Here is a 57671-nt window from a genome sequence, read left to right on the forward strand (position 1 = left end):
GGCGGATCTTCACCCGGATCGCGCTGCCGATGATGATCCTTCGTCGGGCCTGCGCGCGCTCGGGCTCTCGGCACCGGCGCGCCCCTACGGCTCTCTCGCGGCCGACGCGTTGGGATACGTGCTGTTGCACGGCCCGCATCGTTCGTTGGTGTGGGCGGGGTGACTTGCCTCAGCCGTTCACGAAGCTCACGTCCGCAGCCCGAGCCACCGTCCCCAGCCGCGGAAAGTCCAGCCGCACCGACGCCTCGTGCTCCGCGGCGGTGAAGGCGGACATGGCCTCCTCCACGAAGACGAGGTCGTAGCCGAGGTCGCAGGCGGCGCGGGCGGTGGACTCGACGCCGAGGTTGGTGGCGATGCCGCCGAAGACGAGGGTGGTGATGCCGCGTTCGCGCAGCCGCTCGTCGAGGCCGGTGCCCTGGAAACCGCCGATGGTCCGCTTCACCACGGTGAGGTCGCCGTCCTGGGCGAGGCCCGCGACGAGGCCGCTGCCGGGCGGCTGCTCGGCCACGCCGAGGCGTTCGACCCGGATGAGCACGACCAGGGCGCCGGCGGCACGGAAGGCGCGGGCCAGTTCCTCGGCGGCGATCAGGACGTCGTTTCCCTTGCGGGGTTCCAGGGGCAGCCCGACGATGCGGTCCATCAGGTCGACGAGCACGAGGGCGGTCCGGGCGGGGTCGAGCACGAGTCGGGGTTCGGTGTCCGGTGCGGTCATGACGGAACGTTAGCCCGCGTCAGCCGTCCGTGCCGGAAATCCGGATCGACAGTTCCGTGAACTGCTCGGGTTCGGCAGGCGCACCGGGCTCGTCACGTTCGGCGCAAGGTCCGCCGGCCGACCGGCTCACACTGTCCTGACGCTCCGTCATCACCCGTACGGCGTACTGCCGCAACACGGTCGGCGCGGTTCCTGTGAGGCGACTGAGCGCCGAAGTAGCGTCTGTGGCCGCACGTTGGACATGGGATGTCCAGATGTTCATATGCCCAGATGCATGAAGGGCGGGCCGCACCATGCCGTCGAGTCACCCTGCACGTCTCAGATCCACGCTGCTCCGCGTACGTCTCAGAGCCACGCTCGGCTCGGCTCTCACCGCCGCCCTCACCGGGGCGGCGTTAATCGCGCTGCCGAGTCCGGCGGGCGCCGAGGAGACGCCCACGGCGGGCGAGTTCGAGCAGCAGGTGCTGTTCAAGGCGTCCCAGGACCCGGGCTACGCCTGCTTCCGCATCCCGGCCATCGTGAGGACGACCGAGGACACACTGCTGGCGTTCGCCGAGGGACGGGTGCTGAACTGCGGGGACGCGGCCGACATCGACATCGTGCTCAAGCGGTCCACGGACGGCGGCCGCACCTGGGGCCCGCTGCAGGTGGTCAACGAGGGCGGGGGCGACACCCACGGCAACCCCGCGCCGGTCGTGGACCGCGAGACCGGCCGGATCGTGCTGGCCGAGACGTACAACACGGGCCGTACGGACAGCGCCAACTGCCAGGTGCCCTGCGACCGCACCCCGCACCTGCAGTACAGCGACGACGACGGCCTGACCTGGTCCCAGCCGCGCGACCTGAGCGACGAGATCCTCCCGGCACACTGGAACTCCTGGTACGCCACCGGTCCCGTGCACGGCATCCAGCTCACCCGGGGCAGGCACGCCGGGCGGCTCGTCTTCGGCGTCAACACCGAGACCTGGGCCGACAACCGGGTCGCCGCCAACCACGCCGCCCTCGTCGTCAGTGACGACGGCGGCGAGCACTGGCGGATCGGCGCGACGGACACCTGGCGGACGGGAGCCGACGGCACGTTCCGCCAGAAGCCGTCCGAGATGACCCTCACCGAGCGCTCCGACGGCTCGCTCCTCGTCAGCGGGCGCGAGCAGGACGGCACCGACCTCGGCCACCGCACCCAGACCGTCAGCCGTGACGGCGGCGACACCTTCGACTCCCCCTTCCAGACGTTCCCCGACCTCTACACACCCCAGGTCCAGGGCTCCTCACTGCGCCTCGGCGACCGGATACTGCTCGCCTGCCCGGCCGACCCGGACCGCCGCCGGACGATGATGATCCGCTCCTCGTACGACGACGGCCGCACCTGGGAGAGCGTCGACCGGGGCACGGTCGTCACCACGGACTGGTCCGGCTACTCGGACATGGTGCACATCGGCGGCGACACCGTCGGGCTGATGTACGAGGGCGGCGCGGTCGACGCCCGCGACGAGATCCGCTTCGCCCGGTTCACCGAGGACTGGCTGAAGCCGCAGCGCGGGGCCGACCCGACGACGGCCGACCAGGCCCCGGGCGGCAAGCGCGCGCCGGTGCTCGGCGGCCCCCGGGAGGCGTACGGCGTGTTCGGCGGCGCACTTGAGTTCGACGGTGTCGACGACGCCGTACGACTGCCGTACCGGCCCGAACTGCCGCTGGGGACGAAGGACTTCACGGTGTCCCTGTGGTTCCGCCACACGGCCACGACCGGTGAGCAGCCGCTGCTGTGGATGGGCGGCGTCGGGAACTCGCAGCCGCAGGTGTGGCTGCGAGCGGAGCCCGCGTCGGACCGCGTCCAGGGCCTGATCACCGTACGGGACGGGGCCGCGTCGCCCCAGACCACGTCCGTGCGCACGACGGGCGCGTACAACGACGGCCAGTGGCACCATCTCGCGCTGCGCCGCGGCGGCGGGAAACTCACGCTCTTCATCGACGCCACCCCGATCACCACCGCCGATCTGCCCGGATCGGTCAGCCGCAACTCGCCGTTCGGGGTGCACATCGGCCAGAAGCCGGACAGCCGGGCGCACTTCACCGGGGCGATCGACGACGTCCGCGTCTACGGCCGGGCGCTGGACGTCACCGAGTTCGGCACGGTGCTCTCGCAGGACCGCGGGATCGCGGCGACCCGCGACCTGATCCTGTGGCTGCCCATGGACCGGGTGAGCGGAGACAACTAACGTCCCGTCCGTGCCCGACGACGCCCGAGCACGACGGCGGACGGCGACCGGGCTGGGACTGATCCTGGCCCTGGTCCTCGCGGCCGTGGTGCTCACCGCCCTCCCGGACGACGACCGGGAGGGCGGCGGCACCTGCGCGTCCCGCACGGTGAAGTCCTGGAGCACCGACGCCTCACTCACGGGCGAGTTCGCACGCTACGGCGACGACGGCACCCGCACCGACGACTGGACCGGCGGCGACGGCACCCACTCGGTGCGGCTGCCGGACGGGCGGGTGCTGTGGCTGTTCTCGGACACCTGTCTCGGCCAGGTGTACGGCCCGCCCAACCCTGCCGGTGAGTCCGTCGCCTGGCGGGACACCACGGCACCCCTGGTACGCAACTCGGCCGTGGTGATGTCGGGTTCGGGCCGGCTGGAGTCGACGCTCCCCGCGCCCGTGTTCCCCGACCCCGGCCCGCGGCAGTGGCGCCGGCCGGTCGCGGCCCGCGTCGAACCCCGCTCCCCCGGCTCCGCCGGACAGGTCGTCCGCGTCCTGCTGTGGACCCGTACGCAGGGCGCGTCCCCGTGGATCTACGGGGTGCCCACGGCGACCGAGGTCGCCACGCTCTCCCTCCCCGATCTGCGGCTGGAGGACATCACGACGGTCCTGGACCAGCGGTCGGTCGCCGCCCCGGCGCGGCGCGTGCTGTTCGGCACGACGGCGGTCGACTCGGGCGAGTGGACGTACGTCTTCGGCGGTGACGACGCCGAGGCCGCCTCCCGGCCGGTCTCGAACGCGTACGTCGCCCGGGTGCCGCGCGGCAGGCTCGGGGAACCGGGGGCCTGGGAGTACTGGGACGGCGCGCGGTGGGCGGTGTGCGGGCGGCCGGAACCGGTGCTCAGGGGCGGGCCGAGCAGCGGGGTGGGCAGTGCGTTCACGGTCGTACGGGACGGCCGTACGTACGTCCTGTTCACCATGGCGGCCGGGGCGCGGGGCCTGACGACCATCACCTCGTACTGGGCCTGCTCGCCCACCGGCCCCTGGCACGGCCCCGCCGAGGGCTTCGCCCCTCCCGGACGGCGAGGTGGCGGCGTACAACCCACAGGCCCATGAGCCGCTGGGCGGCGACCGGCTGGTCCTCAGCTACGACGTCGACTGGCTGGACGCGAACGCCACGCAGCGCAGCTCAACCTCAGCCGGGACGTGTCCCGGTACCGGCCGCGGTTCGTATCGCCGCGTCCCGCTCCTGAGTGACCGCCGGGTCCAGCGGGTCGCGGGAGCGGCGTTTGGCGATGACCGCGCACACCATGAGCTGCATCTGGTGGAAGAGCATCAGCGGCAGCACGGCGAGCGCGGCCTCGCCGCCGAACAGGACACCGGCCATGGGCAGCCCGGCGGCCAGGGACTTCTTCGAACCGGCGAACTGGATCGCGATCCGGTCCTCCCGGTTGAAGCGCAGCGCCTTCGCGCCGTACCAGCTGAGCGTCAGCATCACCGCGAGCAGCACGGCCTCCGCGACGAGCAGCCCGGCGAGCCGCAGCGGGCTCACCTGGTGCCAGATGCCGCGGACCATGCCCTCGCTGAACGCGGTGTAGACGACCAGGAGGATCGAGCCGCGGTCGACGAGGCCGAGGAGCCGCTTGTGCCGGGTGATGAAGCTGCCCACCCGTCGCCCACCACCACCCTGCCCGACGCGCTGCGCGCGGCCCCTTTTGACTCCGCAGCGGCGCAAGACCTGCCCCGCGACGAACGGGACGAGGAGTTGGAACACGATTTTGAGGATCGAGTCCGCGCTGAACCCGCCCACGCTGCTGCCGAGCAGGGCCGCCGCGAGGAGCGGGGTGCCGACGATGCCCGCGAGGGAGGAGAAGGAGCCCGCGCAGATCGCGGCGGGCACGTTGCCGCGCGCGATCGAGGTGAAGGCGATCGACGACTGGACGGTCGACGGGACGAGGGTGAGGAAGAGGAGCCCGACGTAGAGGGAGTGGGGCAGGAACACCGGTTCGAGGCCGCGGGCGGCGAGGCCCAACAGCGGGAACACGACGAATGTGCAGGCGAGGACGGTGACGTGCAGCCGCCAGTGCCTGAGCCCGTCCAGCGCCTCACGGGTGGAGAGCCGGGCGCCGTACAGGAAGAAGAGCAGGGCGATCGCGCCCGTGGACGCGCCCGACGCGACGTCGGCGGCCGTACCCCGGGCCGGGAGGAGTGAGGCGAGTCCCACCGTCCCGAGCAACAGGAGGATGTACGGGTCGATCGGCAGCCAACGCGGCCACGTCAGGCGTTTCACGGTGCTCCACATGCTGGGTCGTCCGACTCGTTCTCGACACTCGTCGCGGGGACGGGGCGTGCCCTTTCCATCGTCCTCCTCCGCCCCGCGATCGGGAATCCGGTATACGGCTCTGACTGTCATCGTGTTCCGTGATGACCGGCTAGCCTGGTTCCGTGTACGAGCCCGCCCATCTGCGTACGTTCCTGGCGGTGGCCCAGACGCTGAGCTTCACGCAGGCCGCTCGCCGCCTCGGGCTGCGTCAGTCCACGGTCAGCCAGCATGTGCGCCGCCTGGAGGAGGCCACGGGACGGCAGCTGTTCTCCCGGGACACCCACTCCGTGGAGCTGACGGAGGACGGGGAGGCGATGCTCCTGTTCGCGCGGCGGATCCTGGAGGTGCACGAGCAGGCGACGGCGTTCTTCACCGGGACGCGGCTTCGGGGGCGGCTGCGGTTCGGGGCGTCGGAGGACTTCGTGCTGACCCGGCTTCCGGAGATCCTGGAGGGGTTCCGGCACGACCATCCCGAGGTGGATCTGGAGCTGACCGTCGAGTTGTCGGGCACGCTGCACGAGAAGTTGGCGGCGGGCAGGCTCGACCTGGTCCTGGCGAAGCGGCGTCCGGAGGATCCGCGGGGCGAGCTCGTCTGGCACGACCGGCTGGTGTGGATCGGTGCGGAGCGGCTGCGCCTGGACGCCGGGCGGCCGGTGCCGCTCATCGTGTTTCCGCCGCCGGGGATCACACGGGCCCTCGCCCTGGAGGCGCTGGAGCGTGAGGGGCGGCCCTGGCGCATCGTCTGCACCAGCGGCAGCCTCAACGGGCTCATCGCGGCCGCCCGTGCCGGTCTCGGGGTGATGGCCCACTCGCGGGGTCTGGTGCCGCCGGGGTTGGTCCGGGTGCCGGACCGTGCCGGGTTGCCCGAGCTGGGCGAGGTGGACTTCGTCCTGGTCCATGGCCGCCGACGCGCTTCCGCGCAGGGGGCGGCCGATGCGCTGGCCGCGGCGATTCTGGCGGGCGGGGACCGGTTGCAGCGGGGGCGGCGGGCGTAGGGGGCGGCGGGGGCGGCGACAGGGTTCGTGCGGGAGGCCCGGGCGGCGGCGGTCGACCGGTGTGACGGTCCGGGCCACCGCTGCGCTGGTACAGATGTCGGGGCCGGAGCGTGAAGCGGCGCGATCCGGCCCCGGCGGCCCGGAGCATGGGGGAAGGGGATCTTCCGAGTCCGTACAGGCTCAGGTGCGCACCGTGACCGCGGCGTACAGATTCCGTGGAGATTACGGGAGCGAAACTTACTCGGGAGTCAAGTATCCCGTCCGACACCTCCGCATCTGCGGGCATATCCACCGGTCCTCCCACGCCGTAGCCGCACCCGAGGGCACCCCGACACCCCTCCCGCCCCTCATCGGGGTGGGGTAGCTTTCACGGCGCTGTGCGGAGCGCCACAAGGAGCGGGGATTGCGCGAGTTCACCAACCCTCCGTTGGCGTCGGCGCCGCCGGTGGGCGGCCTGGCCGACGACGTCTTCGAGCATGCCCTCGCGGACCCGCTCCACGTCGCCCTGGGCCGCAAGGACGAAGAGGGCCGGTGGCGCGACGTGACCTCCGCCGAGTTCCGCGACGAGGTGCTCGCCCTCGCCAAGGGACTGCTGGCACAAGGCATACGATTCGGCGACCGGGTCGCCATCATGTGCCCTACGCGCTACGAGTGGACGCTCTTCGACTACGCCCTGTGGACCATCGGCGCCCAGGTCGTCCCCATCTACCCCACCTCCTCGGCCGAGCAGGTCTTCTGGATGCTGCACGACGCCCAGGTGTCGGCGGCCATGGTCGAGCACGAGGACCACGCGATGACCGTCGCCACGGTCATCGACCGGCTCCCGCACATGCACCGGCTGTGGCAGCTCGACGCCGGCGCCGTGCGGGAGCTGTACGAGTCGGGGGCGCACCTCGACGACGAGGTGGTGCACCGGCACCGGCGCGCGGTCACGCCCGAGTCGATCGCGACGATCATCTACACGTCCGGTACGACGGGACGCCCCAAAGGGTGCGTCATCAGCCACGCGAACTTCATGTTCGAGACCGACACGGTCATCCGGCGCTGGGAGCCGGTCTTCCACTCCAAGAAGGGCGACGAGGCGGCGACCCTGCTGTTCCTGCCGCTCGCGCATGTCTTCGGGCGCATGGTGCAGGTCGCCGCGATCCGCGGGAGGGTCAAGTTCGGCCACCAGCCGCAGCTCAACGCGGCGGCCCTGCTGCCCGACCTGGCCGCCTTCCGGCCGACGTTCTTCCTGGCGGTGCCGTACATCTTCGAGAAGGTCTTCAACGCGGCGCGGCGCAAGGCCGAGCGTGAGGGCAGGGGCGGCCTCTTCGAGAAGGCCGTCGAGGTCGCCGTGAAATACGCGGACGCGATGGAGGCGAAGGCCTGGGGCATCGGACCCGGTCCGTCGGCGAGCCTGCGGATGCAGCACCAGTTCTTCGAGAAGGCCGTCTACTCCAAGATCCGGGCCGCGATGGGCGGACGCGTACGGCAGGCGATGTCGGGCGGCTCGGCGATGGACCGGCGGCTCGGGCTGTTCTTCGCGGGCGCGGGCGTCCACATCTACGAGGGCTACGGCCTCACCGAGTGCACCGCGGCCGCGACCGCCAACCCGCCCGAGCGGACCCGGTACGGCACGGTCGGCCAACCCATCCCGGGCATGACCGTGCACATCGCGGACGACGGCGAGATCTGGCTGCGCGGCGAGAACGTCTTCCAGGGCTACCTCAACAACCCCAAGGCCACCGACGAGACCCTGCACGACGGCTGGCTCGCCACCGGCGACCTGGGCTCCCTCGACGAGGACGGCTTCCTCACCATCACCGGGCGCAAGAAGGAGATCCTGGTGACCTCGGGCGGCAAGAGCGTCTCGCCCACCCTCCTGGAGGAGCGCGTCCGCGATCATCCGCTCGTCGCCCAGTGCATCGTCGTCGGCAACGACCGGCCGTACATCGCCGCCCTCGTCACCCTCGACGCCGAGGCCGTCGAACACTGGCTCCAGATGCGGGGCAAGTCCACGATGACCCCGTCCGAGCTCGTCCGCGACGCCGACCTGGAGAACGAGGTACGGCGGGCCGTGGTCGCCGCGAACACCCAGGTGTCGCAGGCCGAGTCGATCCGTACGTTCCGGATACTGGCCCGTCAGTTCACCGAGGAACACGGCCTGCTGACACCCTCGCTGAAGCTGAAACGCAAGGCGATCGAGGACGCGTACGGGAAGGAAGTCGAGGCGCTGTACCGAGCCTGAGAGCCTATGTCATATCCCAGGCCAATCTGTGATACGTACGACGAGCTCACCGGTCAGGAATGCGCTACGGCCCGTGATCGTTGACGATGGAAGTGACACCTGACGACAACCGAAGGATCGAGAGCTCGTGAGCAGCAAGGTCCCCCCGATCATCCTGAACAACGGCGTCGCGATGCCCCAGCTGGGCTTCGGCGTCTGGCAGGTGCCGGACGACGATGCGGAGCGGGCGGTCGGCACCGCGCTGGAGGCCGGGTACCGCAGCATCGACACAGCGGCGATCTACGGCAATGAGGCAGGCACCGGCAAGGCCATCGCCGCCTGCGGCATCCCCCGCAAGGACCTCTTCGTCACCACCAAGCTCTGGAACGCCGACCAGGGGTACGACGCCACGATGCGCGCCTTCGACGCGTCCCTGGAGAAGCTCGGCCTGGAGTTCGTGGACCTGTACCTGATCCACTGGCCGCTGCCGTCCAGGAACAAGTTCGTGGACACCTACAAGGCCTTCGAGAAGCTGTACGCGGACGGCCGCGCCCGTGCCATCGGTGTCTCCAACTTCCTTCCGGAGCACCTGGAGCGGCTGATCGACGCGACGTCCGTCATCCCGGCCGTCAACCAGATCGAGCTGCACCCGCACCTCCAGCAGCACGCGGCCCGTGAGTACCACGCGGAGCAGGGCATCGCCACCGAGGCCTGGTCGCCGCTCGGCCAGGGCAAGGGCCTCCTGGAGGTCCCGGCGATCGTCGCCATCGCCCAGAAACACGGGCGCACCCCGGCCCAGGTCGTGCTGCGCTGGCACCTCCAGCTCGGCAACGTCGTCATCCCCAAGTCGGTGACCCCGTCCCGTATCGCGGAGAACATCAAGGTCTTCGACTTCAGCCTGGACACCGAGGACCTCGCGGCGATCAGCGCGCTCAACGAGGACCGCCGGATCGGCCCCGACCCGGCGACGCTCGACATGGTCTGAAGACGCGTACGGCTCGGCGCCCCGGGACCGGCGTCACCGTCCCGGGGCGGGTCCGTCCACGTCAGTTGGGCTGCCCGATCGGCCGTACGACCACGGTGTTGACGTCCACGCCGGGCGGCCGGCGGATGGCCCAGACGATCGAGTCGGCGAGCTGGTCGGCGGTGAGCAACCGGCCCGGTGGCAGGCCGCCGTGACTGTCCCAGAACGGGGTCTCCACCCGGCCGGGCGCGATCAGGGTCACGCCCACGCCCCACTCGGTGACCTGCCGCCGGGTGTTCTCGGCGAGGCGGTCACCACCCTCCCCCACTCTCGGCTTCGCTCGAGCGGGGGGACCCCCATCGTCGCCCCGTAGAGATTGCCCGGCGTGGGCACGAACCCGGCGACACTGCCGACCAGCACGATCCGGCCGCGGGTTTCCTTCAGAGCGTCGATGGAGGCCCGGATGAGCAGTGCCGGTCCGAGGACATTGGTCAGCACCATCTCGGTCCACCCGGCGGGATCGCCCTCCGCGACCGAGTCGTGCGTGGCGACACCGGCGTTGGCGACGACGGTGTCCAGTCGGCCGTATTCCTTGAGCACGGTGTCGACGGCCGACCGTACGTCGTCGTACTCGGCCGCGTTCCCCGCGATGGTCAACAGCCCTTCGGGATCGCCGAGTTCCTCGGCCGGGCCGCGCAGCCGCGCCTCACCCCGTCCGGTGACGGCCACCCGGTGCCCGGCGTCCAGCAGCTGCCGGGCGGCCGCGGCGCCGATGCCGCTGCCGCCGCCGGTGATGAGTGCGACCGGAGAGTCGGTCATGGTTACCCCCTGCGTCTCGGTGAACGGCGGGGAATCCATCACTTGGAGCGCTCTCGAAGTCAAGTGCCGCTCAGGAAGAGCCGCAGATGTCGCGGTAGGGCACGGACGGCAGGTACTGGTGCCACTCGGCCGCGGTGGCGCCGCCCCCGGCCCGCACGCACACCTCGGTCGCGGCCTCGCTCGGCTCCAACGGGCTTGTCCGGTCGGGCAGATGGGGCGTGGCGATGTGCACCTCCCCCGCGGCGGCGCCGAATCCCAGGGCGAGGACAGGCCCGTCGCCCACCGGTACGGTCGCCTCGGGCAGCCCCGGCCGGGCCGTCTCCCACACCTGCACGGACCCGTCGGCGGCACTCGCCGCGAGGAACGACCCGTCTGCGGAGAAAGCCAGAGCCGACTCCACCACGGTGGAGCCGGTCGGCCTGAGAACCGCGATCCTGCGCCAGGCTCGCGCGTCCCACAGCGTGAGGCGGCCCCCGGAGTCCTCGGCGGCGAGGTAACGCGCGTCGGGGCTGAACGCGCCCGTGCGAAGGATGTCCTCGCCCTCTACTCCTCCCGTACGCCGCTTGCCGGTTGCCACGTCCACGAGGGTGCCCTCGTAGGTCAGCGTGGTGCGGCCCGTGCGATCGACCGCGACGGTGTTCTCCCTGTCGACGACGGGAGGCTCGTGCGCCGTCACGGGTCGGCCTCGTGTGTCGAATGCGGCGCGGGCCGCCGGTTTCCCGCGCCAGGCCGGGTCCATCAGCCCGTGCAGCGACAGTGTGTGCACGATGCTGGTCCGCCCGCCCTCGCGGTAGCGCAGGACGCCCGCCGCCGGGTCCAGCCGGAAGTCGCCGATCGTCAACGCCGCCGCCGGGTAGGTGAGCAGCGGCGCACGCGGGCCGCCGTCCTCGGGTTCCGGGAGGTCTGTGCGCCACAGGGAGAGGGAGCCGGGGGTCCAGGTCAGTGCGTAGGCGCCGTGGAACACGACGGCGTTCGCGCCGCCCGCCAGCGGCAGCCGGGGGCGTTCCCGGCCGGCGCCGAAGTCCCAGGTCACGATGCCTGCGGAGGTGGCGGCCGCGACGGAGCGGCCGTCCGGGGTGAAGACGAGCTCCTCCCCCTCGCACAGCAGCCGCTCCGTGGACCGGGGTGGGCGGGTGGCGACCAGCCGGCCCGCCGCGAAGTCGAGGACACGAAGCCGGGTGTCGTCGTGCCCGCACCAGGCGAGGTGGCGCTCGTCCGGGCTCAGCAGGGGCAACGGGCCGTCGTCCTCCCCGTGCTCGTAGCGGAACCGCACGCGCTGCCGGTCCACGTCCCACACCTCCAGGACCATGCGGTCACTGCCGGGGTCGTGGGCGAGGCGGCTGACGAGGAAGGTACGTCCGTTCGGCCCGAACCGGCCGCCCGCGTCCCCCCATTCGCCGGTCGCCAGCCGCCGGGTGGATCCGTCGGCGAGCCCGCGGATGACCGTGCCCTTGCCGCCGGGTGCCCGCTGGGCGATCAGCCGGCCGTCCCCGCTGACGTCGACCACGCCCTTGGACAGGCCCGGGGCATTCACGGAGCGGATGCGCCGGTGCGTGCGCACGTCCCACTGCACGGCTCGGTCGTGCGCCACCGCTGTCAGCACCCGGCCGTCGGCGCTGAGCCAGGCCGGCGCGTCCAGGGCGCGCCCGCCCTCCTCGGGCTGGGTGAACACGTCCTGCTCGCTCTGTGCCGCGGCCGTGCGCAGGGCCGCGCGGCTCTCCGGGAGGTCGGCGACGTGCCAGGCGGCGAGGGCGAGGCGCATCGCGGTGCGTGGCTCGGATGCGCGCAAGGTGTCTGCCAGGGCGGCGACCCTGCGCGCCTCGGCCTCGTCGTGCCGGCGTGCGCTGACCCCGCTCTGCCGCCAGGCCGCCACGCCCGCGACGACGGCCAGGCACAGCAGTACGGCGAGCGCACCGGTGAGCGTGCGCAGCCGACGCGCCGACCGGGCCCTGGCGCGCCGTCCGTCCTCGTGGGCGGCGACGCTCGCGGCCAGGAAGTCACGTTCGAGGCCGCTCAACACGCCCGACCGCGCCCCCTCTTCGGCTCCGTCACCGAAGGCCTCGCGTGCCTCCCTCAGCCGTATCCCCCGGTACAGCGCGCCCGTGTCACGGCCCAACTCGGCCCAGCCGTGGGCCGCTTCGGTGAGCCGGCGGTGCAGACGCAGCCGCTCGCGGTCCTCGTCGACCCAGGTACGCAGCCGGGGCCAGGCGCCGATCAGCGCCTCGTGGGCGAGCTCGACCGTGTCGCCGTCGACGGTCAACAGGCGGGCGCGGACGAGGCGTTCGAGGACACTCGCCATGGTCTCATCGGCGTCCGAGCGGCTTCGGGGAAGCGGGGTGCCTTTCCGCGCCGCCCGCGTCCGGTGATGGGGGCGCCTGTCGGCGGTGGCTGGAGCACCCTGGGCGTACCCGGCTGCCGCGACAACGCGGCGAGGTGCCGTGCCGGGCGGCGCGGGGGCGTGCCTCACTTCTCCGAGGCCGCTCAGCTCCGCGCGCCCGACGGGACGCCGGGTGTCCTCGGTGCCGTCGCCGGGCTGCACCAGCCGCAGCAGCAGCGCCCGGACGGCGGCGGCCTCGACGGGCGTGCAGTCGGCGTAGGCCGCTTCCGCGGTGTGGGCGACGGCGCCCTGAACCCCGCCGACGGCCTCGTACGCGGCGAGGGTGAGCGTCTTGCCGGTGCGGCGCCGCCAGACCTCGCGCAGGGCGTGGGCCATCAGCGGCAGACCGCCCGGTTCGCCGGCCACGTCGGCGACGATGCGGGCGGTCAGGGCGCGTTCGACGACGAGCCGTCGCGCCATGGCCGGTCGTACGACGGCCTCCCGCAGGCCTTGCGTCGACATCGGCCCGACGAGCAGCGTGGAGTCGCGCAGCGCCTCGGCGAGCGGGCCGTGTTCCGCGCAGCGGCCGTAGAAGTCGGCGCGTACGGCGATCAGTACGCGCAGCCGGGACGCGGGGTCCGTCGCGGCGGCCAACTGCCCGACGAACCGGTCGCGTTCACCGGGGTCGGCGCAGAGCGTGAAGACCTCCTCGAACTGGTCGACGACGAGCAGCGTGTCACCGGGGCCGTCGTGCGGGGTGAACAACGCCTCGTGAGTGCGGGCCGGGTGCGGGCCCGGGGTGAGCAGGCGGATGGCGGCGGGCCGCCGGGCGGGGTCGGGCGTCTCGCGCAGGGCGGGTATCAACCCCGCCCGCAGCAGGGACGACTTGCCGCTGCCCGAGGCGCCCACGACGGCCCCGAACCGGGCCCGGGCGGTCAGTGCGACGAGTTCGCCGATCAGGTCGTCCCGGCCGTGGAAGTGCTCCCCGTCGCCGGTCTCGAAGCGGGCGAGGCCGGGGTAGGGGGAGGTCTCGTCGCCGGGACCGGTGATCGCGTGGGCGTCGGCGGCCTCGCGCCAACGCCGCTCCCACTCCTCGGTGTCGCCTCCGCAGGCGCTGACGTAGGCCAGGAGCACCGGCAGTGTGGGCAGCCGCTCGCCGCCCGCCGCCGCGGACAGGGTGGGCGCCGAGTAGCCGGCGCGGAGCGCCATCGCGCGGTAGGTCGGACCGCCCGCCTCGTCGCGCAGCTTGCGCAGTTCGTACGCGAACCGCTGCACCGCCCCGTCCCCCGGATCCAGCGGCTTCTCACGGCGCCCCATGTGCGTCTCCCCCTCGCTCGCGGCCGCCGAACACGCTAACAACCTGCGGCGGCCGGCCCGGGCGAATTGTTGGGCACCCCGAAAGGGGGCTGCCCAACAATCCGTTGACGTCTGGACTCGTCGGTGCCCGCCGCGCGGCCTGCCCGTACGGCCCGCGTCTCCCGCCACGCACCGGAGTCAGCCATCACCACCGCCCACGCACCCGGCCCTCGCCTCCTGCCCGCGCCCTCGTCGGCCACACCCGTCGTCCGGCGCCCGCGCCTTTCCCCGTACGTCCTCGTCCTCGTCCCCGTCGCGCTCTCCCTCGCCCTCGGCCTGTGGGGCGTCCGGCGCGACGGCAGCATGTGGCGGGACGAGGCGGTGACGTACGACATGGCGCGGCGGGCGCTGCCCGACCTGTGGGCGACGCTCGGGCAGGCCGACGCCGTGCACGGCCTGTACTACCTGCTCATGCACGGCCTGTTCCGGGTGTTCGGCGGAGCTGATCCGCTGCTCGTGCTCCGGCTGCCCTCGGTGCTGGCGGCCGCCGTGGCGAGCGGGACCGTCGCCCTGCTGGGGCACCGTCTCGCCGGGCCTCGCGCGGGACTGCTCGCCGGGGTCGCGTTCGCGCTGCTGCCCCCGGTGCAGCGCTATGCGCAGGAGGGCCGTTCGTACGCACTCGTGTGCGCGCTCGTCGCCTGGGCGTCGTATCTGCTCGTCGGCGCGGTCCGGACCCGTACCCGCCGGGCCTGGGCCGGTTACGGCGCGGTGCTGCTGGCCGCGTGCCTGCTGCACGAGTTCGCCGTGCTCGCGGCGGTCGCGCACGTGGTGGCGCTGCCCCGGGCGGCCCGTCGGGCGGGAATCCGGGTGACGCTCGCGGTCGGCGCGGGCCTCGCCCCGCTCGCCGTGCTGAGCATGCGGCAGTCGGACCAGGTCGCGTGGATCGGCGGGGCCGGGGCCGGGGCGCTGGCGGGCTTCGCCGGGGTGACGCTGCTCGGGGTGGCGTGTGCGGCCGTGGTCGGCGGTGACCTCGGCCACGGCCGCGTGGGGCTGCCCGTGCTCGCGCTGTCCCTGCTCGTCCTGCCCGCGCTTCTCCTCCTGCTGCTCTCGCTGGTCAAGCCGCTGTACGTGGACCGCTACGTGCTCTACGGCCACCTGGGCACGGCGCTGCTGGTGGGCGCCGCCCTCGACCGGCTCCTCCGTGCGCGGGGACGGACCCGGACGGCCGCCGTGCTCGCCGCCGGAGCCGCCGTACTCACGCTGCTGCCCGTGACCCTGCACCTGCGCACGCCAGAGAGCCGCACCGACGACGTGCCCGCCGTCGCGGAGGCGATACGGGCCGCCGGTCGCGACGCCGATGCCGTGCTGTACATGCCGGCGCGGCGCCGGGTGTGGGCGCCGGCCGCATGGGGTTCCGTGCGCGGGCCGCGCGATCTCGCCCTGGAGCGCGGCCCGGTCGACTCGCACACGCTGTACGGCACGGAGGTGGCCGCGCCCGTGATCCGTGCCCGCGCGCTCGCGGCGAACCGTGTCGTCGCGGTGCGCGACCCGGCGGGGCAGCCCGTCGACCGGACGGCTCAGGAAGCCGTCAAGCGGCGTGTGCTCGCCGCGTACTTCGTGGAGTGCGGGACCCGGTACGCCCAGGGGGCGCGGATCACGGTGTACGCGCGGCCGGGGCGGTGCTGAGCGGCTGCTTCACCCCGTGTTCCCCCGTGTTCAGCCGGGCTCAGCAGTGTTCAGCCGTGTTCAGCCGTGTTCAGCCAGTACGAACGGCCGTGTGCAGCGTGTGGGCCGCCAGGACGAAGACGTCCGGGCGATGGTGCACGCTCGCCTTGTCGTCCGGGTCGACGAGGCGGCCCAGGGTGGCTCGGTCGTCGGCGTCGAGGTGGTCGCCGAGGGCGTCGCGGAGGCGGGACAGGGAGGCGGCGACGTAGGCGCGCATCCGGTCCGTGGCCGGAGCCGGCAGGTCGAGGAGGAAGGTGCGCGTGCCGGAGTGCTTGAGGCCCACGGAGGTCATGAGCGCCGCCCAGTCCTCGGTCTCGGCGACGGCGCCGGGCAGTTCGGCCCGCATCCTCGTGAACCACTCCTCCTCCACCGCGTCGAGCCGTGCCTGCAGTCCGGGCCGGCCGAAACCGATGTCGCGCGGCAGGAAGCGTGCGGGCAGCCCGCCCTCCAGGATGGCCAGGGTGCCGCCGGGCGCCAGCCGCGCGGCGAAGGCGGCGAGACCGGCCCGCTGGTCGCCGAGGTGGTGCAGGCTGCGGCTGGCCCACAGCAGATCGGCGTGGTACTCCAAGTCGCCCAGCACGTCCGGCAGTTCACCGGCGAGGGTGCCGAATCGGTCGGCGACACCGAGCCGGTCGGCACGTGCCCGGGCCCGCTCCAGAAGTGGCTCGCTGCCGTCGACGGCGACTACGCGGGCGCCGGGGCAGGTCTGGGCGAGCAGACAGGAGACGACGCCGGGACCGCTGCCCGCGTCGACGATCAGGCCCGGCTCGGTCTGCGTCCGGGCCAGCCAGGACATGGCCTGCTCGTACAGGGGCGTGAACAGCTCCGCCTGCGCTTCGAGCAGCGGGGCCATCTCGCTCCAGTCGATGTCGGTGTGGCCGTGGTGGTGGTGCGTGTCGCTGTGCTCGTGGTGCGTGTCGTGGTGGTCGTGCGCCATGGTGGTCAGCCTCTCGTCCGGATGCGGCCCAGCGTGCGCCGACGCACCGCCGCGGGGCCACCGCCGTTGCCGCAACGGCAAAAAATCGGGTGCGCCCGGTGCGGCCGGTCGCCCACGATGGCCCGATGGACGACGAGATGGTGGAGCGTTTCCTCGACGACGGGTTCGTGAGGATCGAGGGCGCCTTCCCGCCGCGTGTCGCCGAGCACGGGGCGCGGCTGCTGTGGAAGGAGACGGGCTGCGATCCGGACGACCCGGCCACCTGGAAGCAGCCGGTGTACTGGGTGGGGGACGTGGCGCAGGGCCCGTTCGCGGCTGCCGTCAACACACCGGTCCTGCACGAGGCGTTCGACGTGCTGGTGGGCGAGGGGCGCTGGATGTCGCGATACTCGCTGGGCACCTTCCCGCTGCGCTTCCCGCACGAGGAGGAACCGGACGACGCGGGCTGGCACATCGAAGGCAGCTATCTGCCCGAGGGCGCGGACTGGCCGTACACCAATGTGCGCTCCAAGGACCGGGCCCTGCTCATGTTGTTCCTGTTCAGCGAGGTCGGTGAGGAGGACGCGCCCACCGCGGTCCGCGTCGGCTCCCATCTCGACATCCCGAAGATCCTTGAGCCGTACGGCGAGGAGGGGGTGTCCGGCCTGGCCGTCGCCGCGGAGATCGACGCGGCCTCCGCGCACCGCCCGCTCGCGTACGCCACCGGACGGCCCGGCGACGTCTTCCTGTGCCATCCGTTCCTGGTGCACGCCGCGCAGCCGCACCACGGGACGCGACCGCGGTTCATGGCGCAGCCGGCGCTGCTGTCCGCGGTGCCCCATCAGCTGGAGCGGGCGGACGGGAACTACTCGCCGGTGGAGTTCGCGATCCGCCGGGGGCTGGAGCAGGAGGACTGACCCCGCCCCCGGACGGATCACGGCGTCACCCGGGGATCACAGCGCCGGGTACGCGTTCCGCATCAGCTCCTGGAACTGGGCGGAGAACCAGTGCCCCGAGATCGGGGCGTCGGGCAGCGCGCCGGACAGGTTGTTGCCGTTGCGCGGGTTGCCGGTGTACGTCGGGTCGCACATCCGGTCGAAGCCCTTGCCCTCGTCGTTGTCGATGAACTCGCTCGAACCGTCGGACTCCCCCGGCGGCTTCATCCACACGTAGGCGTCGATCCCGGCCTCGGGCGAGGCCTGCGGGCGTTCACCGAGTCCGGCTCCGGACTGGTTGCACCAGTTGCCGATGTGGATGCGGCGGTCGTAACGTCCGCCGTCGACGTACGTGTCCACGGTGGTCGTCGCACCCGGGCCGGTGGGCCGTGCGGTGCCGCCCCAGCCGTTGCGGGAGGTGTCGATCAGCATGCCGATGTTCGAGTTGAAGCCGGCCGAGACCAGCTCATTGCGGAAGGCCTGGGCGAAGGACAGCTCGTCGACGTACCGGTTCCAGTCGACCCACGCCGACTCGCGGACCGACGTGCCCCCGACGTTGTCGTTGATCGTGAAGTGGTCCTCCTTCAGTGCGCTGTAGTTCGCCGTGTTGGTGATGAAGCCGTGCACGTCGTCGACGGTGGCGCCCTCGGCGTTCGCGGCCTCGTGGAACAGCTGGGCGGACGGGGCGAAGTTGTCGTCCCAGCCGATCCAGCCGTGGTGTCCGGCGTCCACGTAGTTGTAGACGTTCTCCACGTCGCCGAGCTCGCTCAGCGCGTAGCCGACGCCCTTGACGTAGTTGCCGTTGGCCTTCATCACGTCGCACTCGGGGGTGGCCGTCGGGCGGCTGCCGGTGTTGGTGATGAGGTTGGGCAGGGAGTCGATCTCGACCGTGGTGACGATCCGCAGGTCCGCGTACGCGGGGTCGGCGAGGATCGCGGCGATGGGGTCGATGTACTCGGTCTTGTAGCGGTCGATCTCCGTCGGGCCCAGCTCGCCGTTGGAGGCGAGGGCGGCGCAGTCACGGCCCGGCAGGTTGTAGATGACCAGCTGGATGACGAGTTCGTCGGAGCCCTTCTGGTTCAGCGCCTCGTCGAGGTGGTCGCGCAGGCCCATGCCGCCGTTGACGCCGTTGATGGCGGCGATCCGGTCGAGCCAGACGCCGGTGGGCTGGTTGGCGATGCGGCCACCGCCCGGCTCGGCCGCGGCCTTCTCCTGCCACTCCGGGTTCACATAGACCTTGGCGCCGGAGTACGGGTTGTCGACCTTCGGGCCGGTCGGGTCCGGCGGGTCCGTGGGGCCACCGCCGCCGTCGTCGACGTTGCAGGTCACGCCGTCGAGCGTGAAGGTGGTCGGTATCGCGTTGGTGCCGCTGTACGTGCCGTTGAAGCCGAAGCTGACCGAAGCGCCGGTCGCCAGCGGGGCGTTGTACGTCTCGTTGGCTGCCGTGACGTCGGTGCCGCTCTGGCTGATCCGCGCGTTCCAGCCGTTGGTGATCGTCTGGTTTCCGGCGTACGACCATGCCACGGACCAGGAGGACTTGGCGGCGCTGTTGTTGGTGACCGTCACGGAGGCGGTGAAGCCGGTGTCCCACTGGTTCTGCACGGTGTAGTCGACGGTGCAGGGGACGGCGGCGGTGCCGACGTCGTCCGGGGCCGCCGCGATGGCGGTCCCTGCCGCACCGCCCACGAGAGCCAGTGCGGCCAGCAGGGCGGTTTTCGTTCTGGTGCGACTCATCAGTGCGGGTGTCCTCTCCTTGCGGGTTGTTCGTGCGGGTTATCCGGTGCGGGGCTGTCCGTCGAGGGAGCGCAGGTGATCGCGCAGCCCGATGCCGAACAACGTGGGCGTACCGTCGTACTGGGAGATCAGGGCGGGCCCGGAGTTGCAGTTCCATGTGTTCCAGGTCCAGCCCAGGTACGAGAGCCCGCGGGCGTCGAACCACGCCATGACGCGGTCGATGAAGGCGTGCGCGCAGGTGTTCTCGCCGATCTCGCCCGCGACGAGCGGGACCTGTGCGGCGACCGGCGCGAGTGTCGAGTTCCAGCAGCCCTCGTTGGAACAGGTGTTGAAGTTGTAGACGTGCCAGGCGGCGGCGAGATTTCCCGTCGGGTCACTGGGCCTGTGCGTCAGCCACTGGCCCAGGTCGTTCGAGTACGCGAGGCCGCCGGCCAGGATGACGTTCTCGGCTCCGGTGCCGCGGATCGCGTCGATCAGGTCCTGCATTCCGGCGACCTCGTAGCCGATGCCGGGGCAGGTGCCGCCGTCCCGCCAGCACTGCCACGCCTGGGTGGCCGTGGCGGTGGCGCGGTCCGGGTAGGGCTCGTTGAACAGGTCGAAGACGACCGTCCTGTCGTCCTTGAAGGCGTTCGCGACCGAGGTCCAACTCCGAGCAGGCGGCGGGTCGCGCCGCTGCCGTCGACGAGCTTGTTGCAGGACACCTTCACCACCGGCGGCCCGTCGTCGGTCGGCAGCGGGTCCGTGGGGTCGGGCTCCGCCGGATCCGGGTCCGTCGGCTCGGGCGACGGACCCGAATCCACGTTGCACAGCGTGCCGTTGAGCGTCTCTGGGACTCTTGAGGATCCTGGGTTGCCGCGTGGTCCCGAGGGGTGGAAGCGGTAACGAGCGCGGACGAGTCCGGGCCGATCCTTGAGCAGAGCCCGTATGCGGCGTCACTGGCGGTGACGCGATGCCGACGTCTGGACTGCCCCCGGCTCTTTCGAGCGGGCGCACCCTGGGATCGCCGCCCCGCCGGACGCTGAACCGATCACCGCAGGAAAACCGCAGTGCCAGTGGCGGGGACTGCGCGCATTTCAAGCACGCGGCGGATATCAGGTAAAACGACAGGCGGTCCATAAGGTGACGGCCAGGCCGGATCCAGCATCCCTCAGCGCCCCGAAGGCAATTGCCGCACTGTTGGAGACCCTGAACGACGTCGGCACGGCGTTGCCGCCGGACCACGAGGCGATGAACCCGGCGCCGACGCTGGCGCCGGTGGCGAGGGTGCCGTTCCAGTTCTCGTTGACCGCGGTGACCGTCGTGCCGGACTGGGACCACTTGGCGTTCCAGCCCTGGGTGACGTGCTGGCCGTCGGCGAAGTCGAAGGTGAGGGTCCAATCGCTCAGCGTGGACTGGTTGTTGGTGATCTGCACGTCGCCCTGGAAGCCGCTGTCCCACTGGCTGGTGACCGAGTACCCCACCGTGCAGGCGGGTGCGGCTCCCGAAGCGGTGAACACCGGTGCGACGGCGGTCCCGACGAGGGCCACCGCACCGGCAACTAGTGAAACCTGAACGCGGGGGGTGTCGCATGAGCGACTCCTTGCAGATCAGGCGCGGCCGGGACGGACGCGTCGACTGTTGGAATCGCTCCCACTGGTGCTCGGAAGGTAGCGCCAAGTGACGGTAAAGAACAGAGGTGAGGCCATCTTGCGTTCATCGAATCTTTTCGACTCTTCAAGCACCTTGACCCTTCTCACCCCCCTCTTCAATATGGGAGCGCTCCCACTGGTTCAAGGCTTGTTGCTCCTCCCCCACTTCTCCGAGCCGCAAGGAGGAACCAGCACATGCGCCCCAGACGGAGACGCCGCACACCTTTGTATCCTTGGACGCCTCCGGGGCGCCCAAGCCTGTGTCGAGAGCCCGACCGTGCTCAGTCCTTCGGGCCTCCGCGCGCTCGATCTCTCGACACAGTCGCGCCCCTTCGGCTGCGGCGCCTTTGGACCGCCGTTGTGGCGGCCTTCGCACTTCCGTTGACGATGTTGGCCACCGGTACAACTCCCGCACAGGCAGCGGCAGTTCAGTGCAGTGTCGACTACACGACCAATGACTGGGGGTCGGGCTTCACCGCCGACCTCACGATCACCAACCGGGGCACCGAGGCCATCGACGGCTGGACCCTGACGTACGACTACACGGGCAACCAGACGCTCACCAACGGCTGGAACGGCACCTGGTCCCAGTCCGGCCGGACGGTCACCGTGCAGAGCACGTCCTGGAACGGCACGATCGCCGTCGGGGCCGCCGTGACGACCGGCGGGCAGTTCACCTACAGCGGCACGAACGCGGCGCCGACGAACTTCGCCGTCAACGGCACGACCTGCGCGGGTGCCCACCAGCCGCCGATCACCGTGCTGACCAGCCCGGCCGCGGGTGCCACGTACTCCCAGGGCGACCCGGTGCCGCTCGCCGCCACCGCGGCCGCCGCCGACGACGCGACCATCACCAGGGTCGAGTTCTACGACGACACGACGCTGCTGGGCACGGACACGACCGCGCCGTACACCCACTCGGCCACCGGTCTGGCCGTGGGCAGTCATTCGCTGGTGGCGAAGGCGTACGACAGCCTGGGCGCGTCGGCGAGTTCCGCACCGGTCGGCATCATGGTCGCCTCGGGTCCCGCCGTGGTGGCCTCACCGGCCCAACTGGGGGTCCGGCAGGGCGAGTCGGGCACGTACGAGGTGAAACTCTCGACACAGCCGTCAGGGAACGTGACCGTCACGACCGCCCGGACGAGCGGTAACGCGGGGCTGTCCGTCACCGGTGGCGCGAGCCTCACCTTCACCCCGTCGAACTGGGACACCGCACGGCAGGTGACCATCAGCGCCGACTCCTCCGGCACCGGCTCGGCGACCTTCGAGTCGACGGCCACCGGCCACGCCACGGCCACGGTGACCGTCACCCAGCTCGGCGCGACGAAGGCGTACGACGCCCGCTTCCTGGAGCTCTATGGGAAGATCACCGACCCGGCGAACGGCTACTTCTCCCCCGAGGGCATCCCCTACCACTCGGTGGAGACGCTGATCGTCGAGGCGCCGGACCACGGCCATGAGACCACCTCGGAGGCGTACAGCTACCTCCTGTGGCTCCAGGCCATGTACGGCAAGGTGAGCGGCGACTGGTCCCGGTTCAACGCGGCCTGGGATCTCATGGAGCAGTACATGATCCCGACCCACGCCGACCAGCCGACCAACTCCTTCTACACCGCCTCCAAGCCGGCCACCTACGCCCCCGAGCTGGACCTGCCGAGCCAGTATCCGGCCCCGCTCGACACCGGCGTCTCCGTCGGCCAGGACCCGATCGCCGCCGAGCTGAAGAGCGCGTACGGCACGGACGACGTGTACGGCATGCACTGGCTGCAGGACGTCGACAACGTGTACGGATACGGCAACTCGCCCGGCAACTGCGAGGCGGGCCCGACGGACACCGGACCGTCGTACATCAACACCTTCCAGCGCGGCCCGCAGGAGTCGGTGTGGGAGACCATCCCGCAGCCCACCTGCGACGACTTCAAGTACGGCGGGCCGAACGGGTACCTGGACCTGTTCACCGGTGACGCGTCGTACGCGAAGCAGTGGAAGTTCACCAACGCCCCGGACGCCGACGCGCGCGCCGTGCAGGCCGCGTACTGGGCGGACATCTGGGCCGAGGAACAGGGCAAGGGCGGCGAGATCTCCGCGACCCTCGACAAGGCCGCGAAGATGGGCGACTACCTGCGCTACGCCATGTACGACAAGTACTACAAGAAGATCGGTAACTGTGTCGGGGCCTCCTCCTGCCCGGCCGGCACCGGCAAGGACTCCTCGCACTACCTGCTCTCCTGGTACTACGCGTGGGGCGGCGCCACCGACACCTCGGCGGGCTGGGCCTGGCGCATCGGCTCCAGCCACGCGCACGGCGGCTACCAGAACCCCCTGGCCGCGTACGCCCTCGCCAACTACCCCGACCTGAAGCCCAAGTCGGCGACAGGACAGGCGGACTGGGCCACGTCCCTGCAACGGCAGATCGAGTTCTACCGCTGGCTGCAGTCCGACGAGGGCGGCATCGCGGGCGGCGCGACCAACAGCTGGGCGGGACGCTACGCGACTCCCCCGGCCGGGACGCCGACCTTCTACGGCATGTACTACGACGAGAAGCCCGTGTACCACGACCCGCCGTCCAACCAGTGGTTCGGCTTCCAGGCGTGGTCCATGGAGCGGGTCGCCGAGTACTACCAGCAGACGGGGAACGCGCAGGCCAAGACGGTCCTCGACAAGTGGGTCGACTGGGCGCTGTCCGAGACGACCGTCAACCCGGACGGCACGTACCGGATTCCTGCCACGCTCCAGTGGTCGGGCGCCCCCGACACCTGGAACGCCGCCGCCCCGGGCGCCAACAGCGACCTGCACGTGACCGTCACCGACTACACGGACGACGTGGGCGTGGCGGCCGCGTACGCCAAGACGCTGACGTACTACGCCGACCGCGCAGGCAGCGCCGAGGCGGCGGCGACGGCGAAGGCGCTGCTCGACGGCATGTGGGAGCACCACCAGGACGGGCTCGGCATCGCCGTCCCGGAGACCCGCGCCGACTACAACCGCTTCGACGACGCCGTGTACGTCCCGAGCGGCTGGACCGGCACCATGCCAGGCGGCGACACGATCGACTCGTCGTCGACCTTCGACTCGATCCGCTCGTTCTACGAGGACGACCCGGCCTGGTCGAAGATCGAGTCGTACCTGGCGGGCGGGGCCGCGCCCTCCTTCACGTACCACCGGTTCTGGGCCCAGGCGGACATAGCCCTCGCCATGGGCTCGTACGCGGAGCTCCTCGAATAAGTCCCCGCTGAACGCTCCGCGTGCAAGGTCCTGTCGCCCGGCGGCGGCAGGACCTGGCCGGGCGGTCCCCACCCGCACGGGGGGCCGCCCGGCCGCGCCGTGCATTCCCCCACCCTCGCTTGCATGGAGAGGACAGCACCGTGCGAAGAACCCGCATCCTCACGGCCGTACTCGCCCTCGCCGCAGGTCTGCTCGCGGGCGCCCCGCCCGCACTGGCCACGGACACCGACAAGGTGGCGATCGCCGCCGACACGTACACCTGGAAGAACGCCCGCATCGACGGCGGCGGTTTCGTCCCCGGCATCGTCTTCAACCGTACGGAACAGAACCTCGCGTACGCCCGTACCGACATCGGCGGCGCCTACCGCTGGGCCGAGTCGTCGAAGACCTGGACCCCGCTGCTCGACTCGGTCGGCTGGGACGACTGGGGCCACACGGGCGTGGTCAGCCTGGCCTCCGACTCCGTCGACCCGGACAAGGTGTACACGGCCGTCGGCACGTACACCAACAGCTGGGACCCGGGCAACGGCGCCGTGCTGCGCTCCTCCGACCGGGGCGCGACCTGGCAGAAGGCGGACCTGCCGTTCAAGCTGGGCGGCAACATGCCGGGACGGGGCATGGGCGAACGGCTCGCGGTCGACCCGAACCGGAACAGCGTGCTGTACCTGGGGGCGCCCAGCGGCAACGGCCTGTGGCGGTCGACGGACTCGGGCGCGACCTGGTCGCAGGTGACGAACTTCCCCAACGTCGGCAACTACGTGCAGGACCCGACCGACACCAGCGGATACGCGAGTGACAACCAGGGCATCGTCTGGGTCACCTTCGACGAGTCGACGGGCACGGCCGGGAACGCGACCCAGACCATCTACGTCGGGGTCGCCGACACGGAGAACGCGGTGTACCGCTCGACGGACGGCGGTTCCTCCTGGTCCCGGCTGGCCGGTCAGCCCACGGGCCACCTGGCCCACAAGGGAGTGCTGGACGCCGAGAACGGCTACCTCTACCTCGCGTACAGCGACAAGGGCGGCCCGTACGACGGCGGCAAGGGCCAGTTGTGGCGGTACGCGACGGCGACGGGCACGTGGACGGACATCAGCCCGGTGGCGGAGGCCGACACGTACTACGGCTTCAGCGGGCTGACGGTCGACCGGCAGAACCCGGGCACGGTGATGGCGACGGCGTACAGCTCATGGTGGCCGGACACGCAGATCTTCCGCTCGACGGACAGCGGCGGCACCTGGACGCAGGCGTGGGAGTACACATCGTATCCGAACCGCTCGAACCGCTACACCATGGACGTGTCGTCCTCGCCATGGCTGACCTGGGACGCGAACCCATCGCCTCCCGAACAGACCCCGAAACTGGGGTGGATGACGGAGGCCCTGGAGATCGACCCGTTCAACTCGAACCGGATGATGTACGGGACGGGCGCGACGATCTACGGCACCGAGGATCTGTCGCAGTGGGACAGCGGAGGCCAGTTCACCATCAGACCGATGGTGCGGGGCCTGGAGGAGACGGCGGTCCTCGACCTGGCATCACCCCCCTCGGGCGCACCCCTGCTGAGCGCGCTGGGTGACATCGGCGGCTTCCGCCACACGGACCTGACCAAGGTCCCGCCGATGATGTACACCCAGCCCAACTTCACCTCCACTACGAGCCTGGACTACGCCGAGGCCAACCCCAACACGGTCGTCCGGGTCGGCAACCTGGACTCCGGCCCGCACGTCGCCTTCTCCACGGACAACGGCGCCAACTGGTTCGCCGGGAGCGACCCTTCGGGCGTCAGCGGCGGCGGCACGGTCGCGGCGGCGGCGGACGGCAGCCGGTTCGTGTGGAGCCCGGAGGGCGCGGGCGTGCACCACGCGACGGGCTTCGGCTCGTCGTGGTCGGCGTCCAGCGGCATCCCGGCGGGCGCGATCGTGGAGTCCGACCGGGTCGACCCGATGACCTTCTACGGCTTCAAGTCCGGTCAGTTCTACGTGAGTACGGACGGGGGCGCCACCTTCACGGCGTCGGCGGCCTCCGGCCTGCCCAGCGGTGACAGCGTGCGTTTCAAGGCGCTGCCCGGCACGGAGGGCGACGTCTGGCTGGCGGGCGGTGCGCCGGACGGCGCCTACGGCCTGTGGCACTCGACGGACGGCGGCGCCACCTTCAGCAAGCTGGCGGGCGTCGAACAGGCCGACGCCATCGGCTTCGGCAAGGCGGCGGCCGACGCCTCGTACCAGACGCTCTACACCAGCGCCAAGATCGGCGGCGTACGCGGCATCTTCCGCTCGACGGACCAGGGCGCGACCTGGACCCGCATCAACGACGACGCCCACCAGTGGGGTTGGACGGGCGCGACGATCACCGGCGACCCACGGGTCTACGGCCGCGTGTACGTCGCGACCAACGGGCGCGGTGTCATCTACGGCGACACGTCCGACACGGGCGGCGGAGGCGGTGACGACGGCGGTGGCGGCACGGATCCGGAGCCGGAGCCGACGGGCGCCTGCGCGGTGACGTACGAGATCACCAACCAGTGGTCCGGGGGCTTCCAGGCGGACGTCCGGCTCTCCAACACGGGCACGGGCGCATGGTCCGGCTGGTCGCTCAACTGGTCCTTCCTCAACGGCCAGGCCATCTCGCAGCTGTGGAACGCCGAGCACACGCAGTCGGGTTCGACGGTCACGGCGACGAACGTGGGCTGGAACGGGAACGTGGCGGCGGGTTCGTCGGTGAGCTTCGGGTTCACGGGGAGCTGGTCGGGGTCGAACGGGAAACCGGCGGCATTCAAGCTCGGTGACCAGTCCTGCACGGTGACCTGACGGTCCGGGCGGGACGAATGGGGAGGGCGCGTGCCGAGTCCGGCACGCGCCCTCTTCACAGGTGCGCTGTTACGGCGTGTAGACCGTCGGCCTCGGTGCCGTCGGCATTTTGTTGCCGAGGAAGAAACTCGGGTGCGGGGGCTGGTTGTAGGCGGTGTTCTGCCACGCGATGCCCGTGCGGTACATCGTGTCGTGGAGCAGGGTCGTGATCTTCGTGCTTGTCTCGTGCGGGGTCGAGTAGATGCGCAGGGCCGTGTTGTTGCTCGTGCGCCAGACGACCTCCTCGCGCCAGTCGCCGAAGAGGTCGCCGGAGACGACGGGCGTGGCCTTCGTGCCGTTGTTGGAGGAGACCCCGGAGCCGGTCAGCAGGCGGGTGTCGGACGACGTGCCGTACTTGTCGATGCGGGTGCCGTCCAGGAGTTCGCGGACCGTGTCGCCGTCCCACCAGGCGAGGAAGTTGACGGAGGACGGTTCTCGGCCCTTGGTGGCGCCGGCCTCGTCCCGGATGGACGAGTCGGAGGCGGACCAGACCTCGGCGCCGTCGTTGCCGGCGTAGATGTCACCGGCGACGCCCCGGCCGTTGTCGCAGCAGGGGTTCAGCCGCCAGCGGATCGAGCCGTTCGCCGGGTTGATGTACAGCTCGGCGGGCTGGGAGGTGGACTCGGAGACCTTGAAGTACTCCAGGCCCGAGGTGGAGGGGTCCAGGTCGCCGAGGTGCTGGGCGTCGCCGTGGCCCGTCCTGGTGGTCCACAGGCCCCAGCCGTTGTCGTCGACGGTCATGGAGCCGTAGACGATCTCGTCCCTGCCGTCGTTGTCGACGTCGCCGACGGAGAGGCTGTGGGAGCCCTGACCGTCGTAGCCCTTGCCGCTGTTGGTGGAGGAGTTGGTGTCGAAGGTCCAGCGGCGGGTGAACTGGCCGTTCCGCCAGTCCCACGCGGCGATCACGGAACGCGTGTAGTAACCGCGGGCCATGATCAGCGAGGGGCGGGCGCCGTCCAGGTAGGCGGTGCCGGCGAGGAAGCGGTCCACTCGGTTGCCGTACGAGTCGCCCCACGACGAGACGTTGCCGCGGGCCGGGACGTAGTCGACGGTCCCCATCGCCCGGCCGGTCTGACCGTTGAACATGGTCAGGTACTCGGGGCCGGAGAGGATGTACCCGCTGGAGTTGCGGTGGTCGGCGGAGGAGCTGCCGACCACCGCCCCCGTGCCGTCGCGCGTGCCGTCCGCCGTCTTCATGGCGACCTCGGCCCTGCCGTCGCCGTCGTAGTCGTACACCTGGAACTGCGTGTAGTGCGCGCCCGAGCGGATGTTGCGGCCCAGGTCTATGCGCCACAGGCGGGTGCCGTCGAGCTTGATGCCGTCGATGATCGTGTTGCCGGTGTAGCCGGACTGGGAGTTGTCCTTGGCGTTGGTGGGCTGCCACTTGAGGACGAAGTCCAGGGCGCCGTCGCCGTCGAGGTCGCCGACGGAGGCGTCGTTGGCCTCGTAGGTGTACGAGACGCCGTCCGGGGTGGTTCCGCCGCTGGGCGGGCTGATCGGGACGTCCTTGTATCCGGCGCGGAACTGGATCGCGTGGACGGAGTCGCCCTGCTCGGTTCCGTTCACGATCGGGCGGACCGTGTAGTCGGCGTGGGCGGGGGCGCCGGAGTGGAAGTAGTTCGTGGAGCCGGTGATCGGGGTCGGGTTGACCAACGCACCGGCCCGGTAGAGGTTGAAGGAAACGTTGTCGGGGTCGGTGCCGAGCCAGCGCCAGCTGACCAGGTTGCCGCTGCCGGTGTGCACGCTGACCACGCCGCGGTCGAGGGCTTCGACCTGCCGGGCGGTGGCGGCCTCGGCGGGGCTCGTGGTGAGCGTGGTGAGTCCGGCGGCGGTCAGGGCGGCTGCCATCAGCGTGATCAGGACTTTGCGTCTGCGGTGCGGGTGCGGGTGCGGGTGTCGTAACTGCACGGTGCGTTACCTCCTGAGGCCTCCTGGGGAGGACAGACGGGTTCCGCCTCTCAGTCGCCGCCGATGGCAGGAGGGTTGCCGGACCTGGACGCCCGCTCGACCGATTCACCGCCCGAGGGCACGGCAGGGGACCGCGCATGGGCAGCCACCCGTACGACTGGGGCCTGTTCTGAGTTCCCCGTCGTTCGCGCGAAGCGCGGGCGCAGCGCCCGCGGCGGAGCCGCTGATGTCCGCAGTCGGTGCGTGCCCTCGGCGTGCGGCGTCGCAGGACATGTGGCGGAGCCGCCTGTCCTGCGACGCAGTGCGGCGGGGTGCGTGCCGGGCGTCGGGGCGCAGGCGGGGAACTCAGAACAGGCCCCAAGGGCATGGAGTCACGCGTCGGGCTTCCTGAAGGCACGCAGGTGGAACTCGGGGTCCGGGCGTGGGGTGTCGGGGTCCGGGAGGGCCGCCAGGCGGGCCGCGAGCTGATCGGTGAGCGGGTTGTCGGGCTTGAGCAGCGTGAACCAGCCGCGGTACAGGTCGGTGATGGTGCGGCGGGGGCTGCGGCCCTGGCCCACGCCCCGGAAGCGGGTCCGGCCGGCCGGGGTGAGGCCGTGGTCGACGGCGTGGGTCCCGACGACCGCCGCCGCGTCGTGGGCCGGGCCGCGGGGCCGTGGGGCGAGCACGGCGTCGATGTCGCTGCCCACGTTGTGGGAGGCGGCCTTGTCGACGGTGGTGACGTACACCCCGCCGGGGCGCAGGACGCGGGCACACTCGCCGATGACGGCGCGGACCTCCTCCGGCCGCTCGATCAGGTGGAGCAGCCAGACGCTGGTGACGGCGTCGAACGTCTCGTCGGGGAACGGTAACCGGCGGCTGTCGGCGAGGACGACGGTCCCGGGCAGCCGCGCGGCCGCCCGCTGCGCCATCGCGTACGTCAGGTCGACGCCGGTCACCCGCGTCCCGGGGCGGGCCGCCGCGAGCCGCCGGGTCACGATCCCTGTGCCGCAGGCGACGTCGAGCAGCCGGCGCGCGCCTTCGGGGACGAGGCTCAGCACCGCTTCGGCGGCGGCCTCGGCCCGGGGTTCGCCGCCGCGCAGGACGTCGTAGTCGCGGGCCTCCTTCTCGTAGTCCAGCACCGGTCAGCTCGCTCCGTGGCCCGGCGCCAGATCCTGCACCCTGCGCGCCAGCTCGAAGTCGCGCTCGGTGATGACGCCGCCCAAGCTGTGGGTGTTCACGGAGAGAGTGACGGTGTGGTAGCCGAGGGTGAGGTCGGAGTGGTGGTCGAGTTCCTCCTGCACCTGGGCGATGTGCACGACCATCGCGGTCGCCGCGAAGTGCGAGCCGAGCCGGTAGGTACGCACGAGCCGGTCCCCGGCCGACGACCAGCCCGGCAGCTCCGCCAGCCGGTCCTCGATCTCCTTCTGCGACAACGGTTCGAGGGGCATGGGCTCCGCTCCTTCCGTGACGTCCTGCGCATCGTGGGGGTCTCTTTCAGCGTGCCACAGTCCGGCCGCTCCGTCCCTGGTCAGACGCATGCCCGGCATTCAGCGCCGTACGCACTCGGCCGCGAGGTCGTCCGCCGGTACGGCGACCCGGCGAGAGTGCGTGTCCGCATTTCCCTGGGGTCGCTCCGGCCGGGCAGGCAGGCGTTGCCCGGTCCTCGACCGGGCCGGTCGCCCCGCGGGCGCCGCGCGCGGCGCGGATCGCGGCGGGCGAGTCGAACTCGACCGGATACCCGAGGGCGTCTTCGAAGGCCCCGCCCCGCAGACATCCGCGCATCCTGGCCCGGTGGACGGCTACCGTGGCCCGCGGTACCACCAGCGGTGCCGACGGTTCGGCCGTTTCGGTTACGGTCGGGCCATGGCCATTGTCGCGCCCGGTGCCCCCGGCCTCCCGGTTCCCCCTCCCGAGAAGGGCGTCGGCCCGCTGCTGCGCGGCTGGCGGGAGCGGCGGCGGGTGAGCCAGCTGGAGCTGGCGCTGCGGGCCGGCTCCTCGGCGCGGCACATCAGCTTCGTCGAGACGGGCCGCTCCCGCCCCAGCGAGGAGATGGTGCTGCGCCTCGCCGAGCACCTCCAGGTCCCGGTCCGGGAGCGCAACGTGCTGCTCCTGGCGGCCGGTTACGCTCCTCGGTACCCGGAGACCCCCATGGACGACCCGGCGATGGGCGCCATCCGTCAGGGCGTGGAGCGCCTCATCCGGGGCTACGAGCCGTACCCGGCCCTCGTCGTCGACGCGACCTACAACGTCCTCGCCGCGAACAAGGGCATCACCCTGCTCCTCGACGGCGTCCCCGAGCACCTCCTCGCACCCCCGCTGAACGCCATGCGCCTGACCCTCCACCCCGAGGGCCTGGCCCCGCGTATCCGCAACCTCCGCGAGTGGCGCGGCCATCTGCTCTCCCAGATGACCCGCCAGATCGCCCTCCAACGCTCCGACGCCCTGCGGGAGTTGTACGAGGAGGTGGCGGCCTATCCGGTCCCGGAGCCGGTTCCGGAGCCAGTTCCGGAGCCAGTTCCGGAGGCGGACGCCGACGCGTCCGCCGAGCCGGTCTCCTCCATCGCCCTGCCCCTGCGGATCGAGCACGACGGCCAGATCCTGTCCTTCGTCTCCTCCATCTCGACCTTCAACACCCCCATGGACGTGACGGTGGCGGAGCTGGCCATCGAGACTCTCCTCCCGGCCGACCCGGCGACCGTCAAGTACCTTCAGTCGCTGACTGTTTGACGCGGGTGCCGCGGCGCCGCCTTGAGTGCCGCGTACTGCAACCCCGCGAAACCGGCCACGGTGAACGCCTGGATCACTCCCCACACGGCGCCCGCGGTGGTCGGCGACAACCAGACGGCGAGCGCGACGAAACTGAGCACGGCCCAGGCGAGGTTGGCCTCGATCACGGCGCGCACCGCGAGCACGGGCGGCTGCCTGCGCGAACCGGCCCAGCCGACACCGACGGCGTACGCCACGAGGAACACCCCGAGTCCGAGCAACAGGTCGTCGCCGACCCCGAGCAGTCGCCCGAGCGGCCCCGACGCGGCGAGATAGGCGAGCCCGTTGGCGCCCGTCACCACCGCGTCCAGCAGCAGGAACCGGCGCACCATCTCCCGGGGCTCCGTCGTACGCGCCAGTGCGGCGAGCTGAGTTGCGGACATGCCGAATCACCCTCCATCGAGGCCGGTCACGGTCAGTGGAACCCGGGTGCCGGGCCGGAATGCGCCGGCCCGGCATCCGGTACGACCACCTTGCCGGGCACCGGAGTGACGGTCGATTACGTGCGAGGTAATGCGCGGCGATGACCGCCGGGTGGTCTGACACACCGTCACTTCGTTCCCGGGCGACGGACTTCGGCCACACCCTCATGAGACTTCCACTGGAACATGACACACTGTTCGCATTACTTCGGCGCGTGGGGAGGCGTGGCGTGAGTGAGCGGCGGCCCGCGCCCACCGTGGGGCAGGTGGTGCTCGGACGACGGCTGCAGGAACTGCGCGAGGCGGCCGGGCTGCGGCGGGAGGAGGCCGCGCGGGTCCTCCGGGTCGCACCGGCGACCGTACGGCGCATGGAGATGGCCGAGGTCGCGCTCAAGATCCCGTACTTACAGGTCCTGTTGACGACGTACGGCGTGGCCGAGGACGAGATCACCGCCTTCGTCGCGCTCGCGGAGGAGGCCAACCAGCCGGGCTGGTGGCAGCGGTTCCACGACGTGCTGCCCGAGTGGTTCAGCCTGTACGTCAGCCTGGAGGGCGCGGCGCGCGTGATCCGGTCGTACGAGCCGCACTTCGTGCCCGGACTGCTGCAGACCGAGGACTACTCGCGTGCCGTTCTGCAGACCGGGACGGTCGGGTATGAGGGGCCGGAAGCGGTCGAACGGCATGTGTCGCTGCGTATGACCCGGCAGAAGCTCCTCACCCGCGAACACCCGCCCCACCTCTGGGTGATCATGGACGAGACGGTGCTGTGCCGCCCGGTGAGCATCGACGGCAAGGTCATGCTCGACCAGCTGGACCGGCTTCTGGAAGTCGCCGAGTGGGGCAACGTCACGCTCCAGGTCGCCGAGTTCGCCGCCGGCCCGCATCCGGGGACGTACGCGCCCTTCGCGCTGTTCCGCTTCGCGGAGCCCGAGTTGCCGGACATCGTCTACAGCGAGTACGTGACCGGCGCGCTCTGCCTCGACTCGCGCTCCGAGGTCGTCACGCATCTGGAGGTCCTGGACCACATGGCCGCACTCGCGACCTCGGCCGAGGACACGAAGGACATCCTTCGGGCGTATCGCGAGAAATACGCACGGCTCTCCGGGTGAAGAGCGCACGGCTGGCGCGGTGGCCCCGGCGCGGCCGGCCAAAGCCGAACCTCCGCCAAGTCGCCCCCTCCTCGGTCGCACTCACTCACGCACCACGTCGGTGACACGGCGCCGACGGTGACGGCATCGGCCGGGCCGCCGTCCGAGACCTGCTACGCCGCGCCCCCCTTCGCGTCCTTCTCGTCGTCGACGATCTCCGCGTCCACGACCCCCTCTTCCTCCGAGGCGCGCTGCGAGTCACCGGAGGCGGCAGACGCGTCGGAGGCATCGGCCGGCGTCTGCTGAGCCTGGGCGTACATCGCCTGCCCCATCTTCTGGCTGACGGAGGCGAGCTTCTCGACCCCGGCCCGCAGCGCGGCGGTGTCCGCCGACTCGTCCAGCAGCCGCTTCAGGTCGGCCACGGCGGACTCGACCTCCGTCACGGACTCCGCCGGAACCCGCCCCTCGTTGTCCCGCACGAACTTCTCGGTCTGGTAGACGAGTTGCTCGGCCTGGTTGCGGGTCTCGGCGGCCTCGCGGCGTTTGCGGTCCTCGTCGGCGTACTGCTCGGCGTCCCGCATCATGCGGTCGATGTCGTCCTTGGGGAGGGCGGAGCCGCCGGTCACGGTCATCTTCTGTTCGCGGCCGGTCGCCAGGTCCTTGGCCGACACGTGCATGATGCCGTTCGCGTCGATGTCGAAGGCGACCTCGATCTGCGGCACCCCACGCGGCGCGGGCGGCAGGCCGGTGAGGTCGAAGACGCCCAGCTTCTTGTTGTACGCGGCGATCTCGCGTTCGCCCTGGTAGACCTGGATGCCGACCGAGGGCTGGTTGTCGGCGGCCGTGGTGAAGATCTCCGAACGGCGGGTCGGGATCGTCGTATTGCGCTCGATGAGCTTCGTCATGATGCCGCCCTTGGTCTCGATGCCCAGGGACAGCGGGGTGACGTCCAGCAGGAGCACGTCCTTCACGTCACCGCGGATGACTCCCGCCTGGAGGGCGGCGCCCACGGCCACCACCTCGTCCGGGTTCACGCCCTTGTGCGGTTCCTTGCCCGTGAGCTCCTTCACCAGGTCGGTCACGGCGGGCATACGGGTGGAGCCGCCGACGAGGATGACGTGGTCGATCGCGGCGAGTTTCACCCCGGCGTCCTTCACCGCCTGATGGAAGGGGGTCTTGCAGCGGTCCAGCAAGTCGGCGGTGAGCTCCTGGAACTGAGCACGCGTCAGTTTCTCTTCCAGGTGGATCGGGCCTTCGGCGGAGGCGGTGATGTACGGGAGGTTGATGCTCGTCTCGGAGGAGCTGGACAGTTCGATCTTGGCCTTCTCGGCGCCTTCGCGCAGCCGCTGGACGGCCATCTTGTCCTGGCCCAGGTCGATGCCGTACGAGCCCTTGAAGCGCTTGACGAGGTGGTCGACGATCCGCTGGTCCCAGTCGTCGCCGCCGAGCTGGGTGTCGCCGTTGGTGGCCTTGACCTCGATGACGCCCTCGCCGATCTCCAGGAGGGAGACGTCGAAGGTGCCGCCGCCGAGGTCGAAGACGAGGACGGTCTGCTCGTCGCCGCGGTCGAGGCCGTAGGCGAGGGCGGCGGCCGTGGGCTCGTTGATGATCCGCAGTACTTTCAGGCCCGCGATCTCGCCGGCCTCCTTGGTGGCCTGGCGCTGGGTGTCGTCGAAGTAGGCGGGCACGGTGATCACGGCGTCGGTGACGTCCTCGCCCAGGTACGACTCGGCGTCCCGCTTGAGCTTCTGGAGCACGCGGGCGTTCAGTTCCTGGGCCCGGTAGCGGGTGCCGTCGACGGAGCCCTGGTCCGGGAAGCGCCAGCCGGCGTCGCCCATGTGCCGTTTGACGGAGCGCGCGGTGCGCTCGACGTTCGTCACGGCCTGCCGTTTGGCGACCTCGCCGACGAGCACCTCGCCGTTCTTGGCGAAGGCCACCACGGAGGGCGTGGTCCGGGCTCCCTCCGCGTTGGCGACGACGGTCGGCTCGCCGCCTTCGAGAACCGCCACCACCGAGTTCGTCGTGCCGAGATCGATCCCGACCGCACGTGCCATCGCTGTCCCCTTCCGCCAGGGATTCCACCCGGGTGTCTCACACTCCAGCACAAAACTTGAGTGCCTCCTTGTCAAGCCTTGGCAAGGACCAGCAAGGTACGAGTGCCCGGTCCGGGGTGAAACATGACAATGCCGTGACCCCTGGGACGGGACCACGGCATCGAAACCTCGCGGAGCGTTACGCCAGCTTCGCCGACAGGGTGATCGTCGTGCCGGTCAGGGCCTGGCTCACGGGGCAGTTCTTCTTGGCGTCCTCCGCGGCGGCGACGAACGCCTCCTCGTCGATGCCCGGGACGGTGCCCTCCACGGTGAGGTGGATGCCGGTGATGCCCTCACCCGGCTGGAACGACACGTCGGCGGAGGTGACGAGCTTGGTGGGCGGGGTGCCGGCCCCGGCGAGAGCGTGCGAGAACGCCATGGAGAAGCAGCTGGAGTGGGCTGCGGCGATCAGCTCCTCGGGACTCGTCTTACCGTTCGCGTCCTGGGCGCGCGACGCCCAGGTCACGGGCTGCTGCTCGATGCTGCCGGAGGAGTCGAAGGTGACGACGCCACTGCCGTCGAGCAGGTTGCCTTCCCAGACGGTGTGTGCGGAGCGCGTGGTGGCCACGGTTCTTCCTTTCGCGTGGGGTCCCGTCGGACGGGATTGTGTGTCCCCCATCCGATCACACTCGGGATCATCGCACGCGAAGGGCCGGTCCACGGGCGGTGAACGGCAGGCGAGCACCCTGGGGAATCAGATACCCGTGCTCGCGCCGCACCGGCAGCACATCGCAGTAGCCGTGGTGATGACCAAGTGACGGCTGCCGCAAAGCGGAGGCTCCTGGAGAGTGTTCGAGTGAGGCGCGCAGGTGCGTCGTGTGCGATACGAACAGTGCGGGCGGTTCGTCCACTGCGGCGCAGCCGAATTTCGGGGTGACCCGCGCCCCACGTACCACCTTCAGCCGCCGGCGCCTCAGAGACCGGTGGGGCGTGGGATATGCCCGCGGCGCAGTCGCTATGGCCGAAACGCGCGCTGGGCAAACCCGTCCGGCGGTGACAGTTTGGGCCTCTCGGGGTGCCGGCGCGGGCCAGGGCGATCCGTGCCGGGCCCCGTCCCAAGTCCCCTGGGTGGTTAGGGGAGATGACCCTTCCAGTGGGTGTGAGGGTCAGGCGGCCCGCTGGTCGTCCCGGCGGGCCGTCAGGGGTACTTGGGGACCGTTCGACTCGCGCAGCCAGCGGCGCAGTACGCGGTGCACATGCTCGGCGCCGGCCAGCTCGCCGTCGTCGTCGACCGGCTCGGACAGTGTCGTGGGCGAGAGCAGGAACGCTCGGCCCTGGCAGCCGCCGAGCCCTCCGTGGGAGCCGATCTGCTCCTCGAAGGCGAGGACTTCGCCCTCGGCCGGGTCGTACCAGGAGTTGACCATGATGTCGGCGACGTGCGGGAAGGAGTGCGTGCGCCGTACGGCGTCGGCGGCACCCGGTCCGAAATCGGCCAGCGGGCCCGGGTGTTCGTCGCTCAGCTCGTCCACCGGGATCTGAGCGCCGTGCGCGCCGAGCACGACACCGCCGTACTCCTGGCTGCGTACGAGCACGAAGCCGATGCCGGGGTGGTTGGCGAGCGTGGACAGCAGGGCCGGGTGGCGGGTGTCGATCTCCTCCTTGGTCATCCGGTGGGGCACGTCGGGGAAGGAGACGAGGCCGAGGTTGCCGGAGGCGAGGACGATGGGCTCGGAGCGGCGGGACGGGCGGTGCTGCTCACCGCCCTCCTCGACCGGGATGCGCAGCGCGGCCCGCACGGCCGCCCGGGCCTCGGCGCCGCTGTGGGTACGCTGCGCCCTGCGCGGTACGGGCAGTCCGCAGCCGGCGCGGACCAGGTTGCCGAGGGTGAGGCCGTAGCGGGCGAGGAAGGTCTCGCCGGGGCTCTGACCGTGGTCGGACAGGACGACGATCCGGTACGCGCGCGGAGCGTGCTCGGCGACCTGGGCGATCAGTGCGAGGGAGCGGTCGAGGCGCTGCAGGACCTGCTCGGCGTCCCGGCTGTGCGGGCCGGAGTGGTGCGCGACCTCGTCGTACGCCACCAGGTCCGCGTAGATCGCGGCGCGCCCGGCCAGCATGTCGCCGATCACCGCGGCCACGACGACGTCCCTTTCGACGACGGTCGCGAAGGCCCGGATGAAGGGGTAGAGGCCGCCGCGCTTGACCCGGGGCCGCCGCCGCTTCACGCGCGCGTGGGTGGACTGGCCGATCTCCCTGAACGCATCGGCGACGAAGGACATGGCGGTGCGGACGGCGTTGGCAGGATCGCTGAAGTAGGCGAAGTACCCGGCGCGGGAGCGGTTCTCCTTGCCGCGCCGGGCCGCGACGGAGAGGACGAGGGCGAGTTGGCCGGCGCCGCCACTGAAGAGATTGCCGCGGCTGGCGCCGTCGAGCGCGAGGAGGCCGCCGTCACCGGTGCGTTCGACGGCCCGGCGCTGGAGTTCGGCGGCGCTGGAGGGGCGGTTGCAGACCATGACCTCCCGGCTCTCCTTCTCGTACCACCTGAACGCCGGGATGTCGTGGTTGGTGCCGTGCAGGATGCCGAGCTGGCTGGCGCCGGTCTGGCTGGACCAGTCGGTGCGCCAGGGGGTGAGGCGGTGGGTGGCCCGTCCGGCGGAGTCCTTGCCGAGCCAGGCAGCCACGGTGGGCATCAGGCCCTTGGCGACGGCTGCCTCCAGGACGTCGTGGCCGACGCCGTCGAACTGGAGGAAGACCGTGCCCGGGCCGGTCGGTCCCCGGTGGGCGTCGAGGTAGCGGCGGCGCCGGTCGGCGAGCCGGTACAGCCGCCGCCGGTACGCGTCGTCGTCCCGTACCGCGAGGGCACCGCCGGTGGCGGAGGCGACGGCGGACATCACGGCGGCCACGACGACGGCGGTCTCCGGTGCGGCCGCGCTCTCCCCGGAGGGGTTGACCCGGAGGGCGACGAGCAGCAGCGAGCCATTGAGGAAGAAGACCAACAGGGCCAGGACCAGGGCGGGTACGAGGAGCAGCAGCCGGACCAGCAACGGCCACACCAGGGACGACAGCAGACCGAAGACCCCGGCGCCGACGCCCGCGGTCACGGCGATCCGCGTGGCGCTGTCGCCGTCCGCCGACTGCAACCTGAAGTCGGGAAGCGCCCCCGCGAGCACGAGCATGGTCACCGTGGACACGGCCCATACGGCGATACTCCGCCACACTCCGCTCAGGACACTCCGCCAACGACCACCACCCACGCCCAGCCACCTCACCTCCCGGCCCGCCCCGGACGCGAGCCACGCTCCAGCCTGTCACAACGGGCGGGGGCGTTCGGAGGCCATCGGGGTTGCGCGGGGCGATGATCGGGGCGCGCGGGGACTTCTGGCGTTCGGTGACATGGGTCGACGAACCGCAGCAGCGTCGCCGGCTCAGGCGGGGACTTCTGGCGTTCGGGCACATGGGGCTTCTGGCGTTCGGGCGCACGGGGCCTCTGGCGTTCGGGGGCACGGGGCTTCCGGCGTTCGAGCGCACGGGGCCTCTGGCGTTCGGGGGCACGGGGCTTCCGGCGTTCGAGCGCACGGGGCTTCCGGCGTTCGAGCGCACGGGCCCGTTCAGGCGCACGGGCCTTGAGGTGTCCGGCCTCAGCGGCCGTCGTACCCCGCGGTCGGCATCGACAGGCGGCGGTGCACCCGGGCCTTCATCTGGGCGTCGTACGAGGGCTCCGCGTGGCCGACCGTCTCGACGCGTACCCCGCGGCGGGCGCACTCGGCGGTGAACTCGTCGACGGAGGCCAGCGCGCGTTCCAGGACCCGGCGGCTGGGGGCGACGAAGAGGTCGAGGCCCGGTTCGACGCCGTCCCACAGGGCGCAGTGGTCGGGGCGCAGGCCGCGGACGAGGAGCTCCCGAGTGACGACGTAGCCGCGCTCGGCGGCCCAGTGGGCACACATCGCGTGCTGGCTGCGGGAGTCGACGAGGAAGGGGTCCGCCTCCAGCTCCTCCAAGGGCGTGAGGCTGGCGATGGCCGTGACCCGCACCAAGGGGGCTCCTGCCGGTCCGAACGGGGCCCTGAGCCCGCCGCAGGGCATGCCGGAGGCCGTGCGTGCCTCTCCCATGGAGTCCCCCTCACCTCCGGGTTTCGCCGCTGACCCTACTCCTGCCCGTAGGCTCAGGGGGAGTCGCGCGAAGGAGGCAAAGGAAGTGCCGGTGGAGATCACCTGGTGGGGTCATGCCACCTGCACCCTGGAGGATTCGGGTACGCGGGTGCTCACCGATCCCCTGTTCGCGCGCCGGCTCGCGCATCTGCGCAGACGCCGGGGGGCGCCGCCCCCGCCCGAGGCGGCCGTGGCGGACGTGGCGCTGGTCTCGCATCTGCACGCCGACCACCTCCATGTGCCCTCGCTGGCACGGCTCGCGCCGGGCACGCGCGTGCTGGTGCCGAGGAGTGCGCTGCGCCAGGTGCCGGGGGTGCGGCGGCTCGCGCATCTGCGGCTCACCGAGGTCGCGCCCGGCGACGAGACCCGGGTCGGTGACCTGGTCGTACGGGCCGTTCCGGCGCGGCACGACGGGCGGCGGCTGCCGGTCGGGCCGCACCGCTCGCCGGCCCTCGGGTACGTGGTCGAGGGCGAGGCGCGGACCTACTTCGCCGGCGACACCGGGCTGTTCGAGTCGATGGCCAAGGAGGTGGGCCCGGTCGACGTGGCGCTGCTGCCGGTCGGCGGCTGGGGGCCCTACCTCGGCGAGGGCCACCTGGACGCGGGGCGCGCGGCCCAGGCGCTCGCGCGGCTCGACCCGCGCGCGGCCGTGCCGGTGCACTACGGCACGTTCTGGCCGATAGGCATGGACACCGTGCGCCCCCACGAATTCCACGCCCCGGGCGAGGAGTTCGTCCGCCTGGCCGCCGAGCGCGCGCCGGGGGTCATGGTGCACCGGCTGGGGCACGGGGAGAGCGTACGGCCGAAGGTCGCCCGGTGATGTTCCTGGCCGCCGCGGGCACCACCGTGCCCCCCGAGACGACGCAGCAGGCGATCGGTTATCCGTCGCTGTTCCTGCTGGTGCTGATCGGGGCACTGGTGCCGGTGGTGCCGACGGGGGCGCTGGTCAGTTCGGCGGCGGTGGTGGCGTTCCACCAGACGGCGCCGTTCGCGCTGCTGCTGGTGTTCGTGGTGGCGGCGCTCGCCGCGTTCCTCGGGGACATCGCGCTGTACTGGCTGGGCAAGCGCGGGATGAGGTCGAGGAACGGCTCGCGCTGGCTGGAGGTGCTCCGGCGGCGCGCACCCGAGGACCGGCTCACGCGGGCCCAGGTGAAACTCGACGACCACGGGGTGACCGTACTGGTCCTGTCCCGGCTCCTTCCGGCGGGCCGTATCCCCGTGATGCTCGCCTGCCTGATGGCCAGGATGCCGCTGCGCCGCTTCGCCCGCGGCGACGTCCCGGCCTGCCTGGCCTGGGCCGTCACGTACCAGTTGATCGGCATCCTCGGCGGCTCCCTGTTCAAGGAGCCCTGGGAGGGTGTGGTCGCGGCGGTCGCGCTGGCGCTGCTGATCAGCGTGGTGCCGAGTGTGTGGCGGAGGGTGCGCAGACCTGCGGCCCAGTGACGAGGCCCAGTGACCGCTCTCAGCCCAGCACGCGGGCTCCCCCGACCGGCAGGTCCCACAGGTCCTGACGGGCCAGACCCGCCTTCTCCCAGGCCGCCCGCACCCGGTGAAGCGGTTCGAGGACCGGTTCGGCGGAGAGCACGAACGTGCCCCAGTGCATCGGGGCCATGCGGCGGGCGCCGAGGTCCTGGAAGGCGCGGACGGCCTCCTCGGGGTCGCAGTGGACGTCGCTGAGCCACCAGCGGGGGTCGTACGCGCCGATCGGCAGCAGCGCGAGGTCGATGCCCGGGTGGCGCCGGCCGATACGGGAGAACCAGTGGCCGTAGCCCGTGTCGCCCGCGAAGTACACCCGGCGGCCGTCGGGCGCGGTGATCAACCAACCGCCCCACAGCGAGCGGCAGGTGTCGGTCGGGCTGCGCTTGGACCAGTGGTGGGCCGGGACGAAGTCGAAACGGACGCCCGCCCGTCGCCCGCCACCACCCTCAACCGAGGCGCCTGCGGCGCCGCCCCTCGGATCGAGTTGGGCCGCCTCCCACCAGTCCAGCTCAGTGACGCTTCTGAACCGGCGGCGCCGGAACCAGCGTCCGAGCCCGGCCGGTACGAACACCGGTGTGCCGCGCGGGAGTCGGCGCAGGGTGGGCGCGTCCAGGTGGTCGTAGTGATTGTGGCTGATGACGACCGCGTCGATGCGCGGCAGGGTGCTCCAGGGCACCCCGACGGGCGTGATCCGGGCGGGGGTTCCGAGGATGCGGCGGGACCAGACCGGGTCGGTGAGCACGGTGAGCCCGCCGATCCGGATCACCCAACTGGCGTGCCCCGCCCAGGAGACGGCGACGGTGCGGGTGTCCACCCGGGGCACCGGCTGCGGCTCGTACGGCAGGTGCGGTACGTCGGCGAGGCCCTCGCGTCCGGGCCGTACCGAGCCCTCACGGGCGAACCTGGCGAAGGCCTTGAGGCCCGGCAGTGGGGCGGTGAGCCGGTCCGTGAAGGACCGCGGCCAGATCCGTCGCTCGCCCAGCGGGCGGGGTTCGGCGAGCGGAGCGAGCGGCTCGGAGGCGGGGTCGAGGGAAGCGGGGTCGAGAAGTGACAGGGACGCCGGATCGTCGGCGTCCTCCTGCGCGGTCGTGCTCGTGCTCGTCCTCGTGCTCGTGCTCGTGCTCGTGCTCGTGGTCGACTCGGACTGCTGCGTCATCGAGGAGGCTCCCATCGCTGAGCGTCGTCACGGAGATCGTCGAAAGCCGATCCGAACAAGGTCAACGCGCGTTCCACATGCGGCAATTCCAGGGGCGCGGGTGAGGTGAGCGACCGCGCGCGCTCCTCGGCGGTGGCACCGAGGAGCGGGCTGGTCGACAGCCGGACGCGCAGCGCGCCGAGGTCGTCGCCGAACCGGTGGCCGCCGGGTGCGGGCATGCCGAGCCGGGTGGTGAGGAAGTCCTCCAGTTCCTGTGCGTCGCCGACCCCGTGCGCGGTGAGCGCGGAGCGCAGCGGGCCGAGGTCCGCGTACAGGTGGCGTCCGGCCTGCGGGGGCCGCGCGAGCCCTCCGGCGGCGACCACGGCGTGGTGCGCCGCGGCGGCCACGCGCGCGTGCAGGCGTACGGCGGTGGTGAGGCGCTCGGTGACCTCGGCGGGCTCGTCGAGCGCGTACGCGGCGACCGCGGCGATCGGGGTGGCGACCCGGGCGCCGAGTGCGGTGAGGACGTCGAGGACGCGGGCGCGCAGCCCGGCGCCAGGGTCGCCCGCCGGGAAGCGGGCGACGGCGGCGGGCCAGCCGGGCGGCAGGAAGGGGCCGGCCAGGTCGGTAACGACGGTGACCCGGTCGGGCAGCATCTCGGCGGGGCTGAGCAGCACCGTGTCGTGCGGCTCGTGCACGGTGTCGCGCCAGGTCTCGTCGCTGACCAGGTGCAACCCCGCGCCCACGGCGGCCTCGACGGTCTCGTGCACCAGTTCGGGCGGTGCCACGGTGGCGGTCGGGTCGTCGGCGACGCACAGCACGAGCAGGCGCGGATCGCCGCCTTCGGCGCGGATTCTCCCTACGGTCTCCAGCAGCGCGGACGAGTCGGGGACGCCGCCGCACTCGGCGGGCGTCGGCACGTGGAAGGCGGACCTTCCCAACGCCCGCACCTGGGGGTCCCACCAGGCCGCGCACGGCCGCGGGAGCAGGACGTCGCCGCCGATCGCCGCGGTCAGCGCGAGGAGCAGCGCGGGGGCTCCGGGGGCCGCGGCCACCTGGTTCCGCTCGGCCGGCAGGCCGCGCCGGTCCCAGTAGCCGCAGGCGGCGTCGAGGAGTGCGGGACCGCCGCCGGAGGGTTCGGCGTCGGGGCGGCCGGCGGCGGCGCAGAGCCGGGCCACGAGTCCGGGCAGAACAGGCAGCCCCTGGTCGGGGAGGGGCGGGCCGTAGCGGACGGGACCGTGCCCCTCCGGATCCGTCCGCCGCATGTGTGCCTCCGCGCAGGTCCTGGTGCGTGGTGCGTATCGCCTGGTGCGTACTGCTGGGTGCGTGTCGCGTGGTGCGTGTGCCGTGCCCGTACGGTGCCGGCGGCCCGTGCGGTGGCGCACGTTTCCCTCGGCCTGTCAGTACCCAGGGTCCCGCGCCGCCATGAGTGTCCGCCCGGGTTGCACCGGTCACAACGTCACCTGCTCGGGATGCCGCACCGCCGTCGACACCCGCCCGGGGCGCGCCGGTCGCCACGTCAACCCCGCACACCGCTGCCCTTCCGGCGCAGCCGGTACACGGCGCCGCCGAGCGCGCCCGCGATGAGGAGGCCGCCGGTGACCAGGGCGGGGACGGAGTCGGTGAAGACACCGCCCTCGCCGGCGTGTACGCCGTGCTGGACGGGGGCGGGGGTGTGCGCGGGCCGATCGGTGTGCGCGGGCCGGTCCGTGTGAGCGGGCCGATCCGTGTGAGCGGGCCGATCCGTGTGAGCGGGCCGATCCGTGTGAGCGGGCCGATCCGTGTGAGCGGGCCGATCCGTGTGAGCGGGCCGGTCGGTGTGCGCGGCGCCGCCGAGGGACACGGTGAACGTCGCGCTCCACCGTTTGCCCTGGGGGCAGGTGCCGTCGACCTCCGACTCGGAGTCGCCGCCCACCGCGTCGGGGCCGGTCTCGAATGTGTGGGCGGGCGCGACGCGGGCGGTGCCGCTGTAGGCGGGGCCCGCCGTGTGGTCGTCGTTGCCGGGCACCTTGCGCAGGTCGACGGTGCCCTCCTCCAGGGCCCGCGAGCTCGCCTGGATGGTCTCGGGCGCCTTGCCGCCTGCCGGGTCACAGGTGACGGAGATGGTGATGGTGCCGCCGGGGGCGACGGTGCGCGGGCTGACTTCGGCGGCCGGTTCCGCGAGCGCGTCCGGTTCCGCGAGTGCGGCTGGGGCGGCGAGCACGGCCGGGGCGGCGGCGCCCAGGACGGCACCGGCCAGGACGGTGACGGAGAGGACTCTGGCTAGGGCTGGGGCTGGGGCTCTGCGGCGCATGGGCGGGACTCCTTCGGCCGGCTCCGGCGGGCTGCGGGCGGCGGGGCACGACCGCCGTGGCCCCGCCGTCCCATCAGAGCCCTCCTGCCGCCTGCCCGCGCGCGGCCGGGCACCATTCGCGGGACGCGGGGCGGCCGAGCGGGTGACGGGGTACCCGAGTCCACCCACGGGCCGGCCTCAGAGCCTGTGTCATGTCCCCGGCCGGGGACATGACACAGGCTCTGAGTTCGACAGCGAGACCAGCTCGCGCTCCAGCCCGCGCCCCCGCTTCTCGACGACGGCCGAGGCCACGTCGGACAGTTTGCGGTTGGTGCCCTGCGAGATACGGCGGAGAACGCCGAACGCGGCGTCCGCGTCGCAGCCCAGCACGTGCATGACGATGCCGCACGCCTGGTCGACGACGGGCCGGGAGCGCAGTGCGGCGCCCATCTGGTCGAGTTCGGTGAGCGCGGCGCGGTAGGAGCGGTCGCGGACCAGGCAGGTCGCGGCGAAGTCACCGAGCGCGCGGGCGGGTCCGTGCGGGGCGTCCTCCAGGGCACCGGGCCGGAAGCTGTAGAGGCTGAGGGCCACCGTGAGTCCGGAGCGCCTGAAGGGCATCGTGAGGCTGGACCGTACGCCCGAGTCGAGGGCGACCGCGCGGTACTCCGGCCAGCGCTCGTCGCTCAGCAGATCCGCCGAGTCGACGGGCTCGCCGTGCTCCAGGGCGGCGGGGATCGGTCCGTCGCCGGAGCGGAACTGGACCGAGACCAGCCCCGCGAGGTCGGGGTGGGTCACCGCTGCGGGCTGTTCCGCACCGCCGTCGGACACCATGGTGCTCGCGCCGCAGCAGTCACTGGTGCAGCGGGCGGCCTGTTCGGCCAGCGTCGACAACCGCCTGCCCGGAAGGGCGGATTCAGCCGAATCCGTTCCCAAGTGGCCGAGGTGTTCGGTTTCCGGCATGCGTAACGCCTCCTCTCCTGCTCGCGTTCCCGCTCACCTGCGGGAAAAACGGATCGCACGAGTCCGGTCGGCTCCCCTCCGGAACAGGCTCGCACGGGTTACGTTCGTCGCATGGCACAGACGGACGAATTCGGTGAAGAACTCGCGGACTTCGTACGCCGTGTGGCCGAGCTCAAGGCGGCACGCTCGGTGCCGAGCGGGGACCTGCCGACCGTGCTCGACGCGGCGATCTTCGAACTCGACCATGTGGCCGAACAGTTGTGGCCGTGGTACGAGCGCATCTCCACCTCCGGTCCGGCCGGCGGTGCCTCCACGGACCGCCGGGAGCACCAGTTGCTGAAGGCCGCCTTCCAGTCGCTGCCGATGCCGGTCGCGCTGGTGGACCGCGAGACGGTCGTGCGCAGACTGAACCTGGCGGCGGCCTCGTTCGCGGGTGTGCGCACGGGCTATGCGACGGGACGGCCGCTGACCGGGTTCCTCGCGCAGGCCGACCGGGTCGCGTTCCGTACACAGGCCGCGGCGGTGGCGCGCGGCGACGGCGACCGCAGCCTCACCGTCCACCTCCAGCAGCGCCCCTCGGTGCCGGTGTACGCGACGCTCACCGCACTGCGGCCGGCCCATGAGCCGCACAACACCGTTCTCGTCGTGCTCCAGCCCACGGGGAGCCGACGGCTGCCCGCGGTGGAGCGCCGTGCGAAGCCGCTCCCGGACCTCGCCGAGACGACCCGGCACACGGCGCTGATGGATCTGCTGGACGTGATGACCACGGCCTTGCTGAGCGGCCCCGCCGACCGGGCCCTGGAACGGGCGGCCCGGGTGCTGCACGGCCGTTTCGCGGACTGGGTGGTCGCCGACACCATGGGCCCCGGCCCCGGCCTCGACCGTACGACGGTGCTGGGCCCCACGGAGAAGGAGGCGGCGGCTCTGGCGGCACAGGACCCCGCCACGTGTCCCCTCGTCGTCGAGGCCGCCCGCGGCGGGGCTCCCGTGCTCCAGGTGCGCCCCGAGGACCCGGACGCCTTCGGCCACGACGCCTCCGGCGCCCCCGTCCTCGTACGGGCCGACGTCACGTCGCTGCTGTGCGTCGCGCTGGCCGACGGCGACGGGCGGGTACGGGGTGTGCTCACCCTCTTCCGGTGCGCGGCGCGGCTGGCGTTCTCGATGGCCGAGGCCCAGGCGATGGACATGATGTCCCGTCATATCGCACTGGCCCTCGGCCGGTTGGACACGTCGGGCTGAGCCGACGGGCCGAGCGGGGTGCCGTTTATGCCGCGTCGCGCATGACCTGGTCGCGCAGCCTGTTGCAGCACCGGCTGATCAGCCGGGACACATGCATCTGGGAGATGCCGAGCTGCTCGGCGATACGACTCTGGGTCATGTCCCCGAAGAACCGCATGTAGAGAATGGCGCGCTCCCTCTCGGGCAGCGCCTGCAGCCGGAGCTTGACGGCCTCGCGGTCGACGACAATGTCGAGGGCCGGGTCGGACGAGCCGAGGGCGTCGCTGAGCGAGTACCCGTCCTCGCTGCCGGGCAGCTCCGCGTCGAGGGAGAGCGCGGTGAAGCTCTCCAGTGCCTCCAGGCCGACCCGGACGTCCTCCTCGCTCATGTTGGCGTGCTCGGCGATCTCGGCGACGGTGGGCCTGCGGCCCGAGATGGTCTGCGACAGGTCCTGGCCGGCGAACCGTACCCGGTTGCGCAGGTCCTGGACCCGGCGCGGCACATGCAGGGTCCACATGTGGTCGCGGAAGTGCCGCTTGATCTCTCCGGTGACGGTGGGCACGGCATAGCTCTCGAAGGCGTTGCCGCGCTCGGGGTCGTAGCGGTCGACGGCCTTCACCAGCCCGAGGGCCGCGACCTGGCGCAGGTCCTCGAAGCTCTCGCCGCGGCTGCGGAACCGTCCCGCGAGCCGTTCGGCCATGGGCAGCCAGGCCTCGACGACCTCCTCGCGGAGGGTGTCGCGCTGCTGGCCCGGAGGGAGCGTGGCGAGTTTACGGAACGCCTCCGCGGTGTCCGGAGCGTCGTCGTGCGGGTGGTGCTTCGCGCTCGCTCGAGTTCGCATGGTGCGTCGCAACTCCCTTGGTGGTGCTCTGGGGCGGACGGTCACCGTGGGAGCGCACCCGTGCTCGATCGGGCACACCCGTGGCGACGGTTCGCCGCTCCCACGGACGTGCCTCCTTGTCCGAAGCACTGTGATGCGCCTGCCCCGTGCCCCGCACGGCAAACACCGCCCATGTTTTCCGCGGGACGGCCTGGTGACTCGGTGAGTGCCCTTGTGGCATCCCGTCTCGTCCCCCTTCCTCCCGGAGGTCCCGCCATGAGCACCAAGGTCGCCGACCATGTCCTGCAGCGGCTGCGCGAGTGGGGTGTGGAGCATGTCTTCGGCTATCCGGGCGACGGCATCAACGGCCTGCTCGCCGCGTGGGGCCGGGCCGAGAACCAGCCCCGGTTCGTCCAGTCCCGGCACGAGGAGATGTCCGCGTTCCAGGCGGTCGGCTACGCCAAGTTCAGCGGCCGTCTCGGGGTGTGCGCGGCCACGTCCGGGCCCGGCGCGATCCACCTCCTCAACGGCCTGTACGACGCCAAGCTCGACCATGTGCCGGTGCTGGCGATCGTCGGCCAGACGGACCGCACCGCGATGGGCGGCTCATACCAGCAGGAGGTGGACCTGCACACCCTGTTCAAGGACGTCGCCTCGGACTTCGTGGAGACCGTAACGGTGCCCGAGCAGCTGCCGAACGTCCTGGACCGGGCGATCCGCACCGCGTACGCCCGCCGCTCCCCCACCGCGGTCATCATCCCCGGCGACGTGCAGGAGCTCGACTACTCCGCTCCCACCCACGAGTTCAAGATGGTCCCCTCCAGCCTGGACCGCAGCGCGTGGACCGCGATCCCCTCCCAGGAGTCCCTGGAGCGGGCGGCCGAGATCCTCAACTCCGGTGACAAGGTGGCCATCCTGGCCGGCCAGGGCGCGGCCGGTGCGCGCGCCGAGGTCGAGCGGATCGCCGAGCTGCTCGGCGCGGGCGTCGCCAAGGCGCTGCTCGGCAAGGACGTGCTCAGCGACGAACTCCCGTACGTCACCGGCGCGATCGGCCTGCTCGGCACCCGCCCCTCGTACGAGCTGATGCGGGACTGCGACACGCTGCTGACGATCGGGTCGTCCTTCCCGTACACGCAGTTCATGCCGGAGTTCGGCAAGGCGCGCGCCGTCCAGATCGACATCGACCCGCACATGGTGGGGATGCGCTACCCGTACGAGGTGAATCTCGTCGGCGACGCGAAGGCCGCGCTGGAGCGGCTGATCCCGATGATCGACGCGGACCGGGGCCGCGAGTGGTACGACACGGTGTGCGCGAACGTCGCCCGCTGGCGCGACGTGATGGAACGCCGTGCCGAATTGTCCGCCGACCCGATCAACCCGGAGTACGTGGCCCGCGTCCTCGACCCGCTGCTCCCCGGCAACGCCATCGTGTCGTCCGACTCGGGTTCGGCGGCCAACTGGTACGCACGGCACGTGACCATGCGCGAGGGGATGCGGGCGTCCCTGTCCGGCACCCTGGCGACGATGGGCTGCGGGGTGCCGTACGCGATCGGCGCGAAGTTCGCCCACCCGGACCGGCCCGCGATCGCGCTGGTCGGCGACGGGGCCATGCAGATGAACGGCCTCGCCGAGCTGATCACGGCGGCGAAGTACCGCGACCAGTGGGAGGACCCGCGGCTGGTCGTCGGCATCTGGAACAACCATGACCTCAACCAGGTGACCTGGGAGATGCGCGCGATGGAGGGCGCCCCGTCCTTCCTGCCCTCGCAGTCGATCCCGGACGTGCAGTACGCCGCCTTCGCCCGCTCCCTGGGCCTGACCGGCGTGCGCGTGGAGAAGCCCGAGGACGTCGAGGCCGGCTGGCGCGCGGGCCTGGAGGCCGACGGCCCGGCCGTCATCGAGTTCCTCACCGACCCGGCCGTCCCGCCGATCCCGCCCCACGCCACCTGGCAGCAGATGGAGGCCACGGCCGCGTCGATCCTGAAGGGCGACGCGGACCGGGGATCGATGGTGAAGCAGGGGTTCAAGGCGAAGGTGCAGGAGTTCCTGCCGGGGCGGGAGAAGAAGTAGCCGCCGGAACGAGGCAGGTGACGAGCCCCGGGGAAGCGTTTCTCCGGGGTCGTTGTCCGCCGGCCGCCGGTCTGCTCAGGCGCCGGTCCGCTCAGGGTTTTGTACGACGGCCCGTACCGCCTCCTCAGCGGCCCAGCACGGCCTCGTCGGACCGGTCGGTGGCCTGAGCGGGCGGTAGGAGCCGTTCCTCGTAGCGGCCCAGTGCCAGGAGTACGCCGATCATCAGGACCGGGATGATCACAGCGAGCACCGCCATGGCCTGTCCTTCCCCAGGGGTGTGCGCGGGGGGGCGTGATCCGGGTCTCCCGGCGTGAGCGGGACAATCCCGGTGAAGCCCGTGTCGGTTTCGTGTGTCCGGGTACGCGGTCGCCACCCCCGAAGACCTGGAGGGAGACATGCAACGAGGCAGCGACCGGCTGAGTGTTCACCGGGACGACGAGATGAAGCATGAACTGCAGGGGCTGCTGCGGTCCGGGCACCCCACTCGTACCGAGGAGTGGCACGACCCGGAGCCGACGGCCGAGGACGACCCGGAGGTCGCGGCCGGCCCGGTGACGCCGAGCCGTTCCCCCGCCAGGGTCGAGACGGTACGCCTGGAGCTGGCCCGGATCCTGGGCCGTACGGCCTTCCCCGCGGGCCCCGTGGAGCTGATGAGCGCCCTGCGCCGCAGCCACGCCCCCGACCGCCTCGTCACGCCCCTGGGGCGGCTGCCGAGGAAGGCGCGCTACGACTCGGTGCACCAGCTCGCCGAGGCGGTCGTACGCGGTGAGGAGCGGTGAGGAAGCGCCAGAACGCATAGGGCCACGGCTGGGGGGTACTGCGGGCGTGGTCACGCTGACGTACCCGCACCCCTTGGCCGGGGGAACGCAGGAAGGACCAGAGCCATGGCTGATTTCGTCAGGGAGGTCATGACGCCCGGCGTCGTCGCGGTCCGCCCCGATGCCTCGCTCGTCGAAGCTGCGCAGCTGATGCGGGCGCAGGACATCGGCGACGTGCTGGTGGCGACCGACAGGCAGGTCATCGGGGTCCTGACCGACCGCGACATCACCTTGCGCGCCGTCGCGGACGGCGCCGATCCGCTCACGGTCAGCGCCCAGGCTGTGTGTACGCCCGATCCGGTGGTGATCGGCCCGGACGACGCGGTGTCGGCCGCGGTCGAGCTGATGCGCGACCACGCGGCACGGCGGCTGCCGGTCGTCGAGGACGGGCACCCGGTCGGCATGGTGAGCCTCGGGGACCTCGCGGTGTCGCAGGACCCGGGTTCCGCACTGGCCGACATCAGCCGCGCCGAACCGGACAGCTGGCCGGGCACGGCTCCCGCGTGAGCGGAGGCGGCTCCATGACCGGGACCCACCAGGCTCCGGACCACGGCCGCGCCCCCCGTCCTGGAGGCCGACCACCGCCGCTTCGTCGCCCAACTCACCCGCGCCGACACCGAGGAGACCTGCGTGGGACGCCTTCTTCGGGCCGGTGGACACGGTTCCCGTCGAGGAGGCGGTGGGCCGGATCGCGGACACCGCGGACCGTTGCTGCGCACGCTGCGGGTGGTCGCCGTATGAGCCGCGACCTGGCCGCCGAGGTCCACGCGCCGAACCCGACCGTCGACGTCGGCGAGGTGACGACCCGCTGCCTCCTGTACGGCCTGCTGCCGTTCTGGTTCGTGCCGGGGCTCGCCGACTGGGTGACGCACCGGCGTACCCGCACCGAGGAGAACGCGGGAACGAAGGAGTCGCTCACCCTCCCCCAGCTCCCGCTGGGAGGTGCCCCCACCCTGATGATGACCGAGGTCGGCGTCCCCATCGCGCTGACCCTGCGCTACGAGATCAACCCCATGGTGCTGACGGTGCAGTTGGCCGGAGCGGCCGGGCACGAGGCGACCGCGCTGTGGGACGTACGGACCGCGGTGCACAGCGACCGCGAGGTCAAGCCGATCGAGCGGCACATCCACAGTTTCCTGGAGTCGCTGCCCTTCGCGGCGCTCGCCTCGCTGATGTGTCTGCACGCCGACCAGTTCAAGTCGCTGCTGAGCGGCGGGCGTTCGGCCCCGGACGCGTGGCGGTTCGTCCCGCGTCGGCGGCCGCCGTCCCGCGGCTGTCTCGCGGGCGTGGCCGCCGCGTTCGGCACCTGTGTCCTGCTGCCGTACGGCGAGGAGCTGCTGCGCTGCCGCCGTACGGCCAGGGCGGCGAAGACGCGCGCCAAAGCCACGTCGGCGAGTGACGAGGCCCGTTGGCGCGCCGGAACAGAACAGTGAGAGATCCATGCGTATCGCGTTTCTGACCGCACCCAAGGGCGTCGAGCAGATCGAGCTCACCGATCCCTGGCAGGCGGTGACCGACGCGGGCCACGAGCCCGTTCTGGTCGACCCGGCCGGGGCAGGTCCAGGCGTTCAACCACCTCGACAAGGGCGACACGTTCCCCGTGGAGGAGGTGGTCGGCGAGGTGCCGGCCGAGTCCTTCGACGGTCTCGTCCTGCCCGGCGGGGCGGCCAATCCGGACTTCCTTCGGATGGACGGGCGGGCCGTCGCCTTCGTACGGGACTTCTTCGACGAGGGCCGCCCGGTCGCCGCGATCTGCCACGCCCCGTGGACGCTCGTCGAGGCGGACGTCGTCCGCGGCCGGGTGCTCACCTCGTGGCCGAGTCTGCGCACCGACATCCGCAACGCGGGCGGCATGGGGGCGCCTCCCACGCCGTTAAGGCAGTGGGGGAGGGTCGACGAGCAGGTACGGGTCTGCGACCGCGGGCCCAACACCCTGATCACCAGCCGCAGGCCGGACGACCTGAAGGCGTTCTGCGAGGCGTTGCTGACCGAGTTCTCCAAGGGAGCCACCTGATGACGTTCGACAAGAGCAGGGAGAGGGAGCGGACCCGGGAGCAGGCGACGCCGGCCCCGGCGGACCGCAAGCAGCAGCAGCGCGAGACGTTCCACGCCGACGATCCGGCTTCCGGTGCGCTCACCACCGACCAGGGCGTGGAGATCGACCACACCGACGACTCGCTCACCGTGGGCGAGCGCGGACCCACCCTGATGGAGGACTTCCACTTCCGCGAGAAGCTCACCCACTTCGACCACGAGCGGATTCCCGAGCGGGTGGTGCACGCGCGGGGCGCGGGTGCGTACGGGTACTTCGAACCGTACGAGTCCTGCGCGGAGTTCACGCGCGCGGCCTTCCTCCAGGACCCGTCGGTGCGGACCCCGGTCTTCGTGCGCTTCTCCACGGTGCAGGGGCCGCGCGGCTCGGCGGACACGGTGCGGGACGTGCGGGGCTTCGCGACCAAGTTCTACACGTCTGAGGGGAACTACGACCTCGTCGGCAACAACATGCCCGTCTTCTTCATCCAGGACGGCATCAAGTTCCCCGACTTCGTACACGCGTTGAAGCCCGAGCCGCACAACGAGATTCCGACCGGCGCGTCCGCGCACGACACCCTGTGGGACTTCGTGTCGCTGCAGCCCGAGACGATGCACATGATGATGTGGCTGATGTCGGACCGGGCGATCCCGCGCAGCTTCCGCATGATGCAGGGCTTCGGCGTGCACACCTTCCGGTTCGTGAACGCCGAGGGGCGCGGCACGTTCGTGAAGTTCCACTGGAAGCCGAAGCTGGGCGCGCACTCGCTGGTGTGGGACGAGGCCCAGGAGTGCCAGGGCCGTGACCCCGACTTCAACCGGCGGGACCTGTGGGACGCGATCGAGGCGGGCGAGTACCCGGAGTACGAGCTCGGCGTCCAACTCGTGCCGGAGGAGGACGAGTTCGCGTTCGACTTCGACCTGCTGGACGCGACGAAGATCATCCCGGAGGAGCAGGTGCCGGTGCGCCCGATCGGCCGCATGGTCCTCGACCGCAACCCGGAGAACTTCTTCGCGGAGACGGAGCAGGTGGCCTTCCATACGGCGAACGTCGTGCCGGGGATCGACTTCACCAACGACCCGCTGCTCCAGGCCCGCAACTTCTCCTACCTGGACACGCAACTGATCCGGCTCGGCGGCCCCAACTTCTCCCAGCTGCCGGTGAACCGCCCGGTCGCGCCGGTACGCACCAACCAACGCGACGGATACCACCAGAGCGCGATCCACTCCGGCACGAACTACTTCCCGAACTCCCTCGGCGGCGGCTGCCCGGCGCACGCGGGTGTCGACGGGCACGCGTTCACGCACTACGCCGAGCGGGTCGACGGCGCCAAGATCCGGCGGCGCAGCGCCAGTTTCCAGGATCACTACAGCCAGGCCGCGATGTTCTGGAACAGCATGGCGCCCTGGGAGAGGCAGCACATCGTGGAGGCCTTCCGGTTCGAGCTGGGCAAGGTCGGCGCGCTGTCGGTGCGGTCCCGTACGGTCGAGCAACTCTCCAAGGTGAACCCGGAGTTGGCGGCATCGGTGGCGGCGGGCATCGGGGTGCCGGAGCCGACGGACGCTGAGGCCGGGGCGTACAAGCTGTCCTCGCCCGCGCTGAGCCTGGAGTCCCTGCCGGGGGACGGCTCGATCCGTACCCGGCGGATCGCGGTCCTGGTCGCCGACGGGGTGGACGCCGAGCAGGTCACCTCCGCGCGTGAGGCGCTGGCGGCGGAGGGTGCCGTCGTGGAGGCTCTCGCGGCGCGGGACGGGACGGTGCGGGGCTCCGACGGCGAGCGGCACGCCGTGGACCGGGCGCTGCCGACGGTGGCCTCCGTCCTGTACGACGCGGTGCTTCTGCCCGGCGGGCCCACCGGCACTCCGTCGCCGGTGGGGGATCCGGATGCGGTGCGTTTCGTCCGTGACGCCTACCGGCACGGGAAGCCGGTGGGGGCGCTGGGCTCGGGCGTGGGCATCCTGTCGGCGCTGTCGGCCGACGGGTTGCGGTTGTCGTCCGAGTTCCATCGCGTCGTGGCCGACCAGGGCGTCGTGACCGATACGGCGCCGGGGGTGGCCGGCGACGAGTTCCTCCGCGCCTTCGTCGACGCCCTCGCATCCCACCGCCACTGGAACCGGCCCCCGGCCCACGGCTGACGGGCCGCTCCTCAACGCGAGGACAGGTGGAGCCGGACGGGACGGCTACGGTCGTCGGCCCAGTAGGCACAGGAGCTTGGTCTGTACGTCCGCGCCGGGCGGCGGCTCCACCGGTGCCGCGAACAACCCGCTCTTCTCCAGATCAGCGGCGTAGGGAGTGACCTCGCGGACGGCGAACTTGACCAGGTCGTCCGGAAGCCGCTCGGGCGCGCCGATCGCGCGGGACAGATCCCAGGTGTGGACGACGAGGTCGGCGATCATCTGCGCGCAGTAGGCGACTGCCGGGGCGTCGCCGTACGACAGGTGAACCGTACGATCGAGCGCCCCCGGCGCGGCGAACGCGGCGCGGGAGCACCGCGCCGCCGTGTCCCACGAGGCCGCCGGGTCGGGCCCGAGCAGATCACCGTCGAACGCCTCACCGACCTCCTCGATCATGGCGCCGTCCCGGACCAGCGGGGGCACCCACAGCTGCTCGGAGACGAGGTGGTTCACCAGGTCACGCACCGTCCATTCGGCACAGGGCGTACCCACCTCCCACTGGTCGTCGCCGACCGCGTGCACACGTTCACCGAACAGATCGAGGGCCTCGCCGTGCCGGATGAGCAGCGGGTTCGTATCGACCCCAGGGCGCGTAGAGCGCGTAGAACGAGTCATGGCGCCGCCGACCCCCGCTCCCGTGCCCCCTCACGCGTACGCCCCGCGGCGATCGGTCGGCGGGGATTACGGCGCAGATACTCGCCCTCCAGAGCCGCCATGCGTTCGTTGTGGGTGCGCAGCGCGTCGTTCGAACCATGGAGCAGCGTGTCGTGACGCGTGCGGTGGATCGTCTCCAGCTCTTTCATGAGCTGCTGGTCGTCCAGCTGGGCCGGGTCGACTCCGGTCATGGTGGTACCCCGCTCGTCGTGTTCCTCCATGAGGTCCGGGTACCCGCCCGTCAAGCGTTACCCCGAGCGGCATCCGGGAGGGAGCCATGGATCTCGCATTCCTCCATCCACTGTACGAACATCCGGGTCCATGGGCCTCCGTGTACGTCGACACTTCCTCGCACACGGAGTCCACACCCCATAAGCGCTCCCTGGTGGCCACGGCCGTCACCCGCGAGCTCCACACACAGGGAGCCGACGAACCGACGTGCCGGGCCGTGCACCGGGCCGTGGACGACCTGCGCCACTCCCCCGAGCCGAACGGCCGGGCCCTGTTCGCGCGGGACGGACGGGTGGTCCTGGACCCGCCGCTCACCTCTCCGCCCCCGGCGACGGCCGCCCACTGGGCACCCCTGCCCCGTACGACCCCGCTGCTGGAGCTGGCCGGGGAGGACCCGGTGTGCGTGGTGGCGTACGTCGACCGGCGCGGCGCGGCCTTCGAGCTGCGCGGGGCCCTGGGCACCGAGGACGCCGGGGCGGTGGCCGGGCGGCAGTGGCCCGTGCACCGGACGAGCAGCGTCGACTGGTCGGAGCGGCACTTCCAGCTCCGGGTGGAGAACACCTGGGAGCACAACGCCGCGGAGATCGCGGACGCGCTCGCCGTCTGTCAGGAGGAGACTCGCGCCGACCTGCTGATTCTCGTCGGCGACGACCGTGAGCGGCACGCGGTGCGGGAGCGGTTGCCGCAGCGGCTGCACGACCGCGTGGTCGAGGCCCCGCACGGTGCGGGCAGCCGGCTGCTGGACGAGGACGTGGAGCGCGCCCGCGCCGAGCACGTACGCCGGAGGGCCGAGGAGGAACTGAAGCGGTTCCTGGCCGCGCGGGCTCCGGACGCCGAGGGGCGCCCGGGTGCGGTGGAGGACGTGGCCGCGCTGGTGGAGGCGGCGCGGGAGCACCGCATCGACGAGCTCCTCGTCCGCCCGGCCGGGCCCGACGCCCATCGCGCGGTCTGGATCGGCGAGGAGCCCGACCAGCTCGCCCTACGCCGTACGGAGCTGAAGACGCTGGGTGAGCAGCACTCGTGGGCCGCTCGTGCCGACGACGCTCTGCTGCGGTCCGCGGTGGCCACCGGTGCCCCCGCGATCTCGGTGACCGTGGCGACACCGGAGGTGCCGGTGGGAGGCCTGGGCGCTCTCCTCCGCTGGAAATGAGCCCGGGGGCCAGGAGCCGCCGGACTGTTACCTGGCCCGTTCCACCCGCCGCTCGTCCCACACCGGCTCCGCCGTCTCCCGCACGCGGCCGTCGGAGCCGAAGACGAGGTACCGGTCGAAGGAGCGGGCGAACCAGCGGTCGTGGGTGACCGCGAGGACCGTGCCCTCGAAGGCCTCCAGCCCCTCCTGGAGGGCTTCCGCGGACTCCAGGTCGAGGTTGTCCGTCGGCTCGTCGAGGAGCAGCGCGGTGACCCCCTCCAGCTCCAGGAGGAGGATCTGGAAGCGGGCCTGCTGTCCGCCGGAGAGCCGTTCGAAGCACTGCTCGGCCTGGTGCGTCAGCTCGTAGCGGCGCAGCCGGGACATGGCGGCGCCCCGGTCCTGGGCGTGCTCCTTCCACAGGATGTCGAGCAGCGTGCGCCCCTCCAGTTCGGGGTGGGCGTGCGTCTGCGCGAAGTGACCCGGCACGACCCGGGCGCCGAGCTTCCACTCCCCCGTGTGCGCCACCTCGTCCCCGGCGAGCAGGCGCAGGAAGTGTGACTTGCCGGAGCCGTTGGAGCCGAGGACCGCGACGCGTTCGCCGTAGAAGACCTCCAGGTCGAAGGGTTTCATCAGGCCGGTGAGTTCAAGTCCCTTGCAGGTGACGGCTCTTACGCCCGTACGACCGCCCTTCAACCGCATGGTGATGTCCTGCTCCCGCGGCGGCTCCGGCGGCGGCCCGACCTCCTCGAACTTGCGCAGCCGGGTCTGGGCGGCACGGTAGCGGGAGGCCATGTCGGGGCTGTTCTCCGCCGCTTGACGGAGCGTCAGCACGAGCTTCTTCAGCTGGGCGTGCTTCTCGTCCCAGCGGCGCCGCAGTTCCTCGAAGCGGGCGAACCGCTGTTGCCGGGCCTCGTGGAACGTCGCGAACCCACCACCGTGCACCCACGCGTCCGCGCCCGCCGGACCGGGCTCCACACTCACGATCTTCTCGGCGGTACGGGCCAGCAGCTCCCGGTCGTGCGAGACGAACAGGACCGTCTTGCGGGTCTCCTTGAGCCGCTCCTCCAGCCACCGCTTGCCAGGCACGTCGAGGTAGTTGTCGGGCTCGTCGAGCAGCAGCACCTGGTCGGTGCCCCGCAGCAGGGCCTCCAGCACAAGCCGCTTCTGCTCACCACCGGACAGCGTCCGCACCTGCCGCCACTGCGCCTTCTCGTACGGCACCCCGAGCGCGGCCGTGGTGCAGATGTCCCACAGCGTCTCGGCCTCGTACCCGCGGGCCTCGGCCCAGTCGGCGAGGGCCTGGGCGTACTGGAGCTGGGCGGCCTCGTCGTCCACGGTCATGATCGCGTGCTCGGCGGTGTCGACGGCCCGGGCCGCCTCGCGGATCCGCGGCGGCGCCACGGACACGAGCAGCTCCCGTACGGTCGTCTCGTCGCGCACGGACCCCACGAACTGCCGCATCACGCCGAGCCCGCCGCCGACGGTGACGGAGCCCCCG

At 71.7% G+C, this 57671-nt stretch carries 42 protein-coding genes and 4 pseudogenes (1 of these 46 running past the window's edge); 21 read left to right on the forward strand and 25 right to left on the reverse strand.

What is annotated here, in order from left to right; genetic code table 11:
* Positions 1-169: 169 nt before the first annotated feature.
* Positions 170-712, reverse strand: coding sequence for an isochorismatase family protein (locus ACWD3C_RS15265; protein ID WP_451143959.1), 543 nt, complete (start codon positions 710-712; stop codon positions 170-172).
* Positions 713-731: 19 nt separating this feature from the next.
* Positions 732-890: a hypothetical protein gene (locus tag ACWD3C_RS15270; RefSeq protein ID WP_451143961.1), complete on the reverse strand. Its 159-nt coding sequence runs from the start codon at positions 888-890 to the stop codon at positions 732-734.
* 115 nt (positions 891-1005) lie between these two features.
* Here ACWD3C_RS15270 and ACWD3C_RS15275 point away from each other — a divergent pair, with 115 nt between their 5' ends.
* Positions 1006-2928 (forward strand): exo-alpha-sialidase, encoded by a 1923-nt coding sequence (locus ACWD3C_RS15275; RefSeq protein WP_451143963.1) that lies wholly within the window; start codon positions 1006-1008, stop codon positions 2926-2928.
* A gap of 10 nt (positions 2929-2938) precedes the next feature.
* Positions 2939-4162: pseudogene (locus ACWD3C_RS15280) on the forward strand (hypothetical protein).
* Here the strand turns inward: ACWD3C_RS15280 and ACWD3C_RS15285 are convergent.
* On the reverse strand, positions 4101-5195 hold the full coding sequence (locus ACWD3C_RS15285; RefSeq protein WP_451143965.1) for a bile acid:sodium symporter family protein: 1095 nt from the start codon (positions 5193-5195) through the stop codon (positions 4101-4103). The pseudogene ACWD3C_RS15280 and the gene ACWD3C_RS15285 sit on opposite strands and share 62 nt — an antisense overlap.
* A gap of 155 nt (positions 5196-5350) precedes the next feature.
* Between ACWD3C_RS15285 and ACWD3C_RS15290 the strand changes: the two genes are divergently transcribed.
* From ACWD3C_RS15290 to ACWD3C_RS15300, 3 genes are all read left to right on the forward strand, one after another.
* A complete protein-coding gene (locus tag ACWD3C_RS15290; RefSeq protein ID WP_451143967.1) occupies positions 5351-6223 on the forward strand; it encodes a LysR substrate-binding domain-containing protein in 873 nt (290 codons plus the stop codon).
* A gap of 403 nt (positions 6224-6626) precedes the next feature.
* The gene (locus ACWD3C_RS15295; protein ID WP_451143969.1) at positions 6627-8453 is read left to right on the forward strand and encodes an AMP-dependent synthetase/ligase; all 1827 of its coding nucleotides are present in this window, start codon (positions 6627-6629) and stop codon (positions 8451-8453) included.
* Positions 8454-8580: 127 nt separating this feature from the next.
* Positions 8581-9417 (forward strand): aldo/keto reductase, encoded by an 837-nt coding sequence (locus ACWD3C_RS15300; RefSeq protein WP_451143971.1) that lies wholly within the window; start codon positions 8581-8583, stop codon positions 9415-9417.
* A 61-nt stretch (positions 9418-9478) separates the two neighbouring features.
* On the opposite strand, the pseudogene ACWD3C_RS15305 reads toward ACWD3C_RS15300, so the two are convergent.
* Together ACWD3C_RS15305 and ACWD3C_RS15310 are read right to left on the reverse strand one after the other, a co-directional pair.
* A pseudogene (locus tag ACWD3C_RS15305) lies at positions 9479-10215 on the reverse strand (SDR family oxidoreductase).
* Positions 10216-10285: 70 nt separating this feature from the next.
* On the reverse strand, positions 10286-13849 hold the full coding sequence (locus ACWD3C_RS15310) for an nSTAND1 domain-containing NTPase (RefSeq protein WP_451143973.1): 3564 nt from the start codon (positions 13847-13849) through the stop codon (positions 10286-10288).
* A 123-nt stretch (positions 13850-13972) separates the two neighbouring features.
* Between ACWD3C_RS15310 and ACWD3C_RS15315 the strand changes: the two genes are divergently transcribed.
* Positions 13973-15514 carry a glycosyltransferase family 39 protein gene (locus ACWD3C_RS15315; protein WP_451143975.1) on the forward strand — a complete coding sequence of 514 codons (1542 nt, stop codon included), beginning with the start codon at positions 13973-13975 and terminating at the stop codon, positions 15512-15514.
* Positions 15515-15584: 70 nt separating this feature from the next.
* Here ACWD3C_RS15315 and ACWD3C_RS15320 read toward each other — a convergent pair whose 3' ends face one another.
* Positions 15585-16490, reverse strand: a complete 906-nt coding sequence (locus ACWD3C_RS15320; protein WP_451143977.1) for a class I SAM-dependent methyltransferase — start codon at positions 16488-16490, stop codon at positions 15585-15587.
* Positions 16491-16615: 125 nt separating this feature from the next.
* Here ACWD3C_RS15320 and ACWD3C_RS15325 point away from each other — a divergent pair, with 125 nt between their 5' ends.
* Positions 16616-17386: a phytanoyl-CoA dioxygenase family protein gene (locus ACWD3C_RS15325; protein WP_451143979.1), complete on the forward strand. Its 771-nt coding sequence runs from the start codon at positions 16616-16618 to the stop codon at positions 17384-17386.
* Positions 17387-17422: 36 nt separating this feature from the next.
* Here ACWD3C_RS15325 and ACWD3C_RS15330 read toward each other — a convergent pair whose 3' ends face one another.
* Together ACWD3C_RS15330 and ACWD3C_RS15335 are read right to left on the reverse strand one after the other, a co-directional pair.
* Positions 17423-19138: a glycoside hydrolase family 6 protein gene (locus ACWD3C_RS15330; protein ID WP_451143981.1), complete on the reverse strand. Its 1716-nt coding sequence runs from the start codon at positions 19136-19138 to the stop codon at positions 17423-17425.
* Positions 19139-19177: 39 nt separating this feature from the next.
* Positions 19178-20707 (reverse strand): annotated as a pseudogene (locus ACWD3C_RS15335) (cellulose binding domain-containing protein); the annotation flags it as partial.
* Positions 20708-21153: 446 nt separating this feature from the next.
* Between ACWD3C_RS15335 and ACWD3C_RS15340 the strand changes: the two are divergent.
* Positions 21154-23991 carry a glycoside hydrolase family 48 protein gene (locus ACWD3C_RS15340; RefSeq protein WP_451143983.1) on the forward strand — a complete coding sequence of 946 codons (2838 nt, stop codon included), beginning with the start codon at positions 21154-21156 and terminating at the stop codon, positions 23989-23991.
* Positions 23992-24131: 140 nt separating this feature from the next.
* Entirely contained in the window at positions 24132-26801 is a 2670-nt protein-coding gene (locus tag ACWD3C_RS15345; protein ID WP_451143985.1) for a cellulose binding domain-containing protein, read from the forward strand.
* A 69-nt stretch (positions 26802-26870) separates the two neighbouring features.
* On the opposite strand, the gene ACWD3C_RS15350 is transcribed toward ACWD3C_RS15345, so the two are convergent.
* From ACWD3C_RS15350 to ACWD3C_RS15360, 3 genes are all read right to left on the reverse strand, one after another.
* A complete protein-coding gene (locus ACWD3C_RS15350) occupies positions 26871-28688 on the reverse strand; it encodes a rhamnogalacturonan lyase (protein ID WP_451144192.1) in 1818 nt (605 codons plus the stop codon).
* A 431-nt stretch (positions 28689-29119) separates the two neighbouring features.
* Positions 29120-29866, reverse strand: coding sequence for a class I SAM-dependent methyltransferase (locus tag ACWD3C_RS15355; RefSeq protein WP_451143987.1), 747 nt, complete (start codon positions 29864-29866; stop codon positions 29120-29122).
* Between the two features lie 3 nt (positions 29867-29869).
* Entirely contained in the window at positions 29870-30175 is a 306-nt protein-coding gene (locus ACWD3C_RS15360) for a 4a-hydroxytetrahydrobiopterin dehydratase (RefSeq protein WP_451143989.1), read from the reverse strand.
* A 415-nt stretch (positions 30176-30590) separates the two neighbouring features.
* Here ACWD3C_RS15360 and ACWD3C_RS15365 point away from each other — a divergent pair, with 415 nt between their 5' ends.
* On the forward strand, positions 30591-31454 hold the full coding sequence (locus tag ACWD3C_RS15365) for a helix-turn-helix domain-containing protein (RefSeq protein WP_451143991.1): 864 nt from the start codon (positions 30591-30593) through the stop codon (positions 31452-31454).
* Here ACWD3C_RS15365 and ACWD3C_RS15370 read toward each other — a convergent pair.
* Entirely contained in the window at positions 31436-31876 is a 441-nt protein-coding gene (locus ACWD3C_RS15370) for a hypothetical protein (RefSeq protein WP_451143993.1), read from the reverse strand. The genes ACWD3C_RS15365 and ACWD3C_RS15370 overlap by 19 nt on opposite strands.
* A gap of 269 nt (positions 31877-32145) precedes the next feature.
* On the opposite strand from ACWD3C_RS15370, the gene ACWD3C_RS15375 reads away from it, so the two are divergent.
* Positions 32146-33024 (forward strand): helix-turn-helix domain-containing protein, encoded by an 879-nt coding sequence (locus tag ACWD3C_RS15375; protein ID WP_451143995.1) that lies wholly within the window; start codon positions 32146-32148, stop codon positions 33022-33024.
* Positions 33025-33176: 152 nt separating this feature from the next.
* On the opposite strand, the gene dnaK is transcribed toward ACWD3C_RS15375, so the two are convergent.
* From dnaK to ACWD3C_RS15395, 4 genes are all read right to left on the reverse strand, one after another.
* Positions 33177-35057, reverse strand: coding sequence for a molecular chaperone DnaK (dnaK, locus tag ACWD3C_RS15380; protein WP_451143997.1), 1881 nt, complete (start codon positions 35055-35057; stop codon positions 33177-33179).
* A gap of 178 nt (positions 35058-35235) precedes the next feature.
* Positions 35236-35664, reverse strand: a complete 429-nt coding sequence (locus tag ACWD3C_RS15385) for an OsmC family protein (protein ID WP_451143999.1) — start codon at positions 35662-35664, stop codon at positions 35236-35238.
* A gap of 538 nt (positions 35665-36202) precedes the next feature.
* The gene (locus ACWD3C_RS15390) at positions 36203-38287 is read right to left on the reverse strand and encodes an alkaline phosphatase family protein (RefSeq protein WP_451144001.1); all 2085 of its coding nucleotides are present in this window, start codon (positions 38285-38287) and stop codon (positions 36203-36205) included.
* Between the two features lie 384 nt (positions 38288-38671).
* The gene (locus ACWD3C_RS15395; RefSeq protein ID WP_451144194.1) at positions 38672-39115 is read right to left on the reverse strand and encodes a hypothetical protein; all 444 of its coding nucleotides are present in this window, start codon (positions 39113-39115) and stop codon (positions 38672-38674) included.
* A 112-nt stretch (positions 39116-39227) separates the two neighbouring features.
* On the opposite strand from ACWD3C_RS15395, the gene ACWD3C_RS15400 reads away from it, so the two are divergent.
* Together ACWD3C_RS15400 and ACWD3C_RS15405 are read left to right on the forward strand one after the other, a co-directional pair.
* Positions 39228-40001: an MBL fold metallo-hydrolase gene (locus tag ACWD3C_RS15400; protein ID WP_451144003.1), complete on the forward strand. Its 774-nt coding sequence runs from the start codon at positions 39228-39230 to the stop codon at positions 39999-40001.
* Positions 39998-40624, forward strand: a complete 627-nt coding sequence (locus ACWD3C_RS15405; RefSeq protein ID WP_451144005.1) for a DedA family protein — start codon at positions 39998-40000, stop codon at positions 40622-40624. The genes ACWD3C_RS15400 and ACWD3C_RS15405 overlap by 4 nt, the downstream gene beginning before the upstream one ends.
* Positions 40625-40643: 19 nt before the next feature.
* Here the strand turns inward: ACWD3C_RS15405 and ACWD3C_RS15410 are convergent, their stop codons facing one another.
* The 4 genes from ACWD3C_RS15410 to ACWD3C_RS15425 all read right to left on the reverse strand — a co-directional run bounded on the left by ACWD3C_RS15410 (position 40644) and on the right by ACWD3C_RS15425 (position 45027).
* Positions 40644-41816 carry an MBL fold metallo-hydrolase gene (locus tag ACWD3C_RS15410; RefSeq protein ID WP_451144007.1) on the reverse strand — a complete coding sequence of 391 codons (1173 nt, stop codon included), beginning with the start codon at positions 41814-41816 and terminating at the stop codon, positions 40644-40646.
* Positions 41813-43060 (reverse strand): aminotransferase class I/II-fold pyridoxal phosphate-dependent enzyme, encoded by a 1248-nt coding sequence (locus ACWD3C_RS15415; protein WP_451144009.1) that lies wholly within the window; start codon positions 43058-43060, stop codon positions 41813-41815. Before ACWD3C_RS15415 ends, ACWD3C_RS15410 begins: the two co-directional genes overlap by 4 nt.
* 254 nt (positions 43061-43314) lie before the next feature.
* On the reverse strand, positions 43315-44088 hold the full coding sequence (locus ACWD3C_RS15420) for a hypothetical protein (protein ID WP_451144011.1): 774 nt from the start codon (positions 44086-44088) through the stop codon (positions 43315-43317).
* A gap of 189 nt (positions 44089-44277) precedes the next feature.
* The gene (locus ACWD3C_RS15425; RefSeq protein ID WP_451144013.1) at positions 44278-45027 is read right to left on the reverse strand and encodes an ANTAR domain-containing response regulator; all 750 of its coding nucleotides are present in this window, start codon (positions 45025-45027) and stop codon (positions 44278-44280) included.
* Positions 45028-45138: 111 nt separating this feature from the next.
* Between ACWD3C_RS15425 and ACWD3C_RS15430 the strand changes: the two genes are divergently transcribed.
* Positions 45139-46266 carry a PAS domain-containing protein gene (locus ACWD3C_RS15430; RefSeq protein WP_451144015.1) on the forward strand — a complete coding sequence of 376 codons (1128 nt, stop codon included), beginning with the start codon at positions 45139-45141 and terminating at the stop codon, positions 46264-46266.
* Between the two features lie 25 nt (positions 46267-46291).
* Here the strand turns inward: ACWD3C_RS15430 and ACWD3C_RS15435 are convergent, their stop codons facing one another.
* Positions 46292-47086 carry an RNA polymerase sigma factor SigF gene (locus tag ACWD3C_RS15435; RefSeq protein ID WP_451144017.1) on the reverse strand — a complete coding sequence of 265 codons (795 nt, stop codon included), beginning with the start codon at positions 47084-47086 and terminating at the stop codon, positions 46292-46294.
* Positions 47087-47341: 255 nt separating this feature from the next.
* On the opposite strand from ACWD3C_RS15435, the gene ACWD3C_RS15440 reads away from it, so the two are divergent.
* Positions 47342-49135, forward strand: a complete 1794-nt coding sequence (locus ACWD3C_RS15440) for a thiamine pyrophosphate-requiring protein (RefSeq protein ID WP_451144019.1) — start codon at positions 47342-47344, stop codon at positions 49133-49135.
* A gap of 124 nt (positions 49136-49259) precedes the next feature.
* Here the strand turns inward: ACWD3C_RS15440 and ACWD3C_RS15445 are convergent, their stop codons facing one another.
* Positions 49260-49391: a hypothetical protein gene (locus ACWD3C_RS15445; protein ID WP_451144021.1), complete on the reverse strand. Its 132-nt coding sequence runs from the start codon at positions 49389-49391 to the stop codon at positions 49260-49262.
* A gap of 139 nt (positions 49392-49530) precedes the next feature.
* On the opposite strand from ACWD3C_RS15445, the gene ACWD3C_RS15450 reads away from it, so the two are divergent.
* The 5 genes and pseudogenes from ACWD3C_RS15450 to ACWD3C_RS15470 all read left to right on the forward strand — a co-directional run bounded on the left by ACWD3C_RS15450 (position 49531) and on the right by ACWD3C_RS15470 (position 54120).
* The gene (locus ACWD3C_RS15450) at positions 49531-49914 is read left to right on the forward strand and encodes a DUF2795 domain-containing protein (RefSeq protein WP_451144023.1); all 384 of its coding nucleotides are present in this window, start codon (positions 49531-49533) and stop codon (positions 49912-49914) included.
* 105 nt (positions 49915-50019) lie between these two features.
* A complete protein-coding gene (locus ACWD3C_RS15455) occupies positions 50020-50460 on the forward strand; it encodes a CBS domain-containing protein (RefSeq protein ID WP_451144025.1) in 441 nt (146 codons plus the stop codon).
* A 230-nt stretch (positions 50461-50690) separates the two neighbouring features.
* Positions 50691-51386 carry a diguanylate cyclase gene (locus tag ACWD3C_RS15460; protein WP_451144027.1) on the forward strand — a complete coding sequence of 232 codons (696 nt, stop codon included), beginning with the start codon at positions 50691-50693 and terminating at the stop codon, positions 51384-51386.
* A gap of 7 nt (positions 51387-51393) precedes the next feature.
* Positions 51394-51967: pseudogene (locus ACWD3C_RS15465) on the forward strand (type 1 glutamine amidotransferase domain-containing protein).
* The gene (locus ACWD3C_RS15470) at positions 51967-54120 is read left to right on the forward strand and encodes a catalase (RefSeq protein ID WP_451144029.1); all 2154 of its coding nucleotides are present in this window, start codon (positions 51967-51969) and stop codon (positions 54118-54120) included. The pseudogene ACWD3C_RS15465 and the gene ACWD3C_RS15470 overlap by 1 nt, the downstream one beginning before the upstream one ends.
* Before the next feature lie 45 nt (positions 54121-54165).
* Here ACWD3C_RS15470 and ACWD3C_RS15475 read toward each other — a convergent pair whose 3' ends face one another.
* Both ACWD3C_RS15475 and ACWD3C_RS15480 read right to left on the reverse strand, forming a co-directional pair.
* Positions 54166-54774: a TIGR03086 family metal-binding protein gene (locus ACWD3C_RS15475; RefSeq protein WP_451144031.1), complete on the reverse strand. Its 609-nt coding sequence runs from the start codon at positions 54772-54774 to the stop codon at positions 54166-54168.
* Positions 54771-55034, reverse strand: coding sequence for a DUF6158 family protein (locus ACWD3C_RS15480; protein ID WP_451144033.1), 264 nt, complete (start codon positions 55032-55034; stop codon positions 54771-54773). Before ACWD3C_RS15480 ends, ACWD3C_RS15475 begins: the two co-directional genes overlap by 4 nt.
* A 56-nt stretch (positions 55035-55090) precedes the next feature.
* On the opposite strand from ACWD3C_RS15480, the gene ACWD3C_RS15485 reads away from it, so the two are divergent.
* A complete protein-coding gene (locus tag ACWD3C_RS15485) occupies positions 55091-56194 on the forward strand; it encodes a baeRF2 domain-containing protein (protein WP_451144035.1) in 1104 nt (367 codons plus the stop codon).
* Positions 56195-56221: 27 nt separating this feature from the next.
* On the opposite strand, the gene ACWD3C_RS15490 is transcribed toward ACWD3C_RS15485, so the two are convergent.
* Positions 56222-57671 carry the 3' portion of an ABC-F family ATP-binding cassette domain-containing protein gene (locus ACWD3C_RS15490; protein WP_451144037.1) on the reverse strand. Its footprint extends 170 nt past the window's final position, so the window shows 1450 of its 1620 coding nt (coding positions 171-1620); its start codon lies off the right edge, out of view; the stop codon is at positions 56222-56224.

The sequence above is a fragment of the Streptomyces sp. NPDC002845 genome, from assembly GCF_053591955.1.

Coding starts and splice junctions, on each gene's coding strand:
- ACWD3C_RS15455 (WP_451144025.1), top strand. CDS start 50,020: ATGGCTGATTTCGTCAGGGAGGTCATGACGCCCGGCGTCGTCGCGGTC.
- ACWD3C_RS15445 (WP_451144021.1), bottom strand. CDS start 49,391: ATGGCGGTGCTCGCTGTGATCATCCCGGTCCTGATGATCGGCGTACTC.
- ACWD3C_RS15425 (WP_451144013.1), bottom strand. CDS start 45,027: ATGCCGGAAACCGAACACCTCGGCCACTTGGGAACGGATTCGGCTGAA.
- ACWD3C_RS15440 (WP_451144019.1), top strand. CDS start 47,342: ATGAGCACCAAGGTCGCCGACCATGTCCTGCAGCGGCTGCGCGAGTGG.
- ACWD3C_RS15360 (WP_451143989.1), bottom strand. CDS start 30,175: ATGCCCCTCGAACCGTTGTCGCAGAAGGAGATCGAGGACCGGCTGGCG.
- ACWD3C_RS15365 (WP_451143991.1), top strand. CDS start 30,591: ATGGCCATTGTCGCGCCCGGTGCCCCCGGCCTCCCGGTTCCCCCTCCC.
- ACWD3C_RS15475 (WP_451144031.1), bottom strand. CDS start 54,774: ATGACTCGTTCTACGCGCTCTACGCGCCCTGGGGTCGATACGAACCCG.
- ACWD3C_RS15350 (WP_451144192.1), bottom strand. CDS start 28,688: ATGGCAGCCGCCCTGACCGCCGCCGGACTCACCACGCTCACCACGAGC.
- ACWD3C_RS15320 (WP_451143977.1), bottom strand. CDS start 16,490: ATGGCGCACGACCACCACGACACGCACCACGAGCACAGCGACACGCAC.
- ACWD3C_RS15325 (WP_451143979.1), top strand. CDS start 16,616: ATGGACGACGAGATGGTGGAGCGTTTCCTCGACGACGGGTTCGTGAGG.
- ACWD3C_RS15435 (WP_451144017.1), bottom strand. CDS start 47,086: ATGCGAACTCGAGCGAGCGCGAAGCACCACCCGCACGACGACGCTCCG.
- ACWD3C_RS15450 (WP_451144023.1), top strand. CDS start 49,531: ATGCAACGAGGCAGCGACCGGCTGAGTGTTCACCGGGACGACGAGATG.
- ACWD3C_RS15470 (WP_451144029.1), top strand. CDS start 51,967: ATGACGTTCGACAAGAGCAGGGAGAGGGAGCGGACCCGGGAGCAGGCG.
- ACWD3C_RS15460 (WP_451144027.1), top strand. CDS start 50,691: ATGAGCCGCGACCTGGCCGCCGAGGTCCACGCGCCGAACCCGACCGTC.
- ACWD3C_RS15340 (WP_451143983.1), top strand. CDS start 21,154: ATGTTGGCCACCGGTACAACTCCCGCACAGGCAGCGGCAGTTCAGTGC.
- ACWD3C_RS15395 (WP_451144194.1), bottom strand. CDS start 39,115: ATGCCCTGCGGCGGGCTCAGGGCCCCGTTCGGACCGGCAGGAGCCCCC.
- ACWD3C_RS15485 (WP_451144035.1), top strand. CDS start 55,091: ATGGATCTCGCATTCCTCCATCCACTGTACGAACATCCGGGTCCATGG.
- ACWD3C_RS15415 (WP_451144009.1), bottom strand. CDS start 43,060: ATGCGGCGGACGGATCCGGAGGGGCACGGTCCCGTCCGCTACGGCCCG.
- ACWD3C_RS15330 (WP_451143981.1), bottom strand. CDS start 19,138: ATGAGTCGCACCAGAACGAAAACCGCCCTGCTGGCCGCACTGGCTCTC.
- ACWD3C_RS15480 (WP_451144033.1), bottom strand. CDS start 55,034: ATGGAGGAACACGACGAGCGGGGTACCACCATGACCGGAGTCGACCCG.
- ACWD3C_RS15370 (WP_451143993.1), bottom strand. CDS start 31,876: ATGTCCGCAACTCAGCTCGCCGCACTGGCGCGTACGACGGAGCCCCGG.
- dnaK (WP_451143997.1), bottom strand. CDS start 35,057: ATGGCACGTGCGGTCGGGATCGATCTCGGCACGACGAACTCGGTGGTG.
- ACWD3C_RS15420 (WP_451144011.1), bottom strand. CDS start 44,088: ATGCGCCGCAGAGCCCCAGCCCCAGCCCTAGCCAGAGTCCTCTCCGTC.
- ACWD3C_RS15275 (WP_451143963.1), top strand. CDS start 1,006: ATGCCGTCGAGTCACCCTGCACGTCTCAGATCCACGCTGCTCCGCGTA.
- ACWD3C_RS15310 (WP_451143973.1), bottom strand. CDS start 13,849: ATGGGGCGCCGTGAGAAGCCGCTGGATCCGGGGGACGGGGCGGTGCAG.
- ACWD3C_RS15410 (WP_451144007.1), bottom strand. CDS start 41,816: ATGACGCAGCAGTCCGAGTCGACCACGAGCACGAGCACGAGCACGAGC.
- ACWD3C_RS15430 (WP_451144015.1), top strand. CDS start 45,139: ATGGCACAGACGGACGAATTCGGTGAAGAACTCGCGGACTTCGTACGC.
- ACWD3C_RS15265 (WP_451143959.1), bottom strand. CDS start 712: ATGACCGCACCGGACACCGAACCCCGACTCGTGCTCGACCCCGCCCGG.